The organism is Kribbella sp. NPDC049174 (assembly GCF_043197365.1).
GTDB lineage: Bacteria > Actinomycetota > Actinomycetes > Propionibacteriales > Kribbellaceae > Kribbella.
On sequence record NZ_JBICSZ010000014.1, the window covers coordinates 1 to 56,406 of the forward strand.

Below are 56,406 nucleotides of genomic sequence, written 5' to 3' on the forward strand. Positions count from 1 at the left end.
GCTGCGGCCAGCCCCGGACAACGCCGCACAACAACGGCCAGCAGCCGCATGACCACTTGACAAACATAGGGGCATCCAAGCGGTGTTCCGGTGCGCAGCCTGCGGACATCAGGCCAACGCGGACGTGAACGCGGCAGTCAACATCGCGGCCGGACGGGCCGTCAGCGCACGCCGAGAGACGCCCCCACGGGTCTCGCCGAAGCGTGAACCTCAACACGCTACCTCCGCGTAGTAGTTGTTGGAATCCCCGTCCGTCAGGGCGGGGAGGACGTCAACCGAGCAGCTCCAGGATGTTGCCACCGGCAATCAGCTCGACGTCCTGCACCGACAGCTCGAGGTGGTCGAGCTGAAACCGCGGTCCGGCGTCGTCGGTCTCGGGTGCTCCCGTGCCGAACAGCACACGGTGCGCGCCGTACCGGTTCGCCATCCACTCCACCTGCAGATGACCACAGAGACTCGCCGTGTCGAAGCGCAGCTCCGCGTGGGTATCCATCAGATCGGCGAGCTCCCGGAGTGCGCGATAGCCCGTGTTGATCAGCACGATCCGCAGCGTGGGCACCTCGGTCGCAAGCCGATGGATCTCGCCGGGACTCGTCGACTCCCAGCCGAGCAGCACGGTGATGTTGCGCTCGGCAAGCTCTCGCGCCAGCTGGAGCCCATGCGGCCCGGCCAACGCATACCGATGCTCAGCCGGACACATCCGCACAAGTCGTCCGTCCGCGGGCACCGGCGCACCCAGCGGCCCGGGTACGACGACCGGCACGCTGGTCATCCGTGGATGCTCCGGTACGTCGGCCGGCGTGACCGGGTCGTAGTACAGGGCATGCGAATGGACGACACACGCCGCGTCGATGGCCAACCAGTCGAGCTCGGACAGCAGCCCGGGCACGTCTCGACTCGGTACGTCGCCCACCGGAACCGGCCCGAGGATCCGGTTGACGTCGACCACTCTCATGACTGCCTCAACGCTGTCTGGACAGCAGCTCGTCGGCTTGCTTCGCTGCCGCGTCGAGCGCCTGCTGCGGCGTCTTCTTCCCGGTCAGCGCGGCCTGGATCTCGACCGCGAGCAGTGCCATCACCTGCCGGGCGGCCGGGTTCACCTCACCGTGGAAGGCGTACTGCAGGGCTTCCTCGAACTTCTTCGCCTGGTCGTCCGACGCCGGCACCGGCGCGTCGGTCCGTGGCGACAGGTAGTTCGACGCGGTCCCCAGGCTGATCACCTGCTTCGGCTGGGTCATGAAGGTGAGGAACTTCTCCGCACCCTCGATGTTCTTCGACCCCGCGTTCACCGCGAGCCCGCCGGGCAGTCCGAACCCGACCCGCTTCTTGTTCTCCAGCGGTACGCCGACGACCACATTGGCCGCGCCCCAGCTCGCGTTCACGGTCTTGGCATCGATCAGCGTGTTGGTGAAGCCCATCGCGACCTGCTGCTTGCCGAGCGCCTGGTCGGCGACCACGTTGGCGTTGGTCAGGCTGCTCTTCGGGATCGCGCCGGCGTCGTACAGGCCCTTGATGAAGGTCAGTGCCTCGACGCCGGGAGCCTGGTTGAACGCGACCTTCTTGCCGTCCTCGGCGAACACCGAGCCGCCGGCCTGCCAGAGCAGTGGGTAGAAGCTGAGGTTCAGCGAGGTCTCGGGTGAGGCCGAGTAGTCCAGCGTGGCGACGCCGGCCTGCTTGAGTTTCGGCGCGGCCGCCTTGATCTCGTCCCAGGTCTCCGGCGGCTTCGTGATACCGGCCTTGTCGAGCAGTTTCTTGTTGTAGAGCGTGGTGGTGACAGTGTGATAGATCGGTGCGCCGTACAACTTGCCGTCGACGGTCAGGGCGCTCAGCGCGCCGGGCAGGAACTTCGACTTGTCCGCCTCGAGCACCTTGTCGATCGGCTCGAGCGAGCCCGTCTTGACGAACTGCGGGATCTGGTCCGGCCCGAGCAGCAGCACGTCCGGGCCCTTGCCGCCCGAGAATGCGGTGGCGAGCTTCTGGTCCCGGTTCGCCCAGGGTTGCTGCTCGATCTTCAGGTCGACGTCGGTGTTGGCCGCCTCGAAGTCCTTCTCGACCTGGGTCCAGTAGGCGGTGGCGGCCTTCTCGTCGGCGATGACCGGATACATCCACACCGTGACGGGTTTGGCCGACGACTCCTCCGCCGATCCGCCACAGGCGGTCAGTGCGGCGGATGCGGCGAACGCGGTGAGCGGAACCACGAGACGGTTGATCTTCATCGGACCTCCACAGCCTTTACGGTCAGGACCGAAAGTACCGCGCAGTGCCCCGGGGACGTCAACCACTGAGCAAGAATGCGTGGTAAGTTTTCGGTCCGGACCGTTAATCACTCGGCCGGGACCGCCATCACCCAGTCGGCGCTGACGACCCGGTAGCCGAGCTTGTAGAGGCCGCGGAGGATGCCCGGGACGTGGGCGGCGCCGTACACGACCGCGACGTCGATCGACTCCTCGGCCCGGTCGCGCACGATCGCGGCCAGCGCGGCCAGCACCTGGTCGTCACGGCGGCCGAGCAGCAGGTCCATGAACGCGTCCAGGTCCTCGCCGCGGAGCTCCTCGGCCGCGGTCAGCAGGTCGTTCACCTCGAGGTTCAGCATCGCCCGGCGGCCGGCGAAGAACTGCCCGACCGTCACCACCGGGATGGCGGCCCAGGTGAGCAGCCGGGTCTTCAGCGGCAACTCGCCGAACCCTTGGTCGAACTCCCCCGCGGTCACGTCCGGCGTCACGATCGGTACGCCGAGGTCGCCGTACGGAATGTCGTCCTCGACCAGCCCCGACTCGTCGTTGGCCGGGATCACCTTGTACGTCGCCATCAGCGCGTCACCGACCGCCGAGTCGCCGTCGATCCCCTCGACCACCAGCAGGTCGCACTCCCGCAACCGGCGCTCGACCTCCCGGTAGAACTCCGGCGCCGCCACATGCAACATCGGAAACACCCGCAGGACCGGCCCACCCCCACGCCGCGTGCACCGCAACACCGCACACCGCGTCCCCACCACACTGCTCTCGACAATCTGCACGCCCACCACCCCCGGTTCCCAGTGTCAGAACCCAAGGGGTCAACCTCCGGCCGGCGATTGAGATACTTCCGACCGTGAATACGAGTGCGAGGTCGGGCGAAGCGCGGCAGCGGGCGACCTGGGGTCGTTGTGTGGACTGGGCGCTGCGTCCCGCCGAGCCGGCCGATGTCGAGGCGATCGCGGAACTGCGGGCGACGGTGATGCGCCCGGACCTGGAACGGTTGGGCCGCTTCGACGAGCACCGGGTCCGGCAACGGCTGCGGGACTCCTTCTCCCCGCAGTACACGTCGATCATCGTGGCCGACGGCACCTTCGCCGGCTGCGTCACCGTCCGCCCGGCCGAGGACGGCCGCTGGCTGGAGCACTTCTACCTCGCCCCGGACCTCCAGGGCCGCGGACTGGGATCAGCCGTCCTGCGAACCCTCCTGGAACAAGCCGACGCCGACGGCGTCCCCGTGCGCCTCAACGTCCTCCAAGGCAGCCCCGCCCAACACCTCTACGAACGCCACGGCTTCACCGTCGAGAACCAAGACCCCATCGACGTCTACATGATCCGCCAACGAGCCACTACTCGCTGAGCAGCCCCGTCCGGCGGAGCCACGCTTCTACCTGTGGGCGGGCGGATTGCACCGTTTCGCCCTGGATTGCCAGTCCTTCGCCGATGGTCGAGCCGGGGCAGTTGGCGGTGTAGTCGTCGACGGCCCGGCCGAGGCCACTCATGGCGTGGGTGGTGAACGGGTAGACCGTCTTGCCGCTGAAGTCGTGTCCGTCGGTGAACGTCGCCATGATCATCGGCGGCCGGACGTTCCAGATCGGGCTGCCGAGCAGGAGTACGTCGTACTGGTCGATCGACGGCAACGGGTTGGCGATCGCGGGGCGTGCGTCGGCGTTCTGCTCACGGACGTTCCGCGCGACGGTCTCGTCGTACCCGGTCGGGTAGGGGTCGGCGGCCTCGATCCGGTGCACGTCACAGGCGATCAGGTCCCTCACCATCCCGGCCACGACCTCGGTGTTGCCTACCTCCAGAGTCCGCCGGCCGCCGTAGTGATAGTTCTCCCCGGCGCGGGAGAAGTACACGAGGAGAACTCGGGCCTGCCCGGGTCGGCCCGACGGCTCTGGCGCGGACTCCGTTGAGGAGCAGGCGGCCAGAGCCGACGTGCCGACAAGTCCCGCCGCGGTGAAGGCGAGGAACAAGCGACGGGACGGTGGTTGGTGCGCGGGCATTCAGTCGATCCGCGATGTGCCGAGGCGGGTGACCATCTCGGGGTCTCGGTGGTCGAAGAACTGGCTGGTGCCGGTGTCGAGGGTTGCGATGCCGGCGAGGTCGTCGCCGGTGAGCTCGAAGTCGAAGATGTCGAGGTTCTCGGCCATCCGGTCGGGGCGGACGGACTTCGGGATGACGGCGACACCGCGCTGGACCAGCCACCGCAGTACGACCTGGGCGACCGACTTGCCGTACGACGCGCCGATCTCGGTCAGCACCGGGTTCGCGAAATGGTTGTTCCGGCCTTCGGCGAACGGGCCCCAGGATTCCAGCTGTACGCCGTGCTGACGCATGAGCTCCTGCTCCTCGCGGCGCTGGTGGAACACATGTGCCTCGATCTGGTTGACCGCCGGGGTGATCTCGTTGTGCTGGATCAGGTCGATCAGCCGGTCGGACTGGAAGTTCGACACGCCGATCGCCCGGATCCGGCCCGCGCGGTACAGGTCCTGCATCGCGCGCCACTCGCTGTAGTAGTCGCCGTACGGCTGATGGATCAGGTACAGGTCGAGGTAGTCGAGGCCGAGGCGGCGCAGTGACGTCTCGAAGGCCCGCTTGGTGTTCTCCTCGCCGGCGTCCTGGATCCAGAGCTTGGTGGTGACGAACAGTTCGTCGCGAGGGATGCCGCTCTTCGCGATCGCGAGGCCGACGGCTTCCTCGTTCTGATAGCCGGCCGCGGTGTCGATCGAGCGGTAGCCGGCCGCGAGCGCGTCGCTGACCGCCTGCTCGGTCTGCTCCGCCGGGATCTGGAAGACGCCGAACCCGAGAATCGGTAGCTCGACGCCGTTGTTCAGCGTGACTGTTTGCATGAGATGTCTTTCAGTTCTCGTAGCTCGTGCTGGTGCTGAGGTTGCTCCACTGCTCGAGCTGCTTGCGCTCGGCGTCGAGGACGCCGTTGATCGCGGTGAACGCGTCCTGGCCGAGGACGAGGAACTTGGGTGGAGTGGGCTCGGCGAGTGCGGTCAGGATGGCCTGTGCGGCTCGGGCGGGATCGCCGGGCTGGGTGCCGTGGATCGTGTCGTGCTCCTTGCGTCGCTTGCCGGCGGTGTCGGCGTAGTCGGCGATCGCGTCCGCGGACTGGGTCAGCGAACGGCCGGCGAAGTCGGTCCGGAACCCGCCCGGCTCGACGATGGTGACCGTGATGCCGAGTGGTTCGAGCTCCTTCTGCATCGAACCCGACAACCCTTCCAGCGCGGCCTTCGTCGCGGAGTAGTAGCCCGACCCGGGAGGGCAGATCCTGGCGCCGATGGACGAGACGTTGACGATCGCCCCGGTACGACGCTGCCGCATGCCGGGCAGGACGGCCTTCATCATCGCCACCGGCCCGAAGACGTTGGTCGCGAACAACTGCTCGACATCGGCCTCGTCACCTTCCTCGACGGCGGCGCGGTAGCCGTACCCAGCGTTGTTCACCAGGACGTCGACAGCACCGAAGCGCGTCTCGGCCGCTCCGACGACGCTCCGAACCTGATCCCGGTCCGTGACGTCGAGTCGCTCGACGAGCGCCGTACCGGGGTATTTCTCGGCCAGGTCGGCAACTGTGCCGGGGTCGCGGGCGGTGACGACGGCGTTGTGGCCGGCCGCTAGCACCGCCTCGGCGAGAGCTCGTCCGAGGCCGGTGGAACAGCCGGTGATCAACCAGGTGGTCATTAATCTCCTTTCGCTGTCACCAGCACACCCCGTGACCGGCGCCGCAGGAAGTGGCTGCTGATCCATGGACTGACAGTGCCTGCCACGTTCCGTCACCGGGATCTACGCTGGCGGGATGGACAGTCGAACCGAGGTCCGCGAGTTCCTCCGCTCCCGGCGCGCCAAGGTGACCCCCGATCAGGCCGGGCTGCCGGTCAGCGGGCACCGGCGGGTGCCCGGACTGCGGCGAGAGGAGGTCGCGCTGCTCGCCGGGGTGAGCGTCGACTACTACGCCCGTCTCGAGCGTGGCGATCTGGCCGGGGTGTCCGACGAGATCCTGGACTCGATCGCCGGCGTACTGCGGCTGGACGACGCCGAGACCACGCACCTGCTCAACCTGGCCCGCGAGGCCCGGACCAGCCCGAGTCGGCGGCGCCGGGCCGCCGTACGGCCTGAACCGCAGATCCGGCCGAGTCTGCAGCGGTTCCTCGATGCGATCACCGGTGCGCCGACCTGGGTCCGGAACGAGCGGATGGACTTCATCGCGGCCAACCCGCTCGGGCGTGCCCTGTACGCGCCGATCCTGGAGGATCCGGTCCGGCCGGCCAACAACGCCCGCTACTTCTTCCTCAACCCGGACGCCACCACCTTCTACCCGGACTGGGACCGCAACGCGGACGACATCGTCGCCACCCTCCGCGGCTACGCGGGTCGCAAACCGCACGACAAGGGCCTCACCGACCTCATCGGCGAGCTCGCCACCCGCAGCGAGGACTTCCGCACCCGATGGGCCGCGCAGAACGTCCGCTTCCACCGCACCGGGCTGAAACGCATCCACCACCCGGTCGTCGGCGACCTCGAACTCAGCTACGAAGCGATGGAACTGCCGGCCAACCCCGGCTGGACCATGTTCTCCTACACGGCCGAACCCAACTCCCCCACCGACGAACGCCTCCGCCTACTGGCCAGCTACGCAGCCACCGTCGAGGCCGAAACCGCCGACAAGCCCTAGTCGCGGGTCTCTTCCTTCAGCCGGGCTGCTTCCCTGCGGACATCGGCCTGGATGCCGCGCTCGTGCTCGAGCCAGTCGGGGTTCTCCGACTTGAGGGCTTCGATCTGCTCGGTGGTGAGGGCCTCGGTGATACCGGCGCGGGCCAGGCCGCTGATGGACACGCCCAGCTTGGCGGCGACCACGGACCGCGGGTGCGGCCCGTCGCGGCGGAGGTCGCGCAGCCACTCAGGCGGGTCGGCCTGCAGCGCGTTCAGCTCGTCGCGGGACACGACGCCCTCCTGGAAGTCGGGCGGAGTGGCCTGGAGGTACACGCCCAGCTTCTTCGCCGCCGTAGCGGGCTTCATCGTCTGGACTGCCTTACGCGACGTCATGGCGCAAGGGTAGCGAGCGGGGACACCGCCGCCGATCACACCCGGTAGCCTGACCACGTGACCGGGTCGCAAACGTCGTTCAGGCTCGGGTATGTCCCGGGGGTGACGCCTGCCAAGTGGGCGCGGATCTGGCGGGACCGGTCGCCGCGGATCCCACTCGAACTCATCCAGGTCGCGGCCGCGGACGTCGTCGAGCTGGTCCGGAGCCGCCAGGCGGATGCTGCCTTGCTGCGGTTGCCGATCGACCGGACCGGTCTGCACGCGATTCCCTTGTACGTCGAGACGACGGTCGTGGTGATCCCGAAGGACCACGTCGTGACGGCGGTCGAAGAGGTGACTGCCGAGGATCTGGCGGACGAACTGATGCTGCACCCGCTGGACGACGTACTCGAGTGGGAGCGTCCGCCCGGCCGGGTGATCGATGAGCGGCCGGCGACGACGGCGGATGCCATCGCACTCGTCGCGGCCGGGACTGGGCTGGTCGTCGTACCGCAGTCGCTCGCTCGGCTGCATCACCGGCGGGATCTCACCTTCCGGCCGCTCCTGGACGCACCGGAGTCGGGCGTCGCGTTGGCGTGGCCGGAGGAGGAGACGACCGAGCTGATGGAGCAGTTCATCGGCATCGTCCGCGGCCGGACGGTCAACACCAGCCGAGGCTCTGCCCCCACCAAGCCGAGCGACGCCAAGTCGAGCTCCAAAGCGACCGCCGCCAAGCGACAGCCGGGCGGCGGCAAGCAGCAGACCAGCACTGGCAAACGACAGGCCGGCAGCGGCAAACGGCAGGCTGGCGACGGCCGACGCAAGAAACCTCGCCGATAGCACCCCGCCCTGGTGTTCAGTTGAGCTTTCAACTATCATCGGGAGTGCAGTCGTCGAGAAGGAGTGCGTCATGGCGATCTTCCGGTTGAACCACGCGGTGCTGTACGTGCGCGACCTGGCCGCCAGCGTCGCCTTCTACCGCGACGTGCTCGGCTTCGGGTACACCGAAGGCGGGGACTCGTTCCAGGGCGCGGCGTTCCTGCGCGCGCCGGGATCGACCAACGACCACGACCTAGGGCTGTTCGAGCTCGGCTCCCAGGCCGGCCCGTCCGGCGCCGGCCGGACCACGGTCGGGCTGTACCACCTCGCCTGGGAGGTGGACACCCTCGGCGACCTCGAGGATCTGGCCACCACGCTGGCCGAGGCCGATGCGCTGGTCGGGGCGTCGGACCACGGCACGACCAAGTCGCTGTACGGCAAGGATCCGAACGAGCTGGAGTTCGAGATCGTCTGGATCATCCCGGCGGAGCTGCTCACCGACGAGGACCGGAACAAGGCCGGTGTCGGCCGGCTGGACCTCGCCGCCGAACTGGCGAAGTACGGGCGCGACGCCCGCAGCGGCGTCGGCATCTCCCGCATCCTCGGCTGACCGCCAACCGCCGACCGGCCAACCGCCGACCGCCGACCGTCAGCCGGTGATGCCCTCGGCAATGCGGAGGGAGTTGGCCAGCACGGTCAGCACCGGATTCACCCCGCCGTTCGTCACGTGCACCGAGGCATCGGCGATCCACACGTTGTCGTGACCCCAGACCCGGCCGTGCGGATCCGTGACCGAGCGGGCCGGATCATCGCCCATCCGGCAGCTACCCGCCTGATGCTGCCCACTACTCGCCTGCTGCGTACTGCCAAGACCGCCAACCGCAGTCCGCACCGCGCCAGCCTCGACCAGCCACTGCCGAGCCTTCTCGCTCATGAACGCATGCGCCCGGACATCCTCCGGATGAATGGATCCGCTGAGCACCACCACCGGGTTCCCGAACCGGTCCACGACGTCCGGATCCACCCGCACCCGGGACTCCGCTGACGTGACCTCCTGGATCGGCCCGACCACCCGCATCATCCGGCGCGCCTCACGGCGCATCGCCTGCTTCCCGGCCGCCCCGGCCCGCGGGATCAGCCCGGCCGCGGTCAGATAGTCGTACGTCGCCGCCGGCGTCGGGACGAACTCGTTGGCCAGCATCCCGCCGCCCACCAGTCCGTCGTTGCCGTGCCGGAAGTCGCACGTCGCGATCGACACCCCGGGACCGACCAGATCGGCCACCTCGTCGTCGAACAATCCGACCGCTCCGGCGTACACGTGCGCCTGCAGATACCGCCCGACCTGATCCCGGTTGTTGCCGAGCCCATCCGGCTCACCGTCGTGCGCGCTGTTGAGCAGCAACCGTGGCGTCTCGGTCGCACCCGCGGCGACGACCACCTCCGCGCAGCTCACCGTACGACGCCAGATCCGGCCGGCCTCGTCGTACCCGACCAACGCAACCCCGACGACCCGGCCATGCGACGTCACCAGCCGCTCAGCCGTCGTCTCGGTGACCAACGTGCACCGGCCCGTCGCGAGTGCCGCCGGCAATGCGGTGTTGTGCGTCCCGCCCTTGGCCTCGACCGGACAGGCGAACCCGACGCACTGCCCACACCGCACACACCCCGCCCGGCCTTGGTACTCGACGGAGTTGATCAGCAGCGGTACGTCGAGAGTCCCCCAGCCCAGTCGCTCAGCCGCACCCGCCAGCCGCTGAGCCGGACCTGTCCGCGGCAAGGCCGGCATCGGCAACGGGATCGACCGTGCGGCGTGCCAGGGGTCTACTCCCCCACCACTGACGCCGAATCGCTGCTCGGCCAGGCTGTAGTAGGGCTCCAGGTCGTCGTACGTGATCGGCCAGTCCGCCAAGCTGCTTCCGGCCGGAACCCCGTAGGTGCTGGCCATCGTGAAGTCGCGCGGGACGAACCGCCACGCCTGCGCGCCGTACACCCGGGTGCCACCGCCGACGGTGAAGGCGTTGTTGCCCCATCCCGGGTCCGGCGGCAGGACAGTTCGTCGTACGCCGTCCGTCACCGCGATCCGGGGTCGACCGTGCGGATCGGGGTCCGTCGGGGCGGGCAGCGCGGACCACGAACGCGGGTTGCGCAGATGGTCGTGGGTCAGCGACGCCGTCGTCGGGTAGCGGCCGGTCTCGACGACGAGCACTGACCGGCCCGACTCGGCGAGCACCTGCGCCGCGGCGCCCCCGCCCGCACCCGAGCCGATCACGATCGAGTCGTACCGATCGGCCAGCGCCGACGGCGGCGTGATGGCCAACTCGGTCTGCACCACCTGGGCGCCACCGGGCTCCCAGCCGACGACGGCCCAGCCCGGCGGTTGGTTGCCGTAGGCATCTGGAATGTGCCCGTCACCCGAGTAGTACCCCTGCACGACCAGCCGGACGAGCCAAGCACCGTCCTCATCCGCGAGCACCGCGTCGAGCTCCGGCTCGTCCCCCGCCACCTCCAACGCCCGCTCCACCCGCGGTCGCCAATCCGGCCGATCCGCCGCGAGCACCCGCTCGACGAACGCGACCGCACCGACGTCGGCCGCCGAAGGGAACTCGTCCGCCGGAACAGCCACCTCAGCCAACCGCTCGAGAACCACCCGCTGCCGTTCCGAGAGCCCATCCACCCTGCGATCCCTTCGCCGACGTCGCGCCCCAGCCTTTCAGATCCTCACGACGCCCGGCAGCTATCCGGGCTTTTTGTACTTGTGGGTCCATTTTCGCCGAGCCACGATGGAGGACGTGGCACTTGATCACTACTACCTCCTGGGCAGGTCCGGACTGCGGGTCAGCCGGCTGGCACTGGGCACGATGAACTTCGGCACCGGCGGCTTCCACGCCGCGTACGGCAAGACCGAGGACGAGGCCCGGCCGATCTTCCGGCGGTACGTCGATGCCGGCGGCAACTTCATCGACACGGCCGACTTCTACACCGCGGGCGAGAGCGAGACGATCCTCGGCCGCCTGCTCGAGGAGGCGGGCATCCGGGAACGGATGGTCCTCACCACCAAGTTCACCAACAGCGTCGACCCCGGTGACCCGAACGCGGGCGGCAACGGCCGCAAGGCGATGATCCGCGCGGTCGAGGACTCTCTGCGCCGCCTGCGCACCGACTACGTCGACCTGTTCCTCCTGCACACCTGGGACCGGATCACCCCGGTCGAAGAGGTATTGCGCACGTTCGACGACCTCACCTCCGCAGGCAAGATCCGGTACGCCGGCCTGTCCGACGTACCAGCCTGGTACGCCGCCCGCGCACAGACCCTGGCCGACGCGCACGGACTCGCACCGATGGTCAGCCTGCAACTGCCGTACTCCCTGGTCGAGCGGACGATCGAGACCGAGCACGTCCCGGTCGGCCAGGAGTTGGGCCTCGGCATCACCGCATGGAGCCCGCTCGGCAGTGGATTCCTCACCGGCAAGTACCGCAACACCGACCAGGGCGTCGCCGGTGCCGGTCGGCTCACCGGCGACAGCGCACCCGTTCGAGCGTGGACCGACCAGCACTGGGAGCTGCTGAAGACCGTCGAGACCGTCGCGGAGAAGCGGGGCGTGACGATGGCCCAGGTCGCCCTGAACTGGGTCGCCACCCAACCCGGCATCGCTTCGGCGATCGTGGGCGCGAGCAGTCCGGAACAGTTGGACAGCAGCCTGGGCGCACTCGACTTCGAACTGCCGGCGGAGTTGCGGTCCGCTCTCGACGAGGCGAGCGCCGTACCGCCGGAGTCGGTCTACCGGATGTTCACCCCGGAGTACCAGGGCTGGCTGGTCAACCCGGCTGCGAAGGTCGGCGACAAGCCCGATGGATACCGTCGGCCCGTCGTCAACTGGAGCTGATCCGCAGGTAGTCGAGGTACAGATCCAGCGCGTACTCGAGGTGCTTGGACGAGCCCGACGACATGAGGATGGTGACCCCGCCCTGGATCGCGGCGATCAGCGCGGCCGCGGCCCGGGCGGGGTCGACGTCCGCGCGGATCTCACCCGCTGCCTTCATGTCCTCGATGCCGGCCTGGATCCGGCCCTGCCACTGGGCGAGAAGTTTGCCGGTTACCGCCTGCGCGGCCGGACTGTGCCGGCCGATCTCGGTGATCAGCACTCCGAGCGGGCAGTGCACTCCCTGGCGCCGGTACTTCTCGACGACGACATCACGCCACTCGTGCCACGCGTCCCAGGAGGTCAGCTGCCCGAGCTGCGGCTCCTGATCCTCGATCACCCGGTCTGCCTCGCGCTCGGCCACCGCGAGCAGCAACTGCTCCTTACCCTCGGGAAAGTAGTGGAACAACTGACTCTTCCCCGTCCCACTGCGCCGCCCGATGTCGTCGAGCGTCACGGCCGCGATCCCACGTTCCCGAATCTCCGCAGCCGCCGCGTCCACGATCCGCCCGCGCGTCGCCGCACCCTTCGCCGTCAGCACGTCATCGACTGTACCTACCGGTCCACTTAGGCCAGCACTGCATGCGGGCCCTCGGCCGAGTCGGCCGCTAGCGGGTTTCGCCGGCGGCACGGCGGGCACCGGCAAGCGGATCAAGGATCCGGAGGTTCTGCATGCCCGTCGTCGGATGGCACGCGTCACACGAACAGATCCCGCCCAGCCAGTTGCTGCGGGACATCCAGTTGGCCGAGCAGGCGGGGTTCCAGGCGGCGTGGTCGTCGGACCACTTCACGCCGTGGAGCCGCCGGCAGGGTGAGTCCGGATTCGCGTTGTCCTGGTTGGGCGCGGCGATGGCGACCACGTCGATCCCGGTCGGAGTCGTGAGTACGCCGGGCCAGCGCTACCACCCGGCGATCATCGCGCAGGCCCTGGCGACCCTGGCCGAGATGTTCCCCGGGCGGTTGTCGGCCGGGTTCGGCAGCGGCGAGTTCATGAACGAGCACATCACCGGCGAGCCCTGGCCGCACAAGGACGTCCGCAACGCGCGCTTGAAAGAGTCCGTCGATGTGATTCGCGCGATGCTGTCCGGCGAGGAAGTCACCCACCACGGCCTGGTCCAGGTGGACCGGGCCAGGTTGTGGTCCCTGCCCGAGCAGCCGCCGCGGATGCTGGCGCTCGCGGTGAGCGAGGCGACCGCGCGGTGGGCCGGTGAATGGGCCGACGGGTTGGTGACGATCTGGCAGCCGCCGGAGATGTTGAAGAAGATGGTGGCCGCGTTCCGCGAGAACGCCGGCGACGACAAACCGCTCGCGATCCAGATCCACGTGAGCTGGGCGCCGGACGAGGACGAGGCGCTGAACATCGCGTTCGACCAGTGGCGGACGAATCTGTTCGAGGCACCGTTGTGCTGGAACCTCGCCACCGCGGAAGAGTTCGACCTGGCCGCGACGCATGTCCGGCCCGAAGACATGCGCCGCAGCGTGGTGATCTCGTCAGAACCGCAGCGGTTCGTCGAGTGCGTCCGCGAGGTGGCCGATCTCGGCTTCGACGAGGTCTACCTCCATCACGTCGGCCAGAACCAGCAACCCTTCCTCGAGGCCTTCGGTCAGCAGGTCCTTCCCGCGTTGACCTAGAGGCTGGTGCGGAACGGGCCGGTGACCTCGTAGGTGATGCCGCCGCTGCTCGAGCCGCTGGTACCGCGCTGGGACGAGAAGTACAGGCGGTTGCCGGCCGGGTTGAACGCCACACCGCACAGTTCGGAGCCGGACTGACCGGTCACCCGCAGGAACGGCGCGACGATGTCGTTGGGCGTGATGATGCAGATCTCCATGGTGCCGCCGTCCTCGGCGACGTACAGGTCACCGACGGTCGCGCCGGTGATGTTGTCCACGCCGGTCAATGGCGGGTTGCTGGTCAGGTTGTCGTCGTACGCGATCGCGATCGTGTTGTTGACCGCGTTGTAGGCCCACACACGGTTGTCGCCCTTCGTGGTGAAGAAGCAGGTGCCGTTGCGGTAGTAGCACCCCTCGCCACCGTTGAAGATCTTCATCCCTGAGACCTGCTTGCGGGTGCGCGTCGGACTGCCGTCCGGGTCGGGGATGTTCACCCAGGACAGTGCGCCGCCGGACTCACGCAGTACCTGCAAGGTGCCCGTGGACAGGTTGCCCCAGGTCGTCGGGACGAAGCGGTAGAAGCCGCCGTCGGGTACGTCCTCGGTCAGGTAGATCACTCGCCGGTCCGGGTCCACCGCGGCGGCCTCGTGTGAGAACCGGCCGAGGGCGGGACGCCGTACGGCGGCCTGAGCACCGGTCGGGTCGGCCTCCCAGATGTAGCCCAGGTCGGTCTCCTCGCCGGACAGCCAGGTGCCCCAGGGTGTCGCGCCACCCGAACAGTTCCGCGTGGTCCCGGACAGGATCCGGTAGGCGCCGGTGATCGAGCCGCTGCTGTTGAACCGCAGGGCGCTGGCACCGCCACTCCCGCTGCTCATCTCGGAGTTGGACACGTAGATCCACCCGGTGCCGTTGGCGAAGCACGCGCCACCGTCCGGAGCGCTGTGCCAGGTGTAGCCGGTGCCGGACACGGTCTGCGTCGACCGCGCCAGCACCCGGCTGGTGAAGCCCTGCGGAAGCATGATGCCGTTCGAGTCGGCCGCCCGCAGGCCGCCGTACGGACTCGGGCCGGTCTGGGCGGGGAACGCGAGCGCCTCCGGCGCCACGCTGAACCCGAAGGCCACCGATGTCGACGTGCCGATCACTGCCGCGCGAAGAAAGGTACGACGGTCCACGACTGCTCCTCACAACGTTGGGCGAGTAGTTGCTGACGGACAGTCAACCGGACCGCGGGTGAACACCGCCCGGGGTCCGCAGTGAACCCCAGGCGGCTTCTCCTTGACGCGATAGATAGCGGGTATATATTCTCGCTATCTATGCGGTCGTTGTTCCTTGCGTTGCTGGCCGACGAGAGCCGGTACGGCTACGAGATCAAGCAGGCCCTCGAGCAGGAGTTCGGGGAGACCCTGCCGGCGCTGAACGCCGGGCAGATCTACTCCACACTCGCGCGGCTCGAGCGCGACGGCCTGGTCGTCGGGCAGAGCGTCGAGGGCGACAGCCGCCGCAAGCGGGTGTACGAGCTCACCGAGGCCGGCCGGGCGGCGTTGACGGACTGGATCGCGACACCGGTGCCGGGGACGCGGTTGAAGGACGAGTTCTTCATGAAGCTGGTGATTCTGGCGTCGGCCGGGCTGGCCGACCCGAAGGCGCTGATCGCCGGCCAGCGGCGCGAGTACCTGCAGTCCCTGCGGGATCTCGACGCGATGCTGGCCACCGACGGCGCGCGGCCGGCCGCCGAACTGCTGGCCGAAGGCGCGGTTCTCCATCTCAAGGCCGACCTGGAATGGCTCGACCTGATCGAGCAGCGACTGCCGCTGCGGGAGGGGTCAGCGTGACCCAGGTGCTCGAGGCGCGAGGCCTCGCGAAGACCTACGACACCGGCGACACGAAAGTCCTCGCCGTCCGGGGAGTCGACCTCACCATCGAGCGGGGCGAGTTCGTCGCGATCATGGGGCCGAGCGGCTGCGGGAAGTCCACCCTGCTCAACCTGCTGGCCGGACTCGACCGGGTGACGTCGGGCGAGGTCTGGCTCGGCGGCGAGCGGATCGATCAGCTGAGCGAGACCGCGCTGGCACGGCTGCGCCGGGACCGGATCGGGTTCGTGTTCCAGTTCTTCAACCTGATGCCGACCCTGTCCGCGATCGAGAACGTCGAGCTGCCGCTCCTGCTGGTCGGCCGCCGGCGCAAGGACGCCCGGGAGACCGCGAGCAAACTGCTGAGCGACCTCGGCATCGGAGACAAGTACGACGCCGCGCCGTCACAACTGTCCGGCGGACAGCAGCAGCGGGTCGCGCTCGCCCGCGCGCTGGCGAACACTCCGGACATCCTGCTCGGCGACGAGCCGACCGGAAACCTCGACTCGGCCTCGGCCCGCGAGGTGCTCGCCCTGCTACGCGCCGCCCGCGACCGTGGCCAGACCCTCCTTCTCGTCACCCACGACGCCCGCGTGGCGGCCGCCGCGGACCGCGTGATCACCCTTCGCGACGGACTGGTGTTCGACGACACCGACCTGCAGCCGGCTCGACCGGTCACGCTGCCGTTCGACGCAGGCGGGCCGTTATGACCATCACCTTGGTCAGACTCGCCTTCGCAGGCATGCGCTCGAGACTGCTCGCGAGCGCGCTCACCGTTCTGCTCTGCAGCGCCGCGGCCGCCACGATCGTGCTCGCGCTCGAGGTCGGCGCGACCGCGCGGGATCCGTGGCAGCGCACCTTCGAGGCGGCGAACGGCGCACATGCCTTCGCGAACGTGCAGTCGGCAGCCGACGCACGCACGGTCGCGAGCCTCCCCGGCGTCGCCGAACGAGGCGATCCGGTGCCGAACGCGAACACCGCCCTGATCGGCCGACCCGACCGGCTGCAGCTCGCGGCACCATCATCCCCGGCACAGGTCGACAAACCGGTGCCGATCGAGGGCTCGATCCAACCGGCCAACGGAATCGTGCTCGAGCGAAGCTTCGCCGACGCGCTCGGCCTCTCCGTCGGTACGACGCTGCGCCTCGCCACCCCCGACGGCTCGATCGAACTGCCCGTCGTCGGCACCGCGGTCTCCCCCGGCCAACCGCGCTACCCGCGCCGGAATCCCGGGCTGGCCTGGGTCACTCCCGCCACCCTCGAGCGGATCCAGCCCGACAGCAGCCGCTGGCGCTGGACCCAAGCGGTCCGGCTGACCGATCCGGCCGCCGCACCGGCCTTCGCGGAGCGAGCAACTGCCGCGCTACCTGCCGGCACGGCCGCCGTCGAAACCTGGGAGGACCAGCGCACGAGTGCACTCCAGGACTCGGCGCCGACGCGGCTCGTCCTGACGACGTACACAATCGTCTTGCTTGCGGTGGTCTTCGCCGTCGTGGCGATCCTGGTCGCCGCGCGGGCCAGTGCACAGCACCGCGAGATCGGTCTGCTGAAGGCCGTGGGCGTCACGCCACGCCAGGTCGTTGCCGTGTTCGCGCTCGAGTCCGCCGTACTCGGCCTGGTTGCGGTGGTGCTCGGCTTCGCGGTCGGCCTCGTCCTTGCACCGGAGTTGGCTGCGTCCAGCGGTGCGACGATGCTGGGCGCGCCGACGACCGCGGCAAACCCCTGGCATCTCCTCGTGGCGGCACTCCCGGTGCTGCTCGTCCTGCTGGGCAGCGCCAGCTCTTCGACCCGGCGCAGTACCCGCTTCAGCGTCCTGCACGCGATCCAGTCCGGCGCTCCCGCGCCCGCCTCGCGATCACGCCTTTCCCGACTGACCAACCGGCTCGCTCTCCCGCTCCCGCTCTCACTGGGTCTCAAGGACCTGCTCACCCGGCGACACCGAGCCATCCGGTTGGCGGCAGCGATTGCAGTCACCGGGGCGGCGATCGTGTTCGCGCTCTCGATGCAGGCAAGTCTCCAGGCGCAGACGCCGGGCACCGTCAGCGATGTCCCGCGTGAGCTCCCGGTGCTCGTCTACACCCTCGACGCCGTACTGCTGCTGATCACGGCGACAACCCTGGTTGCGGTCGCACTCTTGTCGGTCCGCGAGCGCGTCCGCGACTACGGCGTACTGAAGACCATCGGCCTGACGCCTCGGCAGATCGCGGCGAGCCTGGTCAGCGCGCACACCGCACTCGCCGTAGTCGCGGCGATCGTGTCGATACCGGCGGGCATCGTCTTGTACGTCGCTGTCTACGGGATCGCCGGTGGGAGCAGCGAGGATCGGGTGATCGCGCCGTGGTGGTGGCTCGCGCTCGTCCCGGTCGGAACCATCCTCCTGGTCGTCATCGCGACCAGCCTGCCCGCCCGACTGGCAACCCGAATCCCGGCCGCGGACGCTCTGCGCTACGAGTAACCGTCAGGTCAGGTGGCGGGCGATCGTGCGGGCGCAGTCGACCGACTCGGTGTGGGTGGTGTCGACTTCCACGTCGTACTTCACGCCCTCGTGGACGATGGCGGCCTGCAGGGCGGCCATGCCGGTGACCCGGTCTCCGCGGGCCAGCTCGCGGCCGGCGGCGACCTGCGCGTCACAGCGCACGCCGACCCAGAGCACCTCGAGGTCGCCGACCGCGTCGCGCCAGCGCTGCTGCGAGCCCGCTCCGCCGAGGAACACGTCGTCGACGATCACGCGCGCCCCGGCCCGGCACATTGCGACGATCCCCTGCACCCAGGCCGCGTCGAGCTGCCGGAACACCGGCCCGACGGCGATGTCACCGTCCGGCTTGAACTCGATGCCCGCGTCCGAGTCCTGCATCGCCGCCGGCAGCGCCTCGACGAAGCTGTCCACCCCGAAGGCCAGCCACGGCTCCGGCAACACCGCCTGCAAGCACCGCACGATCCCCGACTTGCCCGAGCTGGACCCACCGTTGAGCACCATCATCCGCACCGTCACGGCGCCAACGCTAAACGCCGACCGTCTCGCGAGCACGCTCATTTTCCGGCTGGGCGCGACGAGCCAGCAGGATGAACGGCAGCGCCAGGAGCTGGATGGAAGCGCCGATCAGGTACGCCGGGCCGTAGCCCCAGACGTCCGCGGCACGGCCGAGGGTCGGCTGGATGACCACACCGCCGCTCGACCCGAGCAGGCTGTCCGAGGACAGTACGGTCGCCCGCTGCGCCGACGGGATCAGCTCGTTGAGGTACGCCTGCCGGACCGGCGTCACCGCCGCGAACACCACGCTCCAGACGGCCAGCAGAACGAACGCGGCCCAGAAGCTCGTCGTCAGACCGATCAGGACCAGCACGACGACGACCGACCCCACGGCGGCAAGCATGACCGACGTACGGCGACGGAACACCCGCGCCACGTACGACGCCGAGGCGCCACCCAGGATCTGCGCACCAGCAACCAAACCGGCGCTCAAGCCCGCGATCGCATACGAGTCGCTGCTGCCGTACAACTCCAGCAGGTAAGGCTGCGCGGCATAGAAACCGTAGACGCTCACACCTGCGGTGAAGGGCGCGGCGAGCATCACCCACCGCACCGGCGGGTTCAGCAGACCGTGGTCCAGCGACGACCGCAGAATTCCGCGCATCTCCGCGACAACCGACACCCGCGGCTTCGGCGTGAAGCCGATGTCGTACATCGCCCGCCACGCCACCACGAACGTGGCCCCGAGCAGGGCAGCACGAACGGCGTACGGGACACCGAGATTCGTCCACTGCGCCAGCAGACCGCCGCCGATCGAGCCGCCCAGCATCGCCACCCCGCTCGCGATCTGCCCCTTGGCGAACGCCGCGTCCAACGAGCCGCGGTACCCGGTCGCGTGCAGCCCGTCCACCAGCCACGCCTCGGTCGCACCGCTGAAGAACGTGAACCCCAGCCCGAGCAGCATCGACGCCACCGCCCACGCCGCGAACGGCGCACCGGTCCGCTGCCACAACAGCAGATAGAGCAATGTGGACCCGATCAAGGTGATCGTCCCGAGGAGGTACGACGTACGCCGCCCGACCGTGTCCGCGACGACACCGGTGGGGACCTCGAACAACACCATCCCTACGGTGAAGAACGCGTTGGCCACGAACGCCTGCCCGATGCTCAACCCGGCATCCAGCAGGAACAGCGTGTTGACGCCCCAGATCATCGACGACGCGGCCGTCGACATCACCGTCAGCGTGATGTAAGTCCGCAGAACCTGTTCCGGTCTCGCCATCGGGCACCTCCTCCGTAGTCACCTGCTACGTCGGAGCCGCCCCGAAGATCTCTACAACCAGGGTGGCAACGGCTCTGCCGGCGCACCATCGGCGGTGAGCACGCTCTCATACGGCCGCCCGGCCAGGTACGCCGCTACGTCGGGCAGCGACCCCCGCACGTCCGGTACGTCGCCGCGCTTGGCCCGGATGTCGGCACACAACTCCTCGAGGAAGTCAGCCGGCAGGTCCGCGAACGTCACTCCCGTGCCGAGATCGACCGCGTGAATCATCACCTCGCGGCTGCGCATCCACGGGATCGTGGTCGCCGGGACGTCGCGGCCCTGGGCGGTCAGCACCCGCGCCTGCCACTGCTCGTCGGTCAGCGTCGCCATCGCCTCGGCCAGGACCCGGGCGGACTCGTCGAACCAGGCGAGCAACTCGTCAGCCGACCGCAGGGCACCGGCCTCGATGTCGGTGGCCCGCTGCTCCGGCGAGGAGTACATCGGCCGCTCCTCGCCGGTCCGGGCCCAGTGCACGAGGTTGCCGAGGGCCTCGGCGTTCAGCGACAGGTGCGCGGCGACATGCCTCCTGGTCCAGCCGGGGAGCAGGGACGCGCCATCCAGGTCCACGAGAGCCTGGCGGCTGAGCGCCGTACCCTCGGCGACCCATGCGGTTGCCTTGATCACCCTGGCACCACGCGGTTCTCGAGCCGGCCGATGCCCTCGATCTCGGTCACGACGGTCTCGCCGCCTTGGAGGAAGACGGCGGGCTTGCGGGCGTGGCCGACGCCGCCGGGGGTGCCGGTGGCGATGAGGTCGCCGGGGTTCAGGCGGATCATGGTCGAAACGTACCGGACCAGGTCGACCGGGTCGAAGAGCAGATCGCCGGTGGTGTCCTTCTGCATCACCTGGTCGTTCACCTGGCAGCGGATGTCCAGTGCCGGACGCGGTCCGCCGACCTCGTCCGGGGTGACCAGGTACGGGCCGACCGGGGTGGTCGAGTCCCAGTTCTTGCCCTGCAACCACTCGCGGGTGCGGAACTGCCAATCGCGGCAGGTGATGTCGTTGAGCACGGTGAAACCGGCGATCGCGTCCACAGCTTCGTCCTCACTGGCACGCCGTACCTCGCGGCCGATCACCACGGCCAGCTCGGCCTCCCAGTCGAACATCTCCGTTTCGGCCGGCCGGAGGATGTCGTCGTACGCACCGATCAGGGTGTCGGCGAACTTGCAGAACAGGGTCGGGTACTCGGGCAGGTCGCGGCCCATCTCCTGGATGTGGTTGCGGTAGTTCAGCCCGACGCACACCACCTTGCTCGGCCGCGGCACCAACGGCGCGAAGTCCGCATCGGCGACCGCATACTCCTTGCCGTCGGCAACTTCAGCACCGGCGAGTACGGCGCCGACGTCCGGTACCCCGAGGTCGACCAGCACGTCACCCTCGGCGCGGACGGCGGTGGTGCGGTCAGTGCTGGTGTCACGGACCCGAATCGTTGCCAGCTTCACCGGCCGACCTCCTCGCGGTACAGGTTGAGCTTGCTGAAGATCGGCGTGTCACTGAACTGGAACAGGTCGAGCGCACCCGAGTCGGAGTCGGACCCGGAGGCCTGCGACGACACCGACAACGGCATCCACGACGGTACGACGAACAGATCACCGCGCTGCACCGACCACGAGAAGTCGCCGACCGTCACGCGTCCGGATCCGTCGAACACCTGGTACACGGACGATCCCGTCTCCCGGCGAGGTGCCGTCTCAACTCCCGCGGTGATGCGATGGAACTGCACCCGGATCGTCGGCAGCACATCACCGGCGGTCGTGGGGTTGGTGTAGCGAACGACCGCGTGACCACGCTCGACCGTGCTCGGGTAGCCCTCGCGCTCCAGCTCCAGCTGATCGGTCAACGCGGCATCGGTGTCGGCCCATCGGTAGCACAGCAGCGGGCTGCCCTCGGCCGGCTTGAACTGCGACACCGGCACCAGGCCCGGATGCCCCCACAGCCGCTCCGACCGGGAGCGGTCCGGCGTCGCGTGTTCCTCCTCGGACAGGTGCTCCCGGCCGAAGTCGAAGAACTGCGCCTCGACGTCGTACTGGAACGGGATGTCCAGCCCGTCGATCCACGCCATCGGCTCGGACGCCGAGTTGTGGTGCGCGTGCCAGTTCATCCCGGCCTGCGGGAGGAAGTCACCGCGGCGCATCGGGACCGGGTCGCGCTCGACGACCGTCCAGACGCCTTCGCCCTCGACCACGAACCGGAACGCGTTCTGGGTGTGCCGGTGCTCGGGCGCGTCCTCCCCCGGCATCAGGTACTGGATCGCGGCCCACAGGGTCGGCGTCGCGTACGGGCGTCCACCCAGGCTCGGGTTCGCCAGCGCGATGGCTCGCCGCTCACCGCCGCGGCCGACCGGCACGAGGTCGCCGGAGCGCGCGGCCAGCTCGACCAGGTTCTTCCACTCCCACAGGTGCGGCTGGGCCTTCGAGGTGGGCTGGTGCGGCATCAGGTCGCCGATCCGGGTCCACAGCGGTACCAGCAACTCCTTCTCGAAGCCGCGGTAGAGATCCTCCAGCTCGGGCGTCGCCGGCGGCTGGTCGGGCCCGTCCTCGGCGGTCAGCTTCACAGGTGAGTCGGTCATGGGAATCACAGTGCGCTGTCCCGCCATCTCGGAACAGAAGATTCTGTCTTGCAGAATGGGTCCCATGGTGCAGCAGATGAAGAATCCCCCGGCGTACGGCGTGACGAGTGTGGACCACGCACTCCGCCTGGCCGTGATCCTGCAGGTGGAAGGTCCACTCACCGTGTCCACCGCCGCCGAGCGACTCGGCGTCGCCCGGTCCACCGCACATCGACTGCTGTCCACGCTGGTCTACCGCGACTTCGCCGTACAGGACGACGATCGCAGCTACCGCGCCGGACCGGTGCTCGAGGTCGCGGCGACCGCACACTCCGGGATCGGCGTCATCCGCGCGGCCGCGCTCGGGCCGATGCGCACCCTGGTCGACACCCTCGACGAGACCGTCAACCTCAGCGTCCGCACCGGGCGGACGATCCGCTTCATCGCCTCGGTCGAGTCCACCCAGACCCTGCGGGTCGGCAGCCGCGAGGGCATGGTGCTCCCGGCCCACCAGTCGACCGGCGGCCTGGTCATGCTGGCCGCACTCACCGACGAACAACTCATCGCCCTGTACGACGCCGCGCCACCGACCGAGCGGGTCGACCTGACGAAACTCCGGCGCGAACTGCGAGCGGTCCGGCGCAGCGGTGTCGCCATCAACCGCGAACGCACCGAGCGCGGCCTGATCGCCGTCGGCCGCGCGATCACCAACGCACAGGGCGAGACCGTCGCGGCGGTCTCGGTGTCGATGCCCCGAGCCCGCTACTCCCCCGCCCGAGTCGAACGCATCACCCCCGCCCTCACCACCGCCGCCCAGAACATCTCCGCGGCGCTCTAGCCGAAGGCCGCGGCACTGCCAGCGGGAGCCGATGGCAGTGCCGCACTGCGTTTCGATCAGGCCTTCGTCGCGATGGCGATCAGGTATTCCCAGTCGGCGGCGAAGGTGCCGTCGGTGGCGTGGTTCGCCGCCTTGGCCAGCTCGATCACGTCGGCCCGGAAGGCACGCCGGCCGTCCTCGTCGAGCCGCTCGGCCGCCTTGTACGTCGGGCCGTAGTACGTCAGGAAGAAGTCGGCGAAGTGCTCTGCCGAGGTGAACCGCTGCGTCACCTTCGCAACGGTCGTCTCGACCGAGCTGACCCGCTCGCCGAACAGCTCCCGCAGTACCTCCTCGGTCCCCCAGCGGGTGGGCGGCAGCGCGCCAGGCGGCGGTGCCGCGTGCCGGCCGACGGTCTTGAGCAGCTGCCCGATGAACCCGGTCGGCGTCCAGCTCGCCAGTCCGATCCGCCCGCCCGGCTTGGCGACGCGGACGAGCTCGTCGGCAGCCCGCTGGTGATCGGCCGTGAACATCACGCCGATGGCCGACACCACGTAGTCGAACGAGTCGTCCGCGAACGGCAGGTTCTCCGCGTCGGCCTCCCGGAAGTCGACCGGGAGCCCTTCGGCCCGCGCACGCTGCTCGGCCGTGGCGACCAGCTCCGGTACGTAGTCGATCCCGCTGACGGCCGCGAAGTGGCGAGCCGCGGCGAGCGCGACATGCCCGGTCCCGGTCGCGACGTCCAGCACTGTCGCACCGGGCCGCGGATCGACCGCGGCGACGAGTGTCTCGGCGACCGGCACGGTCACCCAGGCGATCTTGCCGTAGTCGCCGCTCCCCCAGGTGGCACGCTGTTTCGCCTTGATCTCCTCGAATGTGGCGATGGTGGTCATGATGATTTCCCCTTCTTTTTTTGGGCACGCCGACCGTCGTCAGGTCGTGCGTGCTGAACAAATGAGTGACGCAGCGCCCTTAGTGGGCTGCGAGCCGATCGGCCGGCAGTGGGTACGGCGCGATGATCGGCAGGTACGGCGTCGGATCGCCGGACCAGTCGTAGGAGCGGATCGCCGCGGCACTGCGCCGGCCGGTGATCGCGCGGAACAGCTCGGTGCGATCGGCGGTCAGAGTGACCGAGGGCTCGCCGGATCCGAGCAGCCAGTCCTTGTGCCCGTCCGACAACCGCAACGGCGGCAGGCCGCGTTCGGCGATGCGGGCGCGCAGCCAGTCCCGGTACGCCGCGAAGCCGAAGTGTGTGATCGGTGACGTCTCGTCAGGTTCGAGCCCGAGCGCTTCACGTAGATCAGCGAGGTGAACGGCGAGGTCGCCGACAGGTGCCGAGAGCAACCATGGCGGACCGGCCGGCCCTTCGCAGCGGCGCATCAGCGTCACCAGCCTGCCGCTGTACTCGTCGAACTCGCGCAGCACCGCCTCGATCGGCGAGTCCGCGCGCGTGGACACCTGACCAGCTGTCCATGCTTCGCGCCGCTCGGCGATTCCGGGATCGCGCCAGGCGTCCAGGGCCTCGTCGAAGTACGACCCGCGCAGGGTGTCCTCGGCGATCCCGGCCAGGTGCGCGATCAGGTCTCGTACCGTCCACTCCGGACAGGCCGGGACCTGCAGGGCGAGTCGCTCCTCGTCGAGGTCCATCGCCAGCACCTGCCGGCGGCCGTCGTCGTACGCCCAGGCAGCGTTCCAGCGAGCGAGGCGCTCCCGGGTGTTGACTCGTGACGGGCGCACCCGCTTGGTGAAGGTGTCCAGGAACTCCTGGCTGGCAACGGGATCCGAGGCGAGTCCGGAGAAGGTCGCGGCCGCTCGGCCCCGAGCGAAGGCGGCCAGCGCGAAGGACCACTCGTAGTACTCGGCCGCCCGGTTGTCGCGCCACTCCTGATAGCCGTCCAGGTCACCGCCGGCGGCCAACGTCGCACCGATGTACCAGGCCTGCTCGATCGCGTCGCCGATGCCCTGAGCCGTCACCGGGTGCTTGAAGTGGCCGGCATCGCCGAGCAAGGCCCAGCCCGGTCCGTTCGCCGTCCGGTAGTGACCGCGCAGCATCGTCTCCGGCACCACCACGATCGGCGAGATCCGCTCCGCACCGTCCAGCAGCCGCGCGTTCAGCACGGCCGGGAACTGGTGCAGCGCGGCCAGATACCGTTCCTCGCGCTGAGCGGCCGATCCCCGGGTGAGCTCCGGCGTACCGGTCACCGACAACAGGTGGACCCCGTCCTCGCACGGCACCGACATCAACGCCGACTGCTCATGCACGTCGATATGGCACCAGTCCGACGGCGGCAAACCGCGCCAGTACGCCAGCAGGAACGACATCTCACCGCGTCGCTCATCGGTCGCCCGCACACCAAGCCGCCGGGCCACCGTCGACACCCGCCCATCCGCGCCGAACACCCAGGTGGACTCGATCCGCTCTCCGGTCTCGAGTACGACGCCCTGCACCGGATCCGACCCGATCAGACCGGCCACCTCCACGCCGGCCCGGAACTCGACCCCGGACGCCTTGGCCACCTCGACCAGCGCCGCATCGAGCGTGATCCGCCGAACGCAGGTCGCCCGGTCGAAGCCACCGATCGGCGTGAACCCGCCGGCCACGTCGTGACCGAGAACCCGCCAACTGAACTTGACCATCCGCAGCTCGTGCGAGGCCTTGAGCTCAGCCAGTGCACCCAACTCGTCCAGGCGCTGCAGCGTGTCCGGGAACATCACGTGGGTGGACACGGTGTCGCTGGGGAACGGGTCCCGATCCAGCAGGAGGACCCGCCAACCGGCCCGTGCCAGCAGGGTCGCGAGGGTCGACCCCGCGCAGCGTGCGCCGACCACGACCGCGTCGTATCGCTCGGTCATCGCGCACCCACCTTCACCCGGGCAGAGATCTCACTATCTGTTGCCGTCACACCGACCGCAAGAAGCAGCGGTACGGCGAGCGCGACACCGACGACCGTCCAGCCGCCGAGCGCGAGCCCCACCCCACCCAGTACGGCGCCGATCAGATAGCCGGCCTGCATGGACGCCGCACGCACGCTCATCGCCTGCAACGGACCAACACCGTCCAGATCGAGCCCGGCCGCGCTGCCGGCCATCATGCGAACCCCGGCGAAGAAGGCGGTCACCGCCCACATCAGCACGGAGAAGCCGAACGATGGTCGGACCGCGCCCAGGACCAGTGCGGCGACACCCAACGCCGATCCGGCGGCGAGCACCATCGGCCGGGCCGCGCGGGCCACCCAGCGCCGGGCCAGGAAGGTGGCGACGACATACGCGATCGCTCCACCACCCAGCGCGACACCAGTTGCTGCGGGCGACGCTCCATGAGCATCGGTGAGGAGCCCACCGACGTACACGAGTACGCCCGACCAGCCGCCGTACGCCAGAAGTTCTCCGAGGGCCCACCGGTTCGCGCCGGATCCGCGCAACGCCGAGGTGGGTGCGGGTTCCGGCATACCTCGCTCGCGGCGCGAGACTGCATGCAGTGTCACCACACTCGCTGCGAGTGGCACCAGCCAGGCGAGTCGCCAGCTGTGACCGCCGAGCAGGCCGATCACCGGCATACCGGCGATCCAGGCGCTCGGTGCACCGACCATCGCCCAGGACAGCAGTGTGGCGCGCTCGCCCTCCGGTGCCCACCTCCCGGCTGCTGCCAGCCCGCCCGCCAGGACCAGGGAGACGCCCGCCCCCAGGACAGCCTGTGCAACCGCCAGGGCGGCGAACGACGGTGCGAGCACACTCGCCGAGGCCGCAACGGTCAGCAGACCGAGCCCGAGTTCGAGCAGGCTGCGAAGCTCCCAGCGCCGGCGGCTCAGCACCAGACCGACCGAGACGAGCGCCGCGACCACGCCGGACATCGCCCGGAGCTGGCCCGCCGTCGCCGGTGAGACGCCGAAGTCGGTCGCGACCTCGGACAGGATCGGCGTCAGCACCAGCAGGCTCGACTGCGCCGCGAACAGGCACCCGAACAGCCTCGCGCTGTCCGCTGCAGAAGATTGGTTCATGCCGGCCACGATGACCGCGCGATGTTGAAGCTCTGTGGAACCGGTGTTGAGGTCAGCGCCCCCAGGCCTTCAACGCGGCCGCCCGCCGCCAGGACAGCCGGTACGTCGTGAAGATCTCGACCGCCCGCCGATACGCGTCATCCGCACCGGTCACCGCACCACGCGCCAACTCGACGACACCGCCCAGTCCACGCCAGTCCTCGCCCGCGGCCAGAATCCCGTCGCAGCGCTCGAGTTCAACTGCTGCCTCGGCGAGGCCACCGCTCTCCGCCAGCACCTGTGCGAGCTCAGCCCGGGCCGCGAGCTCAGTCGGCAGCTGCGGACCTTCGACACCGATCGTCACCGCCCGTCGCAACGCCGCGACTGCGCCGTCCTGGTCACCAAGGAGCCGACGAACGCCACCGAGCCACCGTGCGTTCAGCGCGGCGTCGTGGAAGTCGCCCGCCTCCTCGTCCCGGCGAAGTGCCGCGGCCCAGTCCTGCTCGGCCCGTTCCCAATCACCGTCCAGAAAGGTCAGTATCCGCCGGCTGACGGCATCAGCAGGCAGCGGGGCGGCCACCCGATGCGCCTCGTCCAGGTCGCCCATCGCCGCCAACGCGAGCGCGAGTTGATCGACGATGGTGTCGTGCGGGTGCTCGAAGGTCTCGAACCGCGCCTGCGCCAGCCCGCGCCGGCACCACGCCCGGCCCGCGACCGGATCCAGCAGGTACTCCGTCGCCGACAGCGCAGCGCCACTCACCGAGGTCCAGCCGAGGTACGGGTCGGCCAGTTCGTGCGCGGTGGCCCACATCGCCTCCCGGATCGTCGCCGCCTCGAGCAGTTGCCCACGGTTGAACTCGTACCAGGCCCGCCCCCACGACGCCATCACGGACAGATCGCGCCGGCCGAGGTCGGCGGCCAACGCTTCGGCCCGTCGGGCGGCATCCCCGAGCACCTCGGTGCGTACGCCGTACATCGCAGCCTGACTCATCCCGCGATGGAGGTGGAACCGGTCGCCGTTCAGTCGCTCAGCAGCGGCGAGGTGATCGATCGCCCGCGGAATGTCCATCACCGAGTGGTTCGTGCACAGGGCACCGCCGAGCCGGCCGTGGACCGTCGCGGCTGCGACATCGTCACCGGCGTACAGCTCCAGTGCGGTCTCCAGCAGCTCGATCGCGCGCCGGTCGCCGATACTCGACTTGAGTCGAAGGATCGCGGTCTCCACCGCGGCAGCAGCCCGCCGGTCCGGCGTCGCACCGGCCTGGTCGAGAACGTCGACGGCGGCCTCGGCGTGGGCGACGGCCTCATGCCAGGCGTAGAGCCGGGCCGCCTCGTCCGCCGCCTGCAGGCTGAGGTCCGCGGCCTGCTCCGGATCCGCCGCCGGGCCGGCCGCCCGCAGATGTACCGCGGCCGCCGCAACGGTTGCTCCCGGCAACTGCAAGGCCTCGGCGGCACGAACGTGCAGCCGCTGCCGCCGGGTCTGCGGAATGTCGCCGTACACCGCCTCCCGCATCAGGTCGTGCGGGAAGCTGTACGTCGCCTTCCACGAACTCCCCGCCTCCACCAGGAACCCGGCGCCCACCGCCTGATCCAGCGCGTCGATCAACGGATCCTCCGCCAGATCGACCAACTGCGCGAGCAACCCGAACTCGGCCTCGCGGCCCAGTACTGCGGCGCACCGCACCACCTGCTGCGCCTCAGCCGGTAGGGCTTGCAGCCGATGCCGCAGTACGTCGCGCACCCCGGACGGGACCACGAACTGCCCATTGCGGGTCTTGAGGTCGCGCACCACCTCACCGGCGTAGAACGGATTCCCGCCGGTACTGCGCCACAACTCCCGCACGAACTCGGCCGGCTGATCACCGACCAGCGAGCCCAGATCGCTTTCACTCAAGGGCTGGAGCACCACTCTGTCAGCGACCGGGAGGTCACCGAGCAACTCCAGTAGCGCCGGATGCCTCGTTCCCGGCGGATCGCGGAAGCAGACGATCACCAGGACGCGCGCGGGCAGCTGACGCAGGACGTGTCGCACCAGCTCCGCACTGGCATGGTCGATGCGCTCGGCATCTTCCAGCACGAGGACGACGGGAGCCAGCTGAGCCAGGAGCCCGGCAAAGCGGTTCCGCATCACCTCGGGGGCCGAGGCAACGATCTCCGCGCTCTCCGGGAGCGCTGAAACGATCGGCTGATAAGGGATCTCTGCCTGGTCGCACCGACCGACCAGGAACCGGGGCTCGTCCGCGGCCGCGCTGTGCGCGAACTCCGCGACGAGCCGGGTCTTGCCGACGCCCGCCTCGCCGGACACGAGCACCACCCGGGCCGCACCCTCCCGAACCTCCTGCCACAGGTCACAGAGCCGATCCAGCTCACCCGACCGCCCGACCATGCGATCCCGCCGCACACTGCTGAACAGAGCGTCCGGCGGAGCCTTCACCTGACTCGGCGACGCCGTCTGAGCACCAGGAAGCAGCAGAGCCGGATCGCCGCGCAGAATCGCGGTCTCCAGCTCCGCAAGTGCCGGGCCAGGGTCGAGCCCGAGCTCATCGGCGAGGCGTTCTCTGGCCGAGGCGTACGCCGCGAGCGCATCAGCCTGCCGGCCGGCGCGATAGAGCGCGAGCATCAGCTGTCCGTGGAAGCGCTCGCGAAACGGGTGGTCGATCACCAGCCGCTCCAGCTCGGAGATGACGTCGTACCGTCCCACTGCGAGGTCTGCGCAGATCCGTGCCTCCAGGGCGTCCAGGCGGAGACCGTCCAACCGCGCGGTCTCGGCGTCGGCGAACACCGGGCGACCGAGGTCCTGCAAGACCGGCCCGCGCCAGAGCTCGAGCGCGTCCCGCAGCAGTTGCGCGGCCCGCTCCGGATCGCCCAGCCCGACGGCTTCCTGCCCCAGACCGGCCAGGCGCTCGAAACGGTAGGCGTCGACCTGCTCCGGATCGAGCGCCAGGCTGTACCCGGACCGCCGGGTGACCAGCACGTCAGCAGCACCGGCGGAGGCGAGATGCCGACGCAGATGGGATACATGGGTGCGCAGCGTGACCTCGGCGCCGGACGGTGGCTCGCTCCCCCACAACGCCTCGGTCAGCCGCCCGGCCGACACGGACTGGTTCAGGTGGATCAGCAGCATCGCCAACAGCCCACGCTGCTTGGGACCACCGAACTCCAGCCGCCCGTGATCGACCGTCACCTCGAGATCACCAAGGATCCCGAACCGCACCCCACCGCCCCCTGACGTCACAGTCGTAACGTACGTCCAGAGGGCCTGATCTTTCGACTAGCGCGGCCAGCCTGGGTAGAAGTAGCCGGGGCCCCAGAACGGTGGGGCCTCGTAGTAGCCGTAGACGTCTTCGAGGTAGTGGCGCTCGGGTACGACGTCCGGGTCGTACACCGGTCCGCCGGCGACCCGGTCGCGATCCGTGGAGATGTGGACGCTGTCGTCGTCGACGCGGGTGATGGTGTCGACCGGGATCAGCCGCTTCTTCTCGCCGAGCCCGAGGAAACCGCCCGAGCCGACCTCCATGAACCGGACCCGTTGCTCGTCCTCGTCGATCAGCAGCCCGTCGACCTTGCCGACCTCGTCACCGTTCAGATCCATCACCGTGCGGCCACGGAGGTCGTCGGCGGGGTCTGCCAGGGTCAGGCCGACGTCGTCCAGCCGGACCAGAGTGTGCGTGAGCTCGTTCATCGGTTCTCCCAACCATTGCCCGATGCAACCTTGCTCCGTGCGATCTCGCACGGAGCAGCCGGTCGGTGACACCGTGTGCGAGCGGGGTTCATCGACCGGCCGCAACGGCCCAGTACCCATCGTGACTGCGGTTATGCCGGTGGTGTGTACGCCGCGGTGTAGGCGGCGGCGTCCCAGGGTGAGAAGGAGGCGGGCAGGGACTCGGGTTCGACCCAGTCACCGCCGGTCGCCGCGGAGTGGGCCAGCGCCAGCAGCATCAGCTCCGGCTCGACGCTGAGGCGCGGCGGCTTGTCGTGTAGCAGGTGGGCGGCCAGGAACGGTTCATAGACACCGACCGGGTCGGGCCGCAGGTGCTCCACCGAGGAAGCGGTGGCGACGGTGGCGAAGTACGGATAGCCATCGTGGATGTCGACCAGCACCTCGGCACCGCTCGCGTGCCGGAGCAGCCCACGTCGACTCGACTCGTCGAGAGCCCGCGCGGCTGTGAAGCCCGGACCGAGCAACGCCTCGGCGAAGGACACCGCGTGGACGCCGTAGTAGAACGGGTGCCCCGCGCAACCAACCAGCACCAGAGCGGCCGTCTCACCACGCTCCCGCCAGGCGACAGCCTCCGGCAGGCAGCGGAACGACGACCCGCCGCCGACCGGCTGCCCGGCGGCCGCCCGAGCGGCAAGGTCGCGGAGGTCGTCGATCCGACCCGCGATCGGCTTGTCGAGGAGCACCGCCATCCCCGCGTCCAGCAGCGTGCACGCCTGCTCGTAGCGCTGATCCCAGTCGCACCCAAGCAACATCGCGACGTCTGCTGTCAGCTCGTCCAAACTGGTTGCCACCGTTGGAATCCCGTGGCGTGTGGCGAACTCACCGGCGTACGACGGCGGCCGGACAGCCCCTGAATCGAGTACGGCGGTGACCTCCAGACCGAGCCCGCGCAGCAGCGGCACGAAGGCTGCTGGGTGTGAGGTGTCGAGCTCGACGAGGGCGATGCGACCGGGCGTTCGTGGCATGGACGCCAGTGTTCCGGACCGGACCGGAAGCCGTCGAGCCGGGCTTCTACGGCGAGGGTTCTTGCAGCAACCTGATGATGTGGTGAAACTGGGCCGATGATGGAGGGGGACCCGACATGGTGACGACGATCGGCATCATCGGCCCCTCGGACCTGGTCACCTCCACCAGCCGGATCGTCTCGGCCCTGCGCGGTGTCGAGGTCGTCCCACTGCGCTATCGGCGCGAGACCGACACGCCCAAAGTGATGGCCGACGCGCCGGCGAGTGTCGACGCCTGGCTGTTCACCGGTGTGGTGCCGTACCAGATCGCCGCCGCACACGACCTTCTGGACCGCCCGGCCGCGCATGTGGAGTACACCGGCGCGACGTTGATGCGGGCACTCGTCCAGTTGCTCCGCGAAGGCCAGGACGTCACCTCGATGAGCATCGACGTCCTGGACGAGGCGCAGGTCCGCGAGACGCTGGAAGAAGTCGGGCTGCCGACGGGTGATGTCCGGGTGCTTCCGTACCGTCGCGGGCTGAGCGCCGATGACGTGATCGCGTTCCACCACCAGGCCGGCGCGACGGTCGCGGTCACCTGTCTGCGGTCGGCGTACGAGAAACTCCGGACCGAGCAGACCACCATCCGGTTGGCTCCGTCGGTCCACTCGGTCCGCGCCGCGGTGAACAGTTTGCTGCTCGTTCATGACGCTTTGCGCAGTGACGATGCGCAGATCGCCCTCGGTCTGGTCGAGATCGCCGCGGAAGGCGAGCAGGCGCTGCGGCGCGAGGCCGGCTCGCTCGGCGGCAGCGTCCTGCGGTACGACGACAAGCGGTTCCTGGTCGTGGCAACGCGGGGACCACTTGAGCAGGCGACCGCCTCGTTCACCGAGCTCGGGATGCTGAGCAGGCTCAAGGAGCAGTTCGGGCCGGTGCGGATCGGGTTCGGGATCGGCGGCTCGGGGATCGAGACGGAGGCGCTCGCCCGGCGCGCGCTCGGCCGCGCGAAGACCGCCGGGCGGACCGCGGCAGTGGTCTCGCTGCGCAACGACATCGATCTCGTCCTGGTCGGCGGGGCGGCGCCGCGGGCCCAGCAGCGGTCGAAACTGCAGGTGCTCGCGCAGCGCGCCGGGTTGTCGAAGGCAACGCTGGAGCGGCTGCAGGAGCTCGTCCGCTCGGCGCCGGAAGGGCTGACCACGCGCACGGTCGCCGACCACCTCGGCATCCAGCCCCGGACCGCCCGCCGCGTCCTGAACCGGCTGGAACGAGCCGGTCTGGCCGACGCCACCGGCACCCAGGTCGGCACCGGCAGCGGCCGGCCGCTGGTCGTCTACCGCGTCCACCTCTGACGCTTTTCCACACCCCCTTCCTGATCTGTTGACGTCCCGATTCGGCCGCGCGTACGCTGCCGGGTAATTTCAGCCATGGCCGTAAAACCGGTCGCGGCGTCCCGGGAGGCCTTGTGGACAAGCGATTCGCACGGAAACTGATCGGCGTGTTCGTCATTTGTGCAGCACTCGTGAGCGTTTCGGCCACCCCCGGCGCGGCCGCTCCCGACGCGGACACCACTGGCGCGGCCGCCGTGGGCGCGGCCGCCGTGGGCGCGGCCGCCGTGGGCGCGGTGACCGTGGACAATCTCGGTCCCGCGTCGGCCGTCACCTCGACCAGCGTCGCGGAGCAGGTCGGGGACCGGATCTGGACGGTGACGTCCGGTGTCTCCCCGATCCAGGTCGGTGCGTTCGATCCGGTCACCCGCACCGTCGACCGCAAGATCACCCTGCCGACCGGCGCCGGCGCCTGGGCGATGGCCCACCTCGGCGCCGACCTCTACGTCGGCCTCTACACCCCCGGCGACCTGTACCGGATCGACACGGTGTCGGGCTCGGCCACCAAGGTCGCCCAGTTCGGGTCGTTCATCTGGTCGATCGCGGCCACGCCGGACGGCAAGATCGTCGCCGGCACCTACCCGGACGGCGCCGTCCACGAGTACGACCCCGCGACCGGCACCACGAAGACGTACGGCGCGGCCGTCCCCGGCGAGCAGTACGTGCGCAGCATCGCCGCCGACGCGACCACCATCTACGCCGGTGTCGGCACCAAGGCCCACCTGATCGCCATCGACCGCGCCACCGGCTCACGCCGCGACGTGCTTCCGGCCGCCTACGCCGACCGCACCTTCGTCGCCACCCTCAGCCTGTCCGGGACGACCCTCGCGGCGGGCCTCTCCCCCACCGGGACGATGCTCGTCTTCGACACCGCCGACCTGAGCAATCCGGTCGAGGTGCAGACCCCCGGCGGCGATCAGTACGTCACCGCAATCACGATCGACGCACCCACCGGCGACGTCTACCTCGGCACCCGCCCGTCCGGCACCCTCTACCGGTACGCCGATTCCACGCTCGAACGACTCGGTTCGCCGTACGACGGGGCGTACTTCAACCGGATCTTCGTCGACGGATCGACCATCCGGGCCGAGCTGACCAGTCAGGTCGTCGAGTTCGACCAGACCAGCGGCACCTTCACGGGTACTGATCTCGGGACGGCCGGTCTGCCGCCGGCGCCGGAGCAAGCCATGGGCATCGCCGCCACCTCGACCTCGGTGCTCGTCAGCGGCAAGGCCGGCATCCAGGTCCACGACCTCGCGACCGGCACCAACACGCGCACCTTCCTGCCCGGCGAGGCCAAGACCCTGACGCCTGTCGGCCGCGATGTCTACCTCGGCGTCTACACCCTCGCCCGGCTGTGGTCGATGAAACCGGACGGCACCGGCCTGCACGAGCTCAGCCGGATCGGCAACGAGCAGACCCGCCCGACCGATGAGGCGTACGACGCCCGGTCCCGGACCTGGCTGCTCTCCACCGAGCCCGACTACGGCAAGTACGACGGCACGCTGACCGAGCACTACCTGGACACCGGCGAACTCGAGGTCCACCGCGGCGTCGTACCGCAGCAGTCCGTCCGATCGGTCGCCACCCAGGACGGGGTCGCGTACCTGGGTGGTGCGACCCGGAACAGCCTCGGCACCGATCCGATCTTGCCCGAGGCAACGGTCGTCGCGTTTGACCGGAGCCGCAACCGCACTCTCTGGGAGGTCGCTCCGCTGCCCGATGCGCAGTCCTACAGCGACGTTCTCGTCTATCGCGGGCGGCTCTACGCGACCACTGACGACGGGCGGCTCGCCGTCCTCGATCCGCGCACTGGCAAGGTGCTCTCGACCGTGGCGATCGGCACTGGTCAGAGCCGGCTCACGATTGCCCGCGCCGGGCTGTTCGGGACGGACAGCAAGCGGGTCTTCCAGGTCGTGCCGAGCCGGTCCGGACCGCCCGCGGTCACCACGGTGGTCGACGGCCTGGCCACCCAGGTCTACGGCTATCCGCTGATCACGACGTCGCACACCGGCGACGCCCTCTACACGATCAAGGGCCGCGACCTGGTCCGGATCGGCAATCTCCCCGGCGAGAAGTGAGGCCCTTCCGATGACGATCTCTCGCCGTACGGTGCTGACCGGTGCACTTCTCACCGGTGCCGCTACCGCCTTGCCGATCTCCGGAGCACATGCCGCTGTGCAGGCTGATCCCATCGACGGGTCGACACTGCCGAGGTTCGGAGCGGCCTGCCTGACCGCTGCGGTGGTGGCGATGGCCGTCCACAACGGGCATGCCTACGTGATCACCCGCGGCATCGTGCCGCCCAAGCTGGTCGAGATCGACCTCGCCACCCGGCAGGTGACCAGGACGATCGACCTCCCGGTCGGTGAAGGCGGCTGGGGTATCACCGTCGCCGGCGGCAAGGTGTACGTCGGGCTGTACCCGGTCGCCGACGTCTACTGCTTCGACCCCGTGAGTGCGGAGCTGACCCGGGTCGGCAGCCTGGCCGGCGCCGGTGGATTCGTCTGGGACATGACGACCGCGCCGGACGGTCAGGTCTTCGCGGTCAGCTACCCGAACGGCACCATCTGGCAGATCGACCCCGCCACCAACGCCCTCACCCGACTCGGCACACCGGTGACGGGCGCGCAGTTCGGACGCTACGTCGGCGCCGCAGGAGACTACGTCTACGCCGGGATCTACACGCCGTCCCAGCTCGTCGGCTACGACCGGACTGCGCAGACATTCCGCGATCTGACTCCGGCAGCGGTCCGTGGCCAGAACTTCGGGCCGTTCGCCGCCACGGCAGACCGGATCTATGCAGGGGCCTCCGGAGCGCTGGTGAGTATGGCGCTGGACGGCAGCGACGTTCGCATCGTCCCGTTGCCAGACGGCGAGACCGGCGTTGACGCGATCGCGGTCAGTCCGGACGGCACGGCGTACGTGACGACCCGTCGTTCCGGCACGGTGTGGTCCTGCGGCCCGACCGACACCACGCTGACCGCAGTCGCCACGCCTGCGCCGGCCGACGAGCATCGGCGCCTCCTGCTGCTCGATGCGACCACATTGCTCGGCTCGACCGGGTCCGGAGTGCTCTGGTGGCTCGACCTGTCGACGGGCTCGTTCGAGCTCCTGGACCTCGTGGAGGCCGGCTTCACCCCAGCGCCGGACAAGCCACAGTCGATCGAGCTCGGCAACCCACATCTGTACGTCGGCGGTCACTGGGTCGTCACCGAACACGCGATCGGCACCGGCGCCACCCGTCGGATCCGGGTGCCCGGCGAGGCCAAGACGCTGACCTGGGTGAACGATGGGCTGTACTCCGCGATCTACCCGAGCACCGAGGTGGTGCGCATCAATCCGCGGACCAAAGAAGTGCACAGCCTCGGGATCATCGGCCACGAGCAGACTCGGCCCTGGCAGGCGGCGTACGACGAGAAGACGAAGCTGCTCGCGATCGCCTCCGCGCCGGGGACCGGGAAGCTCACCGGTGCCCTGACTCTCCTCGACACCACGACCGGCGCGCTCGACGTCTACTACGGCATCCTGCCCGACCAGAGCGTCATGTCCGTCTCGATCGTGGACGGCATCGCGTACCTCGGCGGCGACGTCGTCGGTGGCGGCGGTATCACCCCGACCCGCTCGGCGGCCGCGATCGGCGCGTTCGATCTGGGCCGGCGGAAGCTGCTCTGGACAGTCGATCCGCTGGCCGGTGAGCGCTCGATCCAGAGCGTCGCGGTCAAGGACGGCATCCTGTACGGCGTCTTGAAGCGGACCAGCGGTGGTTGGTTCACCTACAACCTGAAGACACGTGCCGTGGTCCGCGGGACGAACAAGCTGTCCGGCTACGGCGAGATCTACACGGACCGCACCGGCGTCTATTGTGAGACGAACTTCGGCGGGAACCTCTATCAGCTCGGCCCTGGTCTCACCGAGGCGAAACTCCTGGTGAACAAGCTCGGCGACGGGTGGTATACGGTGCCGCAACTGTCGCCGGTCCGCGGCGGAGCACCGCACAGCGTGTGGGGCCTCGCCGACCGTGATCTCGTCCAGCTACCGTTGCCGTGAGCAACTTCAACGACCGAGCACCTTCCTAGACCGAGGCACCTTCAACGACGTGGAGACTGTTTCGATGGACCAGACCGAACTCGCACGCGACGGCGGCACCCCGGTGCGCTCCACCCCGCTGCCGTCGGTGATGGACGCCTCCGGCCGCCGTTTCGGCGACAAGGAGGTGAAGGCCGCCGAGCGGGTGCTCCGCAGCGGCATGCTGTCGGCCACCTGGGGCACCGAGGTCCCGGCGCTGGAGCAGGAGTTCGCAGAGATTTTGGGCGCCGGGCACGCGGTCGCCTGCAGTTCCGGTACGGCGGCTCTGCACCTGGCGGTCGCCGCGGTCGACCCGGAGCCGGGTGACGAGATCATCACCACGCCGATCAGCGACATGGGCACGGTGTTCCCGATCCTGATGCAGAACGCCGTACCGGTGTTCGCCGACGTGGACCCGATCACCGGCAACCTCGCCCCGGCCGCGGTCGCCGCCGCCATCACGCCCCGGACCAAGGCGGTGCTGGCGGTCCACCTGTTCGGCAAGCCGGCGCCGATCGTCGAGTTGCGGGAGCTGTGCGACCAGCACGGGATCGCGCTGATCGAGGACTGCGCGCAGGCCTATCTCGCACCGGTCGGTGACACGCTGGTCGGCCGGATCGGGCACATCGGCTGCTTCAGCCTGCAGCAGACCAAACACATCAGCGCCGGCGACGGCGGCCTGGTCGTCACCGAGGACGCCGCCCAGGCCCGGCGGATGCGGTTGTTCGCCGACAAGGGCTGGCCGCGCGCCACCAACGAGCGGAACTACCTCTTCCTGGCGCTCAACTACCGCATGACCGAGCTGGTCGGCGGGGTCACGCGTGCGCAACTGACGCGCCTGGCCGGCGTGGTCGCAGATCGTCGTACGGCGGCCGCCCGGGCTACCGCTGGTATCGCGGACCTGGCCGGCGTCACGCCGCCACCGGACTCCGGCGACCATGTCTACTGGCAGTACCCACTCATCCTCGACCCTTCAGTTGCCGGTGACCTGCACGAGTGGGCGGCGGCACTGACCGCCGAGGGCATTCCAGCAAACGGCGGCTACCTGACGAGCCCGCTGTACGCCGCCCCGGCGCTGCGCGATCGCGTGACGTACGGCGCCTCCCACTTCCCGCTGCAGGACGTCGACTACCCGTCAGGCCTCTGCCCGAACGCCGAGGAACTCATCAGCCACCGACTCCTCGTCCTCCCCTGGAACGAGAACTACACCTCGGCAGACGTGGACGACATCATCACCGCAATCCGCAAGGTCCACACCGCACTGTCTAAGGTGGCTGGATGAACGACGTACCCGTGCTGCTGGACTGTGATGTGCTGGTCGGCCATGACGTGACGACGGGGCGGTGGAGCCGGCCGGATGCGGTGCGGGACGTGATGAAGGCGACCGGGATCTCGGGTGGGGTGGTGTCCTCGCTGCGGGCGACGTACTTCGACGTACCGAGTGGGAACGACGAGGCACGTGAGGTTGCTGAGGGCAACGGGTGGACCGTGTGCCCGGTGCTGGATCTGCGCGATCCGCTCGGTGCCGAGCGGGAGCTCGACCGGTGGCTGTCCGGGCCGGAGCGGCCGCGGGCGATCCGGTTGGCGCCGACGTCGCAGGGGGTCGAGCCCGGCTTTCCGGCCTTCGAGCATGTCGTTCGGCTGCTGGTGGATGCGGGGATGACGATCTTCACCGAGGGCGACGTACGGAAGATGGGTCCGGTGTTCCGGGGGCTCGGGGCGCGGGTCGTGTTCCTCGACACGCACTTCTACTATCTCGGCGACTTCGTGGTGCTGGCGCGGGGTGAGGCCGGATTCCACACGTCGACCCGGATGCTGACCGGACCGGATTCGTTGGAGATCGTCGCTGCCGAGGTCGGGGCCGAGCGGTTGGTCCTCGGCTGCCGGACGCCGTTCCACGAAACGCAGGCGGTGGTACGCCGCCTGCTCACGTCCAAACTCAGCCCCGACGAGATCGCGCTCACCGGCAGCCACAACCTCACTCGAATCCTGGAGCAGGCATGATCATCGACGTGCACGCGCACTGGGGGCCGTGGTTCTTCTCCATGGACGTCGGCAGCGTGGGCGTGAACAGTGAACTGATGGACCGGTTCGGGATCGACATCCAGTTGGTGTCCGCGATCGAGGCCATCGTGTACGACGCACCGGCCGGCAACCGATCCCTGGCGGCCCAACTCCCGACGGACCCGCGGTTGCGCGGCATGCTCGTGGTCGACCCGCGCCGGCTGGACGAGGCCCGGACCGATCTCACCGAACTGCTCGCCGGCGACGGCCGCTCCCGCTGGGTCGGCGCGAAGATCCACACCGAGTACAGCCGGACACCGATCGACTCCCCCGGGATGCAGGCCGCTATCGAGCTCACCACGGAGTTCGGTCTGCCCACCCTTGTGCACACCTGGGGCGAGAATGTGCTCGACCTCGCCGACGTCGCCGATCGGGTCCCCGGCGCCCGGGCGATCGCCGGTCACATGGGCGCGAACGGCTGGCCGCTGGTCCCGGAGGCTGCGAGCCGCAGCGACCGGATCTGGTTCGAGCCGTGCTGGTCCGCCCCCGAAGCCGGCCGCATTCGCTGGATCCTGGACCGCATCGGCCCGTCCCGACTGATGTTCGGCACCGACGCCACCCTGATCGACCCGTCGGTAGCCCTGGGCACCTTCGAAGCCGCCAACCTGAACCCCACCGAACACGAAGCCATCATGAGCCGCAACGCCCAGGACCTCTTCGGCCTCTGACCTACATCTCGTAGTGCCGGGCGCCTTCTGGTAGTGCCGACCGCCGCCCACGGTTGGATCAGTTCGGCGCGAGGAACACCACGATGTCGGTCTCCGGGCCGCGCACCGGCGGTTCCTGCCAGCCGACGCGGCGGTAGAACGCGATCGTGTCGTGTGCCTGATCCCAGGTCAGGAGCCACGCCCGCGGATACTCCTCGACAGCTGCGGCCAGCAAACGACGGCCGACCCCGGTCCCGCGCGCGCTCTTCAGAACGCCGAGCTCGTCGATCTCGAACGCGCCGACCAGCAACTCCTCCACCTGCTCCGCCCCGAGCCGCTGAAGCACCTTCCCGTACGCCCGGTCCGTCCGGAACGGCGCGGGCGTCGTCCACCCGGACACGAACCCCGCGATCGCCCCATCGGCCGACCGCTCCACCAGCGCCCGGAACCCGTCCCGCCGCGCATCACCCTCAAGGCGTACCCGGAAGGCAGCACGAGTCTCCTCCGGATCGCGATGCGACCACGGCGGCGCGGTGAACACCTCCACGTACGCCTCGGTCAGCTCGTCGGCGATCTCCAGCACCTCAGCCCCATAACTCCGCACCCACCGAACCTACCTGGTGCGACCGGTTCGCAGGTGCGATTTTCTGGCCGCATGACAGGGGGAAATCGTTTCCTGACTGGACACCCAATGATTGCCGGAGTCGCGTGGGATGGGGCCTCATGCGGCGCCTGCTTGCCTTCACCGGACTGGTCCTCCTCCTGTTCACTTTGGGAGCCACGACCGCGTCCGCCCACGTGATCGCGTCCACCGGCTACTCCACGGTTCGCCAGACGGGCAGCCAGGTGACGTATCAGCTCAGCCTCGAGTACGCCGTACTCGCGCGGGCTGTCGATCTCGGGGCGCCGGCCACGGACGACGGGCAGCGGGCGCAGGCCCTGGACGCGGCCAAGCCGAAGCTCGAGGAGTACCTTCACGACCGCGTCGTCGTCTCACTCGACGGCGCCGCCTGCGAGCCCGCGCTGGAGAGCACGTCCGTCGGCCAGCGCGCGGAGAAGCCGTATGCCGACCTGGGCCTGATCTACTCCTGCCCCGGCGACAGCGGCCGGTTCCAGCTCCGGTACGACGTCTTCGCCGAGGCCGAGGCGGTCGCGGACGACCACACCAACGTGGTCGAGTACAGCTTCGGCGACGACTCCGGACGGACAGCCTTCGACCGGTCGCGGCACGACTTCACTGTCGGCGACAACACGCTCGCCTCGTCCAGCCTGCAGTTCGGGAAGATGGGCGTCGAGCACATCCTCCTCGGGCTGGACCACGTCTTGTTCGTGGTCGCCCTGATGCTCGGCGCGACCACGTTCCGGAGCCTGCTGCAGGTCATCTCGATGTTCACCGTGGCGCACAGCGTCACCCTCGTCTCCACCCTGCTGGGCGGGATCTCGGTGCCGGCGGTGATCGTCGAGCCGCTGATCGCGCTGTCGATCGCCTTCGTCGCGGTCGAGAACCTGCTCGGCTCCACCCGCCACCGGCTGCCGGTGGTCTTCGGATTCGGTCTTCTGCACGGTCTCGGCTTCGCCGGGTCGCTGCGGATCACCGATCAGGTCAGCCCGGAACTCCTCGTCTCGCTACTGAGCTTCAACGTCGGTATCGAGGCAGGTCAGGCGATGTTGCTGGTCGCCGTCTTCCCGCTGGTCCTGTTGATCCGCCGCAGCCGCCTCGCGGTTCCGGCGGTCCGTACGGCGACCGGGGTCGTCGCCGCCTTCGGCCTCTTCTGGTTCGTAGAAAGGTTCTTCCTCACATGATCCGCCTGACCCGCTCGTCTCGCGATCAACAACCTGCCACCACCAGGTGGCACAGGATTCTGTACGGCGTCACCGCGGGCCTGACCGCGCTGGTGATCGGCGTCCCGCTCAGCGGGGTGATCGCCGATGCCGTCGACGGTCCGAGTGCCACCATCTCCGGCACGGTCTTCGAGGACCGTGACAACGACGACCGGATCGACGCCGGTGAGCCGGCGCTGGCCGGTGTCAGCGTGTCCGACGGACAGCAGATCGTCGTCACCGACATCCAGGGCCGCTACACCCTGAACACCGACGTCGAGCGCCGCGACGTCGACCTGGTCTTCGTCACCCAGCCGGCGGGGTACTCGGTGGGTACCGACGCCGCCATGACCGCGAAGTTCTACCGGAACCTCGGTCAGCTCGCCACCGGCGACACCAAGGAGGTCAACTTCGGCCTCCGCAAAGACAAGAAGTCCGCGGACGGCGGGTTCACCTTCGGCAACGTGGCCGACCCGCACGTCAACGCCCAGCTCGCCGAACAGATCACCGAGATCAACACGACCCGGCAGCACCTCGCGTTCATCCAGGTCAGCGGCGACCTGACGAACAACGCGACCGACGCCGAGTTCGAGTTCTACAAGGCCGGTACGGCGCACTCGAAGGTCCCGGTCTGGCCGGCCGTCGGCAACCACGAGTACTCGGCGGGGTCGACGTACAAGGACCGGATCAACAACTACCGCAAGCACGTCGGCCCGGAGTGGTACTCCTTCGACTACAGCGACCGGCACTTCCTGGTGCTGGAGAACAACGGCGCCGCGCCGTTCGCCGAGCAGCTCGAGTGGGTCAAAGCCGACCTGTCCCAGAACGTCAAGACGGGCAAGCACCTGGTCGTGCTGGCTCACCAGCCGATGAACGTGCCGTTCGGCTCGCCGTCGGTGTACGACGAGTACGGCAAGCTGCTCGAGCAGTACGGCGCCGAGCTGATGCTGGTCGGCCACGAGCACTCCAACGACGTGGAGCCGCGCAGTGACTTCGCCGGCACCGCGAAACACGTGCAGACCGTGTCGAGCTCGTACACGATCGACAACTCGCCACGCGGGTTCCGGTTCGTGAACATGGACAACAAGGCCTTCGACAACCCGTTCCGCCTGTACGGCGCGGAGAAGGACCTCACCATCGTCAGCCCGGCCCCCGGTACGTCGATCCCGCTCGACCGCTTCCCGGGCATCCAGGTGAACGCGTACGACACCAGCGACGCACCGAAGAAGGTCCGCTACCGCCTCGACAACGGCAGCTGGCTGCCGCTCCAGTCCACCGGTGAGTTCACCTGGTACGGCGTACTGCCCAACCGGGCCCGCATCGGCAAGCACACCCTCACCGTGGAAGCCGCCGACAAGAGCGGCGCCACCTGGAAGCGCACGTCGGCCTTCACCCTCACGAACGAGAAGGCGATCAAGCCGGTCGCGGGCGCCAACTGGTCCCAGCATCACGGCGACGCGAGCCACAGCGGCGTCTCCACCGACTTCATCGCAGCAGGTCAGCGACTCGCCTGGTCGTACCGCACGAAGGGCACCTTCCTGACCGGCTCCCCCGCGATCGTCGACGGCGTCGTGTACGCCGGGACGCGGGACGAGAACGGTGACGGCAACAGCGCCGTCCACGCGGTCTCACTGGCGACGGGCAAGAAGCTGTGGAGTTACGCCGTACCGTCGTCGGTGCACGGCAGTGTCGCGGTGTCCGACGGTCTGGTCTACGTTCCGACGTTGCGCGGCACGTTGTTCGCGGTGGACGCCAAGACCGGGCAGCTCAAGTGGCAGAACGACCCAGGGCCGGCGCCAGAGGGCAACAACCAGCGCACCTACGGGTACTACGGCGTGACGGTTGCTGACGGCAAGGTTCTGTACCCGTACCAGACACGCCACGGTGAGGCGAGCCGCGGTCTGCTCGTCGCACTTGACGCCAAGACGGGCACGCGGATCTGGGCGGCACCGATGAGCGGCGCGACCATGAGCGACGGCACTCCGGTCGTCTCCGACGGTCACGTGTACGTCGGCAACGAGACGGCCGACCGGGTGATCTCGTACAACCTCCAGACCGGTGCACAGGAATGGATCGGCGAGGCTGCCCTGGGCGGTTGGCAGGACGGCATCCCGTCGGCCGCGGACGGCCGCGTCTTCATCGGCTCGGGCAACGGCATCATCGCGCGCAACGGCACCACCGGCGCTACGCTGTGGAGCTACCGCAGCTCGTGGCCCTCCCTGGTCAACGGCAACGCCACTCCGGCGGCGGCCGCGATCAAGGGTGACGTGGTCTACATGGGCTTCCCGAGTGGTGAGGTCGCCGCACTCAACGCCGGCACCGGTGCGGTCATCTGGAAGCGGCTGCTGCCTGGCCAGCAGTACCGCGGTGGGTCGTTCACCTCACCGGCGCTGAGCGGCAACACGCTGTTCGTCGGCTCCAACGGCGGCAGCTTCTACACCCTCGACGCACGGACCGGTCAGCCGCTGTGGCAGCACGACCTGGGCACCTGGGTCTCGGCCGGGCCTGCGGTCAGCGGCAACACGGTCGTGGTCGGTGCGTTGGACGGCAACCTGTACGCCTTCACTCCCGGCGGCGTCGCGGCCAAGCCGTGGCCGGTCGTGTCCGGCAAGGTGACCAAGAAGGGCACCGGCGATCCGCTCGCCTCGACTGCTGTCTCGTTGGTCCAGAACGGTACGGCGATCGCCTCGACCTCGACCGACACGGCCGGCAACTACCGGCTCGGTCTGGAGAAGGGCGCCGGCTCGTACACCGTCCAGTCCGCGCAACTCGGCTATGCGACGGCCGCCCGCGACCTCACGGTCGGGTCGACCGGAGCGACCGGTATCGACCTCGAGATCTCCCCGGTCGCGGTCGACGCGAGTATCGGCAAGCGGCTGCCGAGCGGCCTGGTCGAGGGCGGGCCCGACGACGTGGTGATCGAGAACAAGAAACTGGCCCTCTCGGTCGCCAAGGTCTACAACGACCCCCAGCTGAACCAGTCGACCACGGGCAAGGTGCTGGACCTGGCCATCACCGGCCAGCCGGACCAGCTCGACTGGATCAACCTGCCGTACGTGAGTACCGCGGAACCGGTCGGCGGCAACTCGTGGCAGCAGTTGCAGACCCGGTCGAACGACGTACAGATCGTCGAGAACACCGGTGCGAAGGCAGTCGTCCGCGTCACCGGTACGTCGGCCGAGCACCCGGGACTGAAGATCGTCACGACCTACACCGCGACACCGGACGAGCAGTTCGTCACCGCGGCGACGACCTTCACGAACGACTCCGGCGCGGCGCTCTCGGTGTGGGCGGGTGACGCGATGGACCACGACGGCACCGGCTCACGCTCGGCCGTGTCCGGCTACCCGGTGATCACCAGTGGCGGCCCGTTCAGCCAGGTGCCGGACGCCAAGCGGTGGATCGGCCAGGCGGGTACCGGTCCGGACAACCAGACCTACGGCCTGGTGTACTCCACCGACAGTGGAGCCTTCACCGGCTACTCGCAGAGCAACTTCACCATGAGCAAGTTCAAGCTCGACCTGCCCGCGGGCGGCAACCACACCATCACCCGGCGCATCGTTGCAGCCGGCAATGGAGGTGCCGCCGACAAGTTCGCGGTCCTGAACCAGTTCGCCTTCTGAGCGGGTTCAACTTTTGACCGGGTTCATTTTCTGACCGGGTTGTCCGCGGGCCTGACGATCAGGCCCGCGGACACTCGTTTGTTAGCGTTGCGTGTGGCGAAGAACGAGCAGTTGCGGGAGTTTCTCCGCGCTCGGCGGGCTGCGATCTCGCCTGCAGACGTGGGGCTGCCGGACGTCGGCAGACGCCGTACACCGGGGCTGCGGCGGGAGGAGGTCGCGTCACTGGCCGGGGTCGGGGTGTCGTGGTACAGCTGGCTCGAGCAGGGGCGGGACATCAACGTGTCGGGCGAGGTGCTCGACGCGATCAGCGAGGCGCTGCGGCTGAGCGAGCCGGAGCGGACCCATCTGTATCTGCTGGCCGGTCTCAATCCGCCGGTCCGATCGGCCACGGTCGGCAGTGTCACCGAGGAACTCCGGCGTCTGGTCGACGCGTGGTCCCCGCGGCCGGCGATCCTGCGGGATCAGTACTGGAACCTGCTCGCGATCAACGACGCGACCCGGACGGTCTTCGGGTACGACGACACCGACCACAACTGCCTGATCTCGTTCTTCACCAACGCCCGGTACCGCGGGATGCACGTCCACTGGGCATCGGTCGCGCCGGCCGTCGTCGCGGCGTTCCGCGCGGATGCGGCCCGGGCTCCTGAGGACCCCGAGTTCCGGCGGGTGGTGGACGAACTCAGTGCGGCGAGTCCGGAGTTCGCCGAGATGTGGGCGCGCCAGGAGGTCGGCGTACCAGGGCAGGCGGTCAAGGCGGTGGACCATCCGGACGCCGGGGACCTGTTCTTCGACCTGACCACGCTGACGGTGACCGATCACCCCGACTGGTACCTGGAGCTCTACGTCCCACGGCCTGGCTAAGGTGGTGGTGCCGGACCCAGGTTCACTGCGCACTGGTTGCCCGGCACAACAACCGGCACGCTGGCCGGTATGACTCACCGTTTCGAAGACAGGATCGCGCTCGTCACCGGAGGCTCCAGCGGGATGGGCCTGGCCGCGGCTCGCCGGTTGCTGGCCGAGGGCGCCCACGTCGTCATCACCGGCCGCGACAAGACCCGCCTCGACGCCGCCGCCGAAGACCTCCGCGGCACGACGGCCCCGACGGACCGCCACGCCGCGAGCCCGGCCGAGCGAGTCGTCGCGGTTGCCGGTGATGCGGCGAGCCTGGCCGATCTCGACTCCCTCGTCACCACCGTCCGGGATCGGTTCGGGCGCCTCGACGTGGTCTTCGCCAACGCGGGTGTCGCCGCGTTCGAGCCGGCCGAGCAGACCAGCGAGGCCGAGTTCGACCGGGTCGTGGACATCAACTTCAAGGGCGTGTTCTTCACCGTCCAGAAGCTGGGCCCGCTCCTGACCGACGGCGCGGCGGTCGTCATCAACGCCTCGTGGACCATCCAGCGCGGCCTGGCCGGCGCGTCCGTCTACGCCGCGACCAAGGCGGCCGTTCACAACCTCACACACACCTTCGCCGCCGAGCTGGCACCCCGGCGGATCCGGGTCAACTCGGTCAGCCCCGGCTACATCGAGACCCCGATGTTCCACGACAACGTCACCCCCGAGGCGCACGCCGCCGTTGTCGCGGCGGTCCCCGCCGGTCGTATCGGCACCGCCGAAGACGTCGCCGCCGCCGTCGCCTTCCTCGCCTCCGACGAGGCGTCGTACATCAACGGCCAGGACCTGATCATCGACGGCGGCCTGGTCACCGCCGGCACCCCGGTCTGAGCAGCCCGATCTGAGCACCCCGATCTGAGCACCCCGGTCTGAGCAGCCCGGTCTGAGCACCTGTCCCCGGGCAGGCCGAACCGGCGGGTCCGGCCGCTCTCACTCGGTCGGACGCCGCCGGCGGCCCTCAAGTGGCGGTTACCCGGTCGTGACGGGCGATGGATCGGCCGCGATGGTCTCCAGTTCGGTGCGGAACTGCGGCAGCATCCAGCGCAGCGGCTGGTCCAGGACGCGGCCGATCGTCGCCTCGTCGACGTGCAGCAGGTCGCCGACGCGGGTCAGCGCGTCCGGCTCGTCGACCGCGGCGTACAGCAGATGGACCACCTCGTGCCGGTGCGCGAACACCGCCAGCGCCGCGGCCGCCAAACCCGGATCGATCTCCGGCGGACTCGTGATTTCCCCGTGAACAGTCACGACATCACAACCTGACAAAACACCGATCGGTTACGTGCAAGGTCGGTTTTCAGCCCGGCAGCCAGCCAACCTTCCCGATCAGGTACGTCGCCCCGACCAGCGCGCCGATGTCGATCAGCGTGTGGGCCACCACCAGCGGCATCACCCGGCCCCAGCGGCGGTAGAGGTAGCAGAAGACCACGCCCATGATCACGTTGCCGAAGAACCCACCGAGGCCCTGGTAGAGGTGGTACGACCCGCGCAGCAGCGCGCTGGCCGCCGTGGCGCGGCCGACCGACCACCCGAGCTGGTCCAGCCGCCGGTTCAGATAGGCCAGCACGATGACCTCCTCGAGGATCGCGTTCTGGGCCGCCACCAGGATCAGGACCGGGATCCGCCACCAGATGTCGGGCAGCCGGGCCGGGTCGACGGTCAGGTTCGCGCCGGTGGCGTAGGCGGCCAGGTAGAAGGCCAGGCCGGCCCCACCGATGGCGGCGGCAACCGCTGTCCCCCGCGCGAGGTCGCGGAGGCGGTCGCTCAGGTCGAATCCCAGGGTGCGCATCGTCTCGCCGCCGCGAGCCAGGAAGTGGGCGACCAGCGCGACCGGTACGAGCGCGGTCGCCACCGCGAAGAGCTGCCAGGTGAGGTCCAGCCACGGCCGGCCCGGCGCGCGCGATCCGACAATGACCGCCGTCTGCCCGCTGATCGGCTTGGCGGAGGTGAGCACCCCGGTGAACGAGATGATCGCCGACAGCCCGGACGCCCCGAGCGACAACGCCAGGACCAGCCAGACTTCCTTCGTCAGCACCCGCCGGTCGGCGACCTGAGCCGCCGCAGGTTCGGCCGCTTCGTCCGCGGAGCTCGTCATGCCCCAACTATCCCGCGCCCGCCAACCGGGGTCACACCGGTCGCAGCAACGCCAGCAGATGGTTCAGAACGTCGGCCGGTTCGGCGTCCGGCTGGAACTGTGACTGGATCTGCAGTCCATCGGACAGGGCGATCAGCAGGGTGGCGATCTTCTCCGGATCAGCCGCTGCGCTGATCGTTCCGTCGGACTGCCGGGCCCGGATTCCGTCGGCCAACCCTTCGCGCAGCCGCTGATACCGCTCGACGAAGTACTCGTGCGCACCGTGCTGCGGATCGCCGGCCTCGGCCGAGAAGGTCGAGTAGAGCTGAACCAGGCCCGGTACGTCGCTGTTGTGCCGGACGATCGCGACCAACTTGCCGACCACGTCCTCGCGATCACCGAGCCGCTCGACATCGGCCTCGTCCCGGGCCCGCAGGACCGCCTCGAGGAGCTTCTCCTTCGAGCCGAAGTAGTGCAGCAGGCCGGCCTCGCTCAGCCCGACCGCGCTGGCCAACTCACGCGTCGAGGTCTTGCGATACCCCTGCCGGGCGATCACCTCCAGCGCTTTGGTCAGGATCTCCTCGCGCTTGGCGACCCCCTTCGCGTACGGACCTCTGGTTGCCATATCTCAAAACCTAGCATCACTTGGTTTTCGCGCGTACAGTGACACGCATGAGCCCGACACCCGCTGATTTCGAGGGACTCCTCGGTCGCCTCACGCTCGAGGAGAAGGTCCGGATCCTCACCGGCCAGGACTTCTGGTCCACCCATCCGCTCCCCGGTGTCGGGCTGCGGTCGATGGTCCTGTCCGACGGTCCGAGCGGCGTCCGCGGCCCGGTCTGGGACGAGCGCGACCCGTCGCTCAACCTCCCGTCGGCGACCGCGCTCTCGTCGTCCTGGGATCTCGGCATCGCGCACCGGTACGGCGTGGTGTCGGCACTCGAGGCGCGTCGCAAGGGCGTCGACGTCGTCCTCGGCCCCACCATCAACCTGCACCGGTCGCCGCTCGGCGGCCGGCACTTCGAGGCGTTCAGCGAGGATCCGGTGCTGACCGCCGAGCTCGCCGCGGCCTACGTGGCCGGCGTCCAGGAGCTCGGTGTCGGCGCGACCCCGAAGCACTACATCGCCAACGACTTCGAGACCGATCGCTTCACCGCCGACGTCGTGGTGAGCGAGCGCGCGCTGCGCGAGGTGTATCTGCTCGCGTTCGAGAAGGCGGTCACCGAGTCCAGCGCCTGGCTGGTGATGAGCGCCTACAACTCCATCAACGGCGCCACCGCCTCGGAGAACGAGTTGCTCGAGACTCCGCTGAACAGCGAGTGGGGTTTCGACGGCGTCGTCGTCAGCGACTGGACCGCCGTACGCAGCCTGGAGAGTGCCAAGCACTCGCAGGACCTGGCGATGCCGGGACCGATCGGGGCGTGGGGGGACGCCCTGGTCGAGGCTGTCCGGTCCGGGGAGGTCAAGGAGGACGCGATCGACCGGAAGGTACTGCGTCTGCTCACTCTGGCCGCCCGGGTCGGCGCGCTCGAAGGATTCGAGAAGCCGGCCGAGGTGCCTGACCTCGACGGTGTCGCGTTCGCTCGTTCCGCGGCGGCCGAGGGCTCGGTCCTGGTACGCAACGAGGGCGAGCTGCCGTGGCAGGCCTCGACGCTGCAACGGGTCGCGGTGATCGGGCACAACGCGCGGGACGCCCGGACCCAGGGCGGCGGTAGCGCCACCGTCATCCCGACGTCCGTGGTCTCGCCGCTCGACGGACTTCGCGCGGCCCTTCCCGATGCGGACGTCAGCTACTCGCTCGGCGCGGTCGTCCAGGAGGGTGTCGCCGAGCTTCCGTTGACCACGATGACCAACCCGGCCACCGGTGAGCCGGGCGCCCGGGTGCGCTTCCTCGCCGCGGACGGCGCCGAGTTGTTCGCCGAGGACCGGTTCTCCAGCGCGCTGGTGTATCTCGGCGGGAACGCACCGATCAGCGACACCGCGGTCTTCGAGTTCCGGACGACGTACACGCCGGTCGAGTCCGGCTCGATCCAGCTCGGCTTCGCCTCGGTCGGCCGCGGCCGGATCTTTGCCGATGACAAGCTTCTGCGCGAGGACACCGCCGTACCGGTCGGCACGGACCTCGGCGCCGCGCTGCTGTCACCGCCGTCCATCTCGGCCCCGGTCGAGGTGACCGCCGGCCGGCCGATCGACGTCCGTGTGGAGCTCGAGGTGCCGAAACTCCACGGTGGTCTCAGCGAGGCGATGAGCGTCACCGTCGGCGTGGAACCGAAGGTGTCGGATCCGCAGGCGTTGATCGACGAGGCGGTCGCGGCGGCCCGTGCGGCGGAGGTCGCGGTCGTTGTCGTGGGCACCAATTCCAAGGTCGAGTCCGAGGGCTACGACCGCAGCACGCTCGCGCTCCCCGGTCGCCAGGACGACCTGGTCCAGGCCGTCGTGGCCGCGAACCCGCGCACGGTCGTGGTGGTCAACGCCGGCTCGCCCGTCCTGCTGCCGTGGCGTGACGACGTGGCCGCGGTCCTGCTCACCTACTTCGGCGGACAGGAGTACGGCAACGCGCTGGCCGACGTACTGCTCGGCGTCGTGGAGCCCGGGGGTCGGCTTCCGACGACGTGGCCGCGCGAGGAGGCCGACGTACCGGTCATCGACGTGACTCCGCACGACGGCGTGGTCCGCTACGACGAGGGCATCCACATCGGCTACCGCGCCTGGCTCCGCGCCGGCACCGAGCCCGCCTTCGAGTTCGGCCACGGCCTCGGCTACACCACCTGGTCTGTCTCCGACCTCCACGCCACCGCGACCACTGCCTCGGTGACCGTCCAGAACACCGGTGAGCGGTCCGGGAAGCACGTCATCCAGGTGTACGCCGAGCGCCCCGGGAGCACCGTGGACCGCCCGACCCGCTGGCTGGCCGGCTTCGGCGTCGTACGCCTGGATGCCGGTGAATCGCGCGACGTCACCATCCCCTTGCACCGGCGCACGTTCGAGCACTGGGACAACGGCTGGACCAGGGAGCCGGGCGAGTTCATCCTCCGCGCCGGGTCGTCTGTCGTCGAGCTACCGCTGTCCACGCGCGTGCAGGTCCACTAGACGGTTCGCGGCGGGTTGGCTGCCCACCCGCCGCGAACTCACCTACTCACGGACGTTGGCGGTTCGGCGCCGGGCGTCGTACGACGCGGCGGCCGGTGTCGGACTGCCAGTAGAGGACCGATCGGCCCGAGCGACGGCGATCGAGCAGGCCGGCATCCGTCAACACGCGGAGATGGTCCGACACGGTGGCCAGCGACAGACCGGTCGTGGCGACCAGGACGGTCGTGCTGACTGGGTCGGCCGCCTCGACCAGGATCCTTGCGCGGTTGCGGCCGAGCAGCTGGACCAGCGGCTCGGCCGGGGTCTCGGTGCCCGCGAAGATCCCGGTGACGGGATAGGTCAGCGCATACCGGTCCGGCTTGCGCCAGGACACGTTGACCTTGTTCGTGTGGGCCGCGATGAACATCAGGTCCCGGCCTCGGACATCCGTCGCCGGATAGTCCCACCGGTTCACCTGGATCCGCCCGTCGCCGAGCCAACGGACATCGGGACCGAGCCCTCGCAGTACGCCGGACCAACCCTGCTCGCTGAGCCGGGACGTCCGCGACACCACGTCGGCCTGGAGCAGCCGGAGGCGCCGGGGCCAGTCGGGCTCGACCGTTGCCGTCCACACCCAAATGAGCAGGTCAGCCGCCTGCTCGGCCAGCCCGGTCGACTCGAGCAGGACGTCCGGCAGCGGCGTCCGTACGACGCTGAGGTCCGCGCGGATCTGGTCGTCGTCCAGCGCGGTCAGCAACTGGAGTTCGTCGGACAACTCCTGGTTCGGCTCGAGCGGCGGAACGGTGAGGAAGTCGGCCACCCAGCTGCGGCCGAAGGCATTGTCGACAATCGACGCCCAGATCGGGTGCTTGCTCAGCTGATCCTGGAAAGCGGCGACATGGGCGTCCTTCCAGGCGCGGTACCAGGGCTCGGTCGGCGCCCGCAGGAGCTTCAGCGCGGACACCGTCTCGGTGAGCTGCGACGTACCGAACCGGGCGTTCGCCAGGGTGTCGGCGTCGACGAGGAATTCGGACAACGTTTCGCCTCCACCCGAAACTGTAGGTGGCCGCCGGGCCGGCGTCGATGCTCCTGGCATGAGCACCTACGGCCAGATCTTCGCGAACCGGGAGTTCCGCAGCCTGTGGATCGGCAGCGCACTCGGCAACGCGTCCTCGACCATGACGAGCCTGACGCTCGCGCTGATGGTCGACGCCGCGACCGGGTCGGCACTGCTGGCGGCGCTGGTGATGTTCGGGCCGTCGCTGGCCCAGGTGCTGGGCGCGTCGACGCTGATGTCGGCGGCGGACACCGCGCGACCGCGCCGGGTCCTGACGATGCTCGCCTGCCTCTCGACCGTGGCGGTCGGTGTTCAGGCCGCGCTGGATCTCAGCGCCGGGGTCCGGCTGCTGCTCGCGCTGCTGGTGGCTTACGGGTTGTCGATCGGGTCCGGCGTGCGGTGGGGGCTACTGAACGAGGTGGTCGACCAGGACCAGTTCGTGCTCGGCCGCTCGGCGATGAACCTGTCGGTCGGTGCCATGCAGATCGCCGGGTTCGGGACCGCGGGATTGTTGCTGCAGGCCCTCAGCCCGTCCGATGTGCTCTGGCTGGCGACGGGCTGCTCGGCGTTGGCCATCCCGATCATCCGGTTCGGACTGCGGGACCGGTCGCCGCGTCGCGTCGCCCGTACGAGCTTCGCGGAGACCTGGCGCGGCAACCACCGCCTGCTCGGCCAGGCCAACACGCGTCCGTTGCTGCTGGCACTGACTCTGCCGAACGGCCTGATCGTCGGTTGCGAAGCACTCTTCGTCCCGTTCGCCGGCTCGGGCGCCGGTTGGCTCCTTGCCGCGGGCGCCGCCGGGATGATGACCGGCGACCTGGTCGTCGGCCGCTTCCTCAGCCGCAAGGGTCGGCTCATCGCCGGGCGTTGGCTGCGGATCCTGCTGGCCTTGCCGTTCCTCGGCTTCGCCTTCGACCTGCACCTCGCCGTCCTGTCGGTCCTGGTGGCGATCGGCAGCAGTGGTTACGCGGCATCCCTGTCCCAGCAGGAGGTTCTCGTCGATCTGACTCCGACGGACCTTCGCGGCCAGGTCCTCGGCCTCGAGAGCGCGTTGCGGATGACGACGTTCGGCGTCGTCGCGATCCTGGCCGGCGCCTTCGCCGACCTGACCTCCCCCGCGCCGGCGATCACCGTCTTCGCGGCCGCTTCACTGCTCGTCTCCATCGCCCTCACCCGGCCGCTGTCCCGCGTGATGAGCTCCAGAGCCCGGATAGGCTCACCGCATGGAGGTAGTGCGACTGCGGAGGGTCTCGAAGAGGTACGGCCGTCGGCGTGAGGTGTTGGCGGACGTCGACCTGCAGGTAGCCGCTGGTGAACTGCTCGCCTTGGTCGGAGCGAACGGCTCGGGCAAGTCGACCGTACTGAAGCTCATGGTCGGGCTGTCGCGACCATCCTCAGGCACGGTACGACGGAATGCCCGGGTGGTCAGCTACGTGCCGGACGTCTTCACATCGCACGATCGGTTGTCGGCGTCCGCGTACCTCCGGCACATGGGACGGATCCGCGGGCTGAGCGCCCACGCGGCCCGGCAACGGTCCGACGAATTGCTGGACCGGCTTGCTCTCACAGGTGGTGCGGATACGCCGATGCGCAAGCTGTCGAAGGGCAACGCGCAGAAGGTGGCGCTGGCCCAGGCCTTGCTCGAACCACCACAGTTGCTGGTGCTCGACGAACCGTGGTCCGGCCTCGATGCGACCGCCCACGGGACCTTGAGCGAACTCCTCACCGAGAGCGCTGCATCGGGGGCAGCAGTCGCCTTCAGCGAGCACTCCGACCAAGTCGTCCGCTCAACGGCGACTCGAGTCTGCGAGCTTCGCGACGGCAGACTGGCGACGGCAGGCGGCACCTCCCTCACCGAGATCTCGCTGACCGCAGGACAAGAGCTCGACTGGGCGACACATCCAGACGTTCTAGAGGTACGACGGCACGCAGACGGCGTCACGTTGATGCTGCCGACCGGCCGCCACGACGCCGCACTGCTCACCGTCCTCAACCACGGCTGGTCAGTCACCACCGTCCGCCAGGTGAGGCCGGAATGACTGCCCTCTACCGCTACCTACTCACCAGCGTCCTGCTCTCCCAGCGCTACCTGCCGCCCGCGCTGATCTTCCTCGCCGCGATGGCGGTCGGCACCACCTCCGACAACGGCCCGCTCGAGTCCTCGTACGCCTTCTGTGTCTTCGCCATGCTCGTCTGCACCACCTGGCTGACCGTCAGCATCGTCAACCACGAGGACCCGACGCAGCGCAAGGTCACGCTCGTCATGATCGGCAACTCACTACGCGTCCTCGCCATCACAGTCGGCGTAGTCGTGACCTGGTGCGTTCCGCTCGTGGCAATCGGCCTGATCTACCCCATCGTCACCGGCAAGCACGTCGTGACGGCCGCTGCGCTCACGGTTGGCGCCGTCGCGCACCTGGCCGCCGCGATGATCGGCGTCTCCATCGGCCTGCTCTGCTCCCGCCTGGTCATCCCCCGCATCGGCATCGCCATGCTGACCGCAGCCGCGGCCATCCTCGCCGTACTCCTGATCCGGTGGATCTCGCCGATCAGAGCACTCATGACGCTGCTGTCCGACGACCGCACGTCCGCCGGACCGCTGAGTCTGCTGACCGCGGCGAGTGCGGCGATCCTGATCGCCGCACTCTTCACGACTCGTGCACTCGCGGACCGCAAGGAATGATCAGCGGCTGAAGCCTGCGGTGAGGCCGCTGAGGAGCTGGCGGCGGCCGATGGCGTAGAGCAGGACGATCGGCAGCGTGGTGAGCATGACCGAGGCCAGGACTGCCGGGATGTTGACGCTGTACTGACCTTGGAAGGTCCACAGGGCCAGCGGGAGGGTGCGCTTGTCCGGGCTCTGGGTCAGGATCAGCGGTAGCAGGAAGCCGTTCCAGACGCCCAGACCGTTGTAGATGCTGACCGTGACGAGGGCGGGCCGGGTCAGCGGCAGCGCGAGACCGCGCAGCATGTCCCACTCGCTCGCGCCGTCGACGCGCATCGACTCGAACAGTTCCTTCGGTACGTCGCGGATGAAGTTCGACAGCACCAGCACCGACAGCGGGATTGCGAACGCGATCGACGGCAGGATGATCGCCAGCAGGCTGTCGTACAGACGCATCCGGATGATCAGCAGGTAGACCGGGATGATGGTGGCCTGCAGCGGGATCGCCAGCCCCATCAGGAGCAACCCGTTGACCCCGGCAAGGAACCTGCCGCCGGCGCCGCGGACGATCGCGTACGCCGCCATGAACGAGATCGCGACCGCCGGGATGATGGTGCCGGCCGTGACGATCACACTGTTCAGGAAGTACCGCGGGAAGTCGGACTCGATCACGAGCTTGTAGTTCGCCAGCGTCGGCTCGGTCGGCAGCGCGAACGGGTTCTGGCTGAAGTACGCCGTCTGGTCCTTGAAGCTGGTGACCACGATCCAGTACAACGGGACCATCACGATCACCAGCCACAGCCAGGCCGCCGTACCGCCGAACCAGTTCAGCCGCAGCAGTTTGCTGAGGTTGAACCGTCCGCGAGAGGTACGGCTGCTCGCCGTACCGGCACCACTGGTCGCCACTGCCATCTCACGCACCTTCCTGCTGGCTGGCCGTCGCACTGCCGCCGAGCCTTCGCAGCAGCAGCGCGAGCCCGAGGCCGACCAGGACCAGCAGGACCGCGATCACACTCGCCGGACCCATCAGGTTCGCCTGGAAACCGCGCTTGTACATGTCGAGAGCGAGCACCCGGGTCGCATCACCCGGCCCGCCCGCGGTGAGAACGAAGATCAGGTCGAAGAAAGTCAGCGACCCGACCAGGATCAGCGTCGATGACGTGATGATCGTGTACTTCAGTTGCGGCACGGTGATGCTGAAGAACTGCCGGACCCGGCCGGCACCGTCGATCGAGGCGGCCTCGTACATCGAGGTCGGGATCTGCCGGACACCGCCTTGGT

General features: G+C 69.1%; 53 protein-coding genes (1 of these 53 only partly in view). 25 read left to right on the top strand and 28 right to left on the bottom strand.

Annotation, left to right across the window (positions count from 1 at the left end; all coding sequences use genetic code 11):
- Positions 1-82 precede the first annotated feature (82 nt).
- Entirely contained in the window at positions 83-232 is a 150-nt protein-coding gene (locus ACGFIF_RS40560; RefSeq protein WP_393162530.1) for a zinc ribbon domain-containing protein, read from the top strand.
- 39 nt (positions 233-271) lie between these two features.
- Here the strand turns inward: ACGFIF_RS40560 and ACGFIF_RS40565 are convergent, their stop codons facing one another.
- The 3 genes from ACGFIF_RS40565 to ACGFIF_RS40575 form a co-directional block, all read right to left on the bottom strand.
- Positions 272-955 (bottom strand): amidohydrolase family protein, encoded by a 684-nt coding sequence (locus ACGFIF_RS40565; protein ID WP_393162531.1) that lies wholly within the window; start codon positions 953-955, stop codon positions 272-274.
- 7 nt (positions 956-962) lie between these two features.
- Complete coding sequence (locus ACGFIF_RS40570; protein WP_393162532.1) at positions 963-2,216, bottom strand: ABC transporter substrate-binding protein; 1,254 nt, start codon at positions 2,214-2,216, stop codon at positions 963-965.
- A 107-nt stretch (positions 2,217-2,323) separates the two neighbouring features.
- On the bottom strand, positions 2,324-2,923 hold the full coding sequence (locus ACGFIF_RS40575; RefSeq protein WP_393162534.1) for a hypothetical protein: 600 nt from the start codon (positions 2,921-2,923) through the stop codon (positions 2,324-2,326).
- A gap of 167 nt (positions 2,924-3,090) precedes the next feature.
- Here ACGFIF_RS40575 and ACGFIF_RS40580 point away from each other — a divergent pair, with 167 nt between their 5' ends.
- Entirely contained in the window at positions 3,091-3,594 is a 504-nt protein-coding gene (locus tag ACGFIF_RS40580; protein ID WP_393162536.1) for a GNAT family N-acetyltransferase, read from the top strand.
- Here ACGFIF_RS40580 and ACGFIF_RS40585 read toward each other — a convergent pair.
- The 3 genes from ACGFIF_RS40585 to ACGFIF_RS40595 are packed head-to-tail and all read right to left on the bottom strand — an operon-like array spanning position 3,584 to position 5,927.
- A complete protein-coding gene (locus tag ACGFIF_RS40585; RefSeq protein ID WP_393162538.1) occupies positions 3,584-4,240 on the bottom strand; it encodes a flavodoxin in 657 nt (218 codons plus the stop codon). The two genes, ACGFIF_RS40580 and ACGFIF_RS40585, sit on opposite strands and share 11 nt — an antisense overlap.
- A complete protein-coding gene (locus ACGFIF_RS40590; RefSeq protein WP_393162541.1) occupies positions 4,241-5,086 on the bottom strand; it encodes an aldo/keto reductase in 846 nt (281 codons plus the stop codon). It abuts the gene before it with no gap.
- A 10-nt stretch (positions 5,087-5,096) separates the two neighbouring features.
- Positions 5,097-5,927: an oxidoreductase gene (locus tag ACGFIF_RS40595; protein WP_393162543.1), complete on the bottom strand. Its 831-nt coding sequence runs from the start codon at positions 5,925-5,927 to the stop codon at positions 5,097-5,099.
- A gap of 115 nt (positions 5,928-6,042) precedes the next feature.
- On the opposite strand from ACGFIF_RS40595, the gene ACGFIF_RS40600 reads away from it, so the two are divergent.
- Positions 6,043-6,918: a helix-turn-helix domain-containing protein gene (locus ACGFIF_RS40600; RefSeq protein ID WP_393162545.1), complete on the top strand. Its 876-nt coding sequence runs from the start codon at positions 6,043-6,045 to the stop codon at positions 6,916-6,918.
- Here the strand turns inward: ACGFIF_RS40600 and ACGFIF_RS40605 are convergent.
- A complete protein-coding gene (locus tag ACGFIF_RS40605) occupies positions 6,915-7,289 on the bottom strand; it encodes a DUF5997 family protein (protein WP_393162547.1) in 375 nt (124 codons plus the stop codon). The genes ACGFIF_RS40600 and ACGFIF_RS40605 overlap by 4 nt on opposite strands.
- A gap of 57 nt (positions 7,290-7,346) precedes the next feature.
- Between ACGFIF_RS40605 and ACGFIF_RS40610 the strand changes: the two genes are divergently transcribed.
- Positions 7,347-8,108 carry a LysR substrate-binding domain-containing protein gene (locus tag ACGFIF_RS40610; RefSeq protein ID WP_393162549.1) on the top strand — a complete coding sequence of 254 codons (762 nt, stop codon included), beginning with the start codon at positions 7,347-7,349 and terminating at the stop codon, positions 8,106-8,108.
- A 70-nt stretch (positions 8,109-8,178) separates the two neighbouring features.
- Positions 8,179-8,697: a VOC family protein gene (locus tag ACGFIF_RS40615; protein ID WP_393162551.1), complete on the top strand. Its 519-nt coding sequence runs from the start codon at positions 8,179-8,181 to the stop codon at positions 8,695-8,697.
- Between the two features lie 39 nt (positions 8,698-8,736).
- Here the strand turns inward: ACGFIF_RS40615 and ACGFIF_RS40620 are convergent, their stop codons facing one another.
- Entirely contained in the window at positions 8,737-10,761 is a 2,025-nt protein-coding gene (locus ACGFIF_RS40620) for a GMC oxidoreductase (protein ID WP_393162553.1), read from the bottom strand.
- 115 nt (positions 10,762-10,876) lie between these two features.
- Here ACGFIF_RS40620 and ACGFIF_RS40625 point away from each other — a divergent pair, with 115 nt between their 5' ends.
- Positions 10,877-11,971 (top strand): aldo/keto reductase, encoded by a 1,095-nt coding sequence (locus tag ACGFIF_RS40625; protein ID WP_393162555.1) that lies wholly within the window; start codon positions 10,877-10,879, stop codon positions 11,969-11,971.
- On the opposite strand, the gene ACGFIF_RS40630 is transcribed toward ACGFIF_RS40625, so the two are convergent.
- A complete protein-coding gene (locus ACGFIF_RS40630) occupies positions 11,958-12,548 on the bottom strand; it encodes a TetR/AcrR family transcriptional regulator (protein WP_393162557.1) in 591 nt (196 codons plus the stop codon). The genes ACGFIF_RS40625 and ACGFIF_RS40630 overlap by 14 nt on opposite strands.
- Positions 12,549-12,679: 131 nt before the next feature.
- On the opposite strand from ACGFIF_RS40630, the gene ACGFIF_RS40635 reads away from it, so the two are divergent.
- A complete protein-coding gene (locus ACGFIF_RS40635; protein WP_393162559.1) occupies positions 12,680-13,639 on the top strand; it encodes a TIGR03885 family FMN-dependent LLM class oxidoreductase in 960 nt (319 codons plus the stop codon).
- Here the strand turns inward: ACGFIF_RS40635 and ACGFIF_RS40640 are convergent.
- Entirely contained in the window at positions 13,636-14,790 is a 1,155-nt protein-coding gene (locus tag ACGFIF_RS40640; RefSeq protein ID WP_393162561.1) for an alkaline phosphatase PhoX, read from the bottom strand. The two genes, ACGFIF_RS40635 and ACGFIF_RS40640, sit on opposite strands and share 4 nt — an antisense overlap.
- Positions 14,791-14,931: 141 nt before the next feature.
- On the opposite strand from ACGFIF_RS40640, the gene ACGFIF_RS40645 reads away from it, so the two are divergent.
- The 3 genes from ACGFIF_RS40645 to ACGFIF_RS40655 are packed head-to-tail and all read left to right on the top strand — an operon-like array spanning position 14,932 to position 17,923.
- The gene (locus tag ACGFIF_RS40645; RefSeq protein WP_393162563.1) at positions 14,932-15,450 is read left to right on the top strand and encodes a PadR family transcriptional regulator; all 519 of its coding nucleotides are present in this window, start codon (positions 14,932-14,934) and stop codon (positions 15,448-15,450) included.
- Positions 15,447-16,178: an ABC transporter ATP-binding protein gene (locus ACGFIF_RS40650; RefSeq protein WP_393162565.1), complete on the top strand. Its 732-nt coding sequence runs from the start codon at positions 15,447-15,449 to the stop codon at positions 16,176-16,178. Before ACGFIF_RS40645 ends, ACGFIF_RS40650 begins: the two co-directional genes overlap by 4 nt.
- Entirely contained in the window at positions 16,175-17,923 is a 1,749-nt protein-coding gene (locus ACGFIF_RS40655) for an ABC transporter permease (RefSeq protein ID WP_393162567.1), read from the top strand. The genes ACGFIF_RS40650 and ACGFIF_RS40655 overlap by 4 nt, the downstream gene beginning before the upstream one ends.
- A gap of 3 nt (positions 17,924-17,926) precedes the next feature.
- On the opposite strand, the gene cpt is transcribed toward ACGFIF_RS40655, so the two are convergent.
- Genes cpt through ACGFIF_RS40680 form a run of 5 tightly spaced genes read right to left on the bottom strand, consistent with a single transcriptional unit; the run spans position 17,927 to position 22,332 of the window.
- Positions 17,927-18,460: a chloramphenicol phosphotransferase CPT gene (gene cpt / locus ACGFIF_RS40660; protein ID WP_393162569.1), complete on the bottom strand. Its 534-nt coding sequence runs from the start codon at positions 18,458-18,460 to the stop codon at positions 17,927-17,929.
- A gap of 10 nt (positions 18,461-18,470) precedes the next feature.
- Positions 18,471-19,721, bottom strand: a complete 1,251-nt coding sequence (locus tag ACGFIF_RS40665) for an MFS transporter (RefSeq protein ID WP_393162571.1) — start codon at positions 19,719-19,721, stop codon at positions 18,471-18,473.
- A 51-nt stretch (positions 19,722-19,772) separates the two neighbouring features.
- On the bottom strand, positions 19,773-20,387 hold the full coding sequence (locus ACGFIF_RS40670; RefSeq protein WP_393162574.1) for a maleylpyruvate isomerase family mycothiol-dependent enzyme: 615 nt from the start codon (positions 20,385-20,387) through the stop codon (positions 19,773-19,775).
- Positions 20,384-21,205: a fumarylacetoacetate hydrolase family protein gene (locus ACGFIF_RS40675; protein WP_393162576.1), complete on the bottom strand. Its 822-nt coding sequence runs from the start codon at positions 21,203-21,205 to the stop codon at positions 20,384-20,386. The genes ACGFIF_RS40670 and ACGFIF_RS40675 overlap by 4 nt, the downstream gene beginning before the upstream one ends.
- On the bottom strand, positions 21,202-22,332 hold the full coding sequence (locus ACGFIF_RS40680; protein ID WP_393162578.1) for a cupin domain-containing protein: 1,131 nt from the start codon (positions 22,330-22,332) through the stop codon (positions 21,202-21,204). Before ACGFIF_RS40680 ends, ACGFIF_RS40675 begins: the two co-directional genes overlap by 4 nt.
- Positions 22,333-22,396: 64 nt before the next feature.
- Here ACGFIF_RS40680 and ACGFIF_RS40685 point away from each other — a divergent pair, with 64 nt between their 5' ends.
- The gene (locus ACGFIF_RS40685) at positions 22,397-23,149 is read left to right on the top strand and encodes an IclR family transcriptional regulator (protein ID WP_393162580.1); all 753 of its coding nucleotides are present in this window, start codon (positions 22,397-22,399) and stop codon (positions 23,147-23,149) included.
- A 56-nt stretch (positions 23,150-23,205) separates the two neighbouring features.
- Here ACGFIF_RS40685 and ACGFIF_RS40690 read toward each other — a convergent pair whose 3' ends face one another.
- The 6 genes from ACGFIF_RS40690 to ACGFIF_RS40715 form a co-directional block, all read right to left on the bottom strand.
- Positions 23,206-24,018 (bottom strand): class I SAM-dependent methyltransferase, encoded by an 813-nt coding sequence (locus tag ACGFIF_RS40690; RefSeq protein WP_393162582.1) that lies wholly within the window; start codon positions 24,016-24,018, stop codon positions 23,206-23,208.
- Between the two features lie 79 nt (positions 24,019-24,097).
- Positions 24,098-25,978 carry an FAD-dependent monooxygenase gene (locus ACGFIF_RS40695; protein WP_393162584.1) on the bottom strand — a complete coding sequence of 627 codons (1,881 nt, stop codon included), beginning with the start codon at positions 25,976-25,978 and terminating at the stop codon, positions 24,098-24,100.
- Entirely contained in the window at positions 25,975-27,123 is a 1,149-nt protein-coding gene (locus ACGFIF_RS40700; protein ID WP_393162586.1) for an MFS transporter, read from the bottom strand. Before ACGFIF_RS40700 ends, ACGFIF_RS40695 begins: the two co-directional genes overlap by 4 nt.
- A gap of 52 nt (positions 27,124-27,175) precedes the next feature.
- Positions 27,176-30,337 (bottom strand): BTAD domain-containing putative transcriptional regulator, encoded by a 3,162-nt coding sequence (locus ACGFIF_RS40705; protein ID WP_393162588.1) that lies wholly within the window; start codon positions 30,335-30,337, stop codon positions 27,176-27,178.
- A gap of 36 nt (positions 30,338-30,373) precedes the next feature.
- Positions 30,374-30,784, bottom strand: coding sequence for a PRC-barrel domain-containing protein (locus tag ACGFIF_RS40710; RefSeq protein ID WP_393162590.1), 411 nt, complete (start codon positions 30,782-30,784; stop codon positions 30,374-30,376).
- 131 nt (positions 30,785-30,915) lie between these two features.
- Entirely contained in the window at positions 30,916-31,788 is an 873-nt protein-coding gene (locus ACGFIF_RS40715) for a Gfo/Idh/MocA family oxidoreductase (RefSeq protein ID WP_393162592.1), read from the bottom strand.
- A 116-nt stretch (positions 31,789-31,904) separates the two neighbouring features.
- Here ACGFIF_RS40715 and ACGFIF_RS40720 point away from each other — a divergent pair, with 116 nt between their 5' ends.
- The 6 genes from ACGFIF_RS40720 (at position 31,905) to ACGFIF_RS40745 (ending at position 39,952) form a co-directional block, all read left to right on the top strand.
- A complete protein-coding gene (locus ACGFIF_RS40720; protein ID WP_393162594.1) occupies positions 31,905-33,116 on the top strand; it encodes a helix-turn-helix domain-containing protein in 1,212 nt (403 codons plus the stop codon).
- A 113-nt stretch (positions 33,117-33,229) separates the two neighbouring features.
- The gene (locus ACGFIF_RS40725) at positions 33,230-35,233 is read left to right on the top strand and encodes a PQQ-binding-like beta-propeller repeat protein (RefSeq protein WP_393162596.1); all 2,004 of its coding nucleotides are present in this window, start codon (positions 33,230-33,232) and stop codon (positions 35,231-35,233) included.
- A gap of 10 nt (positions 35,234-35,243) precedes the next feature.
- The gene (locus ACGFIF_RS40730) at positions 35,244-37,202 is read left to right on the top strand and encodes a hypothetical protein (protein ID WP_393162598.1); all 1,959 of its coding nucleotides are present in this window, start codon (positions 35,244-35,246) and stop codon (positions 37,200-37,202) included.
- Positions 37,203-37,266: 64 nt separating this feature from the next.
- Entirely contained in the window at positions 37,267-38,502 is a 1,236-nt protein-coding gene (locus tag ACGFIF_RS40735) for a DegT/DnrJ/EryC1/StrS family aminotransferase (protein ID WP_393162600.1), read from the top strand.
- Positions 38,499-39,224: a hypothetical protein gene (locus ACGFIF_RS40740; protein WP_393162602.1), complete on the top strand. Its 726-nt coding sequence runs from the start codon at positions 38,499-38,501 to the stop codon at positions 39,222-39,224. Before ACGFIF_RS40735 ends, ACGFIF_RS40740 begins: the two co-directional genes overlap by 4 nt.
- Positions 39,221-39,952, top strand: a complete 732-nt coding sequence (locus ACGFIF_RS40745; RefSeq protein WP_393162604.1) for an amidohydrolase family protein — start codon at positions 39,221-39,223, stop codon at positions 39,950-39,952. The genes ACGFIF_RS40740 and ACGFIF_RS40745 overlap by 4 nt, the downstream gene beginning before the upstream one ends.
- Before the next feature lie 58 nt (positions 39,953-40,010).
- Here ACGFIF_RS40745 and ACGFIF_RS40750 read toward each other — a convergent pair whose 3' ends face one another.
- Positions 40,011-40,535 (bottom strand): GNAT family N-acetyltransferase, encoded by a 525-nt coding sequence (locus tag ACGFIF_RS40750; protein WP_393162606.1) that lies wholly within the window; start codon positions 40,533-40,535, stop codon positions 40,011-40,013.
- A 119-nt stretch (positions 40,536-40,654) separates the two neighbouring features.
- Here ACGFIF_RS40750 and ACGFIF_RS40755 point away from each other — a divergent pair, with 119 nt between their 5' ends.
- The 4 genes from ACGFIF_RS40755 (at position 40,655) to ACGFIF_RS40770 (ending at position 47,097) form a co-directional block, all read left to right on the top strand.
- A complete protein-coding gene (locus ACGFIF_RS40755; protein ID WP_393162608.1) occupies positions 40,655-41,734 on the top strand; it encodes a HupE/UreJ family protein in 1,080 nt (359 codons plus the stop codon).
- Positions 41,731-45,375 carry a PQQ-binding-like beta-propeller repeat protein gene (locus tag ACGFIF_RS40760; RefSeq protein WP_393162610.1) on the top strand — a complete coding sequence of 1,215 codons (3,645 nt, stop codon included), beginning with the start codon at positions 41,731-41,733 and terminating at the stop codon, positions 45,373-45,375. The genes ACGFIF_RS40755 and ACGFIF_RS40760 overlap by 4 nt, the downstream gene beginning before the upstream one ends.
- Positions 45,376-45,468: 93 nt before the next feature.
- Positions 45,469-46,236 carry a helix-turn-helix transcriptional regulator gene (locus ACGFIF_RS40765; RefSeq protein WP_393162612.1) on the top strand — a complete coding sequence of 256 codons (768 nt, stop codon included), beginning with the start codon at positions 45,469-45,471 and terminating at the stop codon, positions 46,234-46,236.
- A gap of 69 nt (positions 46,237-46,305) precedes the next feature.
- Positions 46,306-47,097: an SDR family NAD(P)-dependent oxidoreductase gene (locus ACGFIF_RS40770; RefSeq protein WP_393162614.1), complete on the top strand. Its 792-nt coding sequence runs from the start codon at positions 46,306-46,308 to the stop codon at positions 47,095-47,097.
- A gap of 138 nt (positions 47,098-47,235) precedes the next feature.
- On the opposite strand, the gene ACGFIF_RS40775 is transcribed toward ACGFIF_RS40770, so the two are convergent.
- Genes ACGFIF_RS40775 through ACGFIF_RS40785 form a run of 3 tightly spaced genes read right to left on the bottom strand, consistent with a single transcriptional unit; the run spans position 47,236 to position 48,962 of the window.
- On the bottom strand, positions 47,236-47,511 hold the full coding sequence (locus tag ACGFIF_RS40775; protein ID WP_393162616.1) for a hypothetical protein: 276 nt from the start codon (positions 47,509-47,511) through the stop codon (positions 47,236-47,238).
- A 49-nt stretch (positions 47,512-47,560) separates the two neighbouring features.
- Positions 47,561-48,358: a CPBP family intramembrane glutamic endopeptidase gene (locus ACGFIF_RS40780; RefSeq protein ID WP_393162618.1), complete on the bottom strand. Its 798-nt coding sequence runs from the start codon at positions 48,356-48,358 to the stop codon at positions 47,561-47,563.
- 31 nt (positions 48,359-48,389) lie between these two features.
- Complete coding sequence (locus ACGFIF_RS40785) at positions 48,390-48,962, bottom strand: TetR/AcrR family transcriptional regulator (RefSeq protein WP_393162620.1); 573 nt, start codon at positions 48,960-48,962, stop codon at positions 48,390-48,392.
- 47 nt (positions 48,963-49,009) lie between these two features.
- On the opposite strand from ACGFIF_RS40785, the gene ACGFIF_RS40790 reads away from it, so the two are divergent.
- A complete protein-coding gene (locus ACGFIF_RS40790; RefSeq protein ID WP_393162622.1) occupies positions 49,010-51,427 on the top strand; it encodes a glycoside hydrolase family 3 protein in 2,418 nt (805 codons plus the stop codon).
- A gap of 46 nt (positions 51,428-51,473) precedes the next feature.
- Here the strand turns inward: ACGFIF_RS40790 and ACGFIF_RS40795 are convergent, their stop codons facing one another.
- Entirely contained in the window at positions 51,474-52,442 is a 969-nt protein-coding gene (locus ACGFIF_RS40795; protein WP_393162624.1) for an ArsR/SmtB family transcription factor, read from the bottom strand.
- Between the two features lie 58 nt (positions 52,443-52,500).
- Here ACGFIF_RS40795 and ACGFIF_RS40800 point away from each other — a divergent pair, with 58 nt between their 5' ends.
- Genes ACGFIF_RS40800 through ACGFIF_RS40810 form a run of 3 tightly spaced genes read left to right on the top strand, consistent with a single transcriptional unit; the run spans position 52,501 to position 55,146 of the window.
- Entirely contained in the window at positions 52,501-53,739 is a 1,239-nt protein-coding gene (locus ACGFIF_RS40800; protein ID WP_393162626.1) for an MFS transporter, read from the top strand.
- Positions 53,687-54,502: an ATP-binding cassette domain-containing protein gene (locus ACGFIF_RS40805; RefSeq protein WP_393162628.1), complete on the top strand. Its 816-nt coding sequence runs from the start codon at positions 53,687-53,689 to the stop codon at positions 54,500-54,502. Before ACGFIF_RS40800 ends, ACGFIF_RS40805 begins: the two co-directional genes overlap by 53 nt.
- Positions 54,499-55,146: a hypothetical protein gene (locus ACGFIF_RS40810; protein ID WP_393162630.1), complete on the top strand. Its 648-nt coding sequence runs from the start codon at positions 54,499-54,501 to the stop codon at positions 55,144-55,146. Before ACGFIF_RS40805 ends, ACGFIF_RS40810 begins: the two co-directional genes overlap by 4 nt.
- Here the strand turns inward: ACGFIF_RS40810 and ACGFIF_RS40815 are convergent, their stop codons facing one another.
- Together ACGFIF_RS40815 and ACGFIF_RS40820 are read right to left on the bottom strand one after the other, a co-directional pair.
- Entirely contained in the window at positions 55,147-56,037 is an 891-nt protein-coding gene (locus tag ACGFIF_RS40815) for a carbohydrate ABC transporter permease (RefSeq protein ID WP_393162632.1), read from the bottom strand. It lies immediately after the preceding gene.
- Between the two features lies 1 nt (position 56,038).
- A protein-coding gene (locus ACGFIF_RS40820; protein ID WP_393162634.1) for a carbohydrate ABC transporter permease crosses the window boundary here: on the bottom strand, positions 56,039-56,406 show its 3' end. It continues 601 nt past the right edge of the window; 368 of the gene's 969 nt are visible here — the last part of the coding sequence; the start codon falls outside the window, past its right edge — the gene reads right to left on this strand; the stop codon is at positions 56,039-56,041.

What these genes read in the sequence shown, in the direction of transcription:
- ACGFIF_RS40565 (WP_393162531.1), bottom strand. Translation starts at nt 955, where the DNA reads ATGAGAGTGGTCGACGTCAACCGGATCCTCGGGCCGGTTCCGGTGGGC.
- ACGFIF_RS40570 (WP_393162532.1), bottom strand. Translation starts at nt 2,216, where the DNA reads ATGAAGATCAACCGTCTCGTGGTTCCGCTCACCGCGTTCGCCGCATCC.
- ACGFIF_RS40575 (WP_393162534.1), bottom strand. Translation starts at nt 2,923, where the DNA reads ATGTTGCATGTGGCGGCGCCGGAGTTCTACCGGGAGGTCGAGCGCCGG.
- ACGFIF_RS40585 (WP_393162538.1), bottom strand. Translation starts at nt 4,240, where the DNA reads ATGCCCGCGCACCAACCACCGTCCCGTCGCTTGTTCCTCGCCTTCACC.
- ACGFIF_RS40590 (WP_393162541.1), bottom strand. Translation starts at nt 5,086, where the DNA reads ATGCAAACAGTCACGCTGAACAACGGCGTCGAGCTACCGATTCTCGGG.
- ACGFIF_RS40595 (WP_393162543.1), bottom strand. Translation starts at nt 5,927, where the DNA reads ATGACCACCTGGTTGATCACCGGCTGTTCCACCGGCCTCGGACGAGCT.
- ACGFIF_RS40600 (WP_393162545.1), top strand. Translation starts at nt 6,043, where the DNA reads ATGGACAGTCGAACCGAGGTCCGCGAGTTCCTCCGCTCCCGGCGCGCC.
- ACGFIF_RS40605 (WP_393162547.1), bottom strand. Translation starts at nt 7,289, where the DNA reads ATGACGTCGCGTAAGGCAGTCCAGACGATGAAGCCCGCTACGGCGGCG.
- ACGFIF_RS40615 (WP_393162551.1), top strand. Translation starts at nt 8,179, where the DNA reads ATGGCGATCTTCCGGTTGAACCACGCGGTGCTGTACGTGCGCGACCTG.
- ACGFIF_RS40635 (WP_393162559.1), top strand. Translation starts at nt 12,680, where the DNA reads ATGCCCGTCGTCGGATGGCACGCGTCACACGAACAGATCCCGCCCAGC.
- ACGFIF_RS40645 (WP_393162563.1), top strand. Translation starts at nt 14,932, where the DNA reads ATGCGGTCGTTGTTCCTTGCGTTGCTGGCCGACGAGAGCCGGTACGGC.
- ACGFIF_RS40655 (WP_393162567.1), top strand. Translation starts at nt 16,175, where the DNA reads ATGACCATCACCTTGGTCAGACTCGCCTTCGCAGGCATGCGCTCGAGA.
- ACGFIF_RS40665 (WP_393162571.1), bottom strand. Translation starts at nt 19,721, where the DNA reads ATGGCGAGACCGGAACAGGTTCTGCGGACTTACATCACGCTGACGGTG.
- ACGFIF_RS40680 (WP_393162578.1), bottom strand. Translation starts at nt 22,332, where the DNA reads ATGACCGACTCACCTGTGAAGCTGACCGCCGAGGACGGGCCCGACCAG.
- ACGFIF_RS40685 (WP_393162580.1), top strand. Translation starts at nt 22,397, where the DNA reads ATGGTGCAGCAGATGAAGAATCCCCCGGCGTACGGCGTGACGAGTGTG.
- ACGFIF_RS40690 (WP_393162582.1), bottom strand. Translation starts at nt 24,018, where the DNA reads ATGACCACCATCGCCACATTCGAGGAGATCAAGGCGAAACAGCGTGCC.
- ACGFIF_RS40695 (WP_393162584.1), bottom strand. Translation starts at nt 25,978, where the DNA reads ATGACCGAGCGATACGACGCGGTCGTGGTCGGCGCACGCTGCGCGGGG.
- ACGFIF_RS40700 (WP_393162586.1), bottom strand. Translation starts at nt 27,123, where the DNA reads ATGAACCAATCTTCTGCAGCGGACAGCGCGAGGCTGTTCGGGTGCCTG.
- ACGFIF_RS40710 (WP_393162590.1), bottom strand. Translation starts at nt 30,784, where the DNA reads ATGAACGAGCTCACGCACACTCTGGTCCGGCTGGACGACGTCGGCCTG.
- ACGFIF_RS40715 (WP_393162592.1), bottom strand. Translation starts at nt 31,788, where the DNA reads ATGCCACGAACGCCCGGTCGCATCGCCCTCGTCGAGCTCGACACCTCA.
- ACGFIF_RS40720 (WP_393162594.1), top strand. Translation starts at nt 31,905, where the DNA reads ATGGTGACGACGATCGGCATCATCGGCCCCTCGGACCTGGTCACCTCC.
- ACGFIF_RS40730 (WP_393162598.1), top strand. Translation starts at nt 35,244, where the DNA reads ATGACGATCTCTCGCCGTACGGTGCTGACCGGTGCACTTCTCACCGGT.
- ACGFIF_RS40735 (WP_393162600.1), top strand. Translation starts at nt 37,267, where the DNA reads ATGGACCAGACCGAACTCGCACGCGACGGCGGCACCCCGGTGCGCTCC.
- ACGFIF_RS40740 (WP_393162602.1), top strand. Translation starts at nt 38,499, where the DNA reads ATGAACGACGTACCCGTGCTGCTGGACTGTGATGTGCTGGTCGGCCAT.
- ACGFIF_RS40745 (WP_393162604.1), top strand. Translation starts at nt 39,221, where the DNA reads ATGATCATCGACGTGCACGCGCACTGGGGGCCGTGGTTCTTCTCCATG.
- ACGFIF_RS40755 (WP_393162608.1), top strand. Translation starts at nt 40,655, where the DNA reads ATGCGGCGCCTGCTTGCCTTCACCGGACTGGTCCTCCTCCTGTTCACT.
- ACGFIF_RS40760 (WP_393162610.1), top strand. Translation starts at nt 41,731, where the DNA reads ATGATCCGCCTGACCCGCTCGTCTCGCGATCAACAACCTGCCACCACC.
- ACGFIF_RS40770 (WP_393162614.1), top strand. Translation starts at nt 46,306, where the DNA reads ATGACTCACCGTTTCGAAGACAGGATCGCGCTCGTCACCGGAGGCTCC.
- ACGFIF_RS40780 (WP_393162618.1), bottom strand. Translation starts at nt 48,358, where the DNA reads ATGACGAGCTCCGCGGACGAAGCGGCCGAACCTGCGGCGGCTCAGGTC.
- ACGFIF_RS40785 (WP_393162620.1), bottom strand. Translation starts at nt 48,962, where the DNA reads ATGGCAACCAGAGGTCCGTACGCGAAGGGGGTCGCCAAGCGCGAGGAG.
- ACGFIF_RS40790 (WP_393162622.1), top strand. Translation starts at nt 49,010, where the DNA reads ATGAGCCCGACACCCGCTGATTTCGAGGGACTCCTCGGTCGCCTCACG.
- ACGFIF_RS40800 (WP_393162626.1), top strand. Translation starts at nt 52,501, where the DNA reads ATGAGCACCTACGGCCAGATCTTCGCGAACCGGGAGTTCCGCAGCCTG.
- ACGFIF_RS40805 (WP_393162628.1), top strand. Translation starts at nt 53,687, where the DNA reads ATGGAGGTAGTGCGACTGCGGAGGGTCTCGAAGAGGTACGGCCGTCGG.
- ACGFIF_RS40810 (WP_393162630.1), top strand. Translation starts at nt 54,499, where the DNA reads ATGACTGCCCTCTACCGCTACCTACTCACCAGCGTCCTGCTCTCCCAG.
- ACGFIF_RS40815 (WP_393162632.1), bottom strand. Translation starts at nt 56,037, where the DNA reads ATGGCAGTGGCGACCAGTGGTGCCGGTACGGCGAGCAGCCGTACCTCT.